This is a genomic window from Paraburkholderia sp. GAS82, from assembly GCF_050436285.1.
Taxonomy (GTDB): Bacteria; Pseudomonadota; Gammaproteobacteria; order Burkholderiales; family Burkholderiaceae; genus Paraburkholderia; species Paraburkholderia phenazinium_B.
In genome coordinates this window covers 1-57671 of sequence record NZ_JBNDLX010000014.1, presented here as the reverse complement: position 1 = coordinate 57671, position 57671 = coordinate 1, and the positions used below count along the sequence as shown (strand labels likewise).

Genomic DNA, 57671 nt, shown 5'->3' with positions numbered 1-57671 from the left:
GCAACAGCATGTCGCTCGCCTGGGTGGCCGTGAAGCCGTGATCGGGGGCGAGCAGTACGCCGACGACGTTGTCGGACAGTGGCGTCAACGCTGCTGCGCTAATCTGCACCGCGCCACCCTTGGCGAGAGCGAGTCGTACGCGATGCGGTACTCCGGCTGACAGCGCAGCGCACTGCGCTTCGATTCGCTCGCGCAAATCCGCTTCGTCGAACCTGAAACCGAGCCACGCCGCACTCGCCGCAAGCCGTGCGAGATGGCGCGCCACGTGGCGAACACCGTCCTCACGCGTCGCGTACATCGTTTCGAATAGCTCGAAGCCTGGATCGGCGTTAGTGAGGAATCTCGCTTTCCACTGGCACTCCGCGTATTCGTCAGCGGCAACGCTGTCGAGCACGATGCCCGCGCCAACGCCCATGCTGCCGCTACGGGTGCCGGTTCTGCTGTCCGGCGCATCAAGCGTCAAGGTGCGAATCGCGACGGACAGGCAGAAGTCGCCGCAGACGTTGTGGGTGTGGTTTGAGGCGCTCGCCGCTTCTGAAGCGTGCGAGTCGTTTGTCACGTCCGAGGCATCTGAGACATCCGACGCGTTTGCCGAATCTGAAGAAGCGTTTGCGGCGTAGCTGGCGGCATCGAGCCAGCCGATCGCGCCGGTGTACAAACCGCGTGGCGAGGTTTCAAGCCTGTCGATCAACTGCATCGTCCGATGCTTCGGTGCACCGGTAATCGATCCGCACGGAAACAAAGCGCGCAGCACGTCCGCAAACGAAGTCTGGGCACGTAACCTCGCCTCTACAGTCGACGTCATCTGCCACACCGACGCATATGGTTCGACCGAGAACAGCGCTGGCACCTTGACGGAGCCCGTCTCGGCGACTCGCGACAGATCGTTGCGCAAGAGGTCGACGATCATCACGTTTTCCGCGCGATTTTTCGGATCGTTGGCGAGAAACTCGGCGGCATGCCGGTCGGCGACGGGATCGTCCGGGGTACGTGGCGCAGTGCCCTTCATCGGACGCGCGCGTAACGTGACACCCGCTTTCTCGACAAACAGCTCCGGCGAGCACGACAACACCCAACGGTCGCCGGGTAAGGCGACCAACGCGCCATACGACACCGGCTGCCGCGCCCGCAGCCGGCGATACAGCGCAGCGGGCGTGCCAAAGACGTCGAACCTGAGCCGATACGTGTAGTTGACCTGATAGGAATCGCCGATACTAAGCGCGTGATGAATCGCCGCGATGGCTGCTTCGAATTGCGCCGGCTCGACGCTGGGGCGCGCGGCGGTGGTACCCGCTACCGACGGTTGCTCCGCGCCGCCGTCGCGTTGCACCAGCCACGCGTCGGCTTCGTCACGCGAGAGCTTCGCGCATTGCTCGAACAATAAAAAACGCAGCGTGGCATCGTCACGCTGCGTTTTATTCTCTGACTGGCGGGACTGGCCGCCGGAGGACCGCGCACCGTGCAGCACAAGCTGACGGCCGAACTCATAATCGCCGAGCATCACGGCATGCAGACCACGCCGCAAATCAGCGGCCACCGCATCGCATACCGCGTCGAGCTGCTCCGTATCCACGCAGACACGCTCATGCAGAAACCGCGTGTACAGGCGGCTCGAGCGCCGCGCCGCCGTCGCGTGGCAATCGTCGAGCAATGCAAACACGGCGTCGCGATCATCCACCATCTTGCCCGCCACCAACTTCAAACTTCCATTAATCGAAGAAGCTCTTCACACGATCGAACCAGCTCTTGCTTTGCGGGCTGTGACGCGCACCGCCCTCGACCAGCGACTTCTCGAACTGCTGGAGCAGCTCGCGCTGCGGCTCGGTGAGCTTGACCGGCGTCTCGACCTGCACGTGCACATACAGATCGCCTGCAATGCTCGAACGCAACCCCTTGATGCCCTTGCCGCGCAGACGGAAGGTCTTGCCCGACTGGGTGCCTTCGGGCACCGTAAAGCTCGCGCGGCCCGCCAGCGTCGGCACTTCGATTTCACCGCCAAGTGCCGCCGTCGTGAACGGAATCGGCATCTGGCAATGCAGATCGTCGCCGTCGCGCTCGAACACCGAGTGCTGCTTGATATGAATCTCGACGTACAGATCGCCCGACGGACCGCCGTTGATACCCGGCTCGCCGTTACCGGCCGAGCGGATCCGCATGCCGTCGTCGATACCCGCCGGAATCTTCACTTCCAGCGTCTTGGTTTCCTTGACCTTGCCAGCGCCGTGGCAATTCACACACGGATCGGGAATGTGGCTACCCGTGCCGTGGCACTTCGGGCAAGTCTGCTGAATGCTGAAAAAGCCCTGCGACATCCGGACTGAACCCGCGCCGTTACAGGTGGGGCAGGTTTCCGGTTTGGTACCGGGCTTCGCGCCCGAACCGTGACAGATTTCACACGACACCCAACTCGGCACACGGATCTGCGTGTCGTAGCCGTGCGCGGCCTGCTCCAGCGTGATTTCCATGCTGTAACGCAGATCGGCACCGCGGTACACCTGCGGACCGCCACGGCCACCGCCACGTGCAGCGCCGCCGGCAGCCTGGCCGAAGATGTCGCCGAAAATATCGCCGAATGCGTCGGCAAATCCGCCGAAGCCCTGCGCGCCGGCACCGCCCATATTCGGGTCGACGCCTGCATGGCCGTACTGGTCGTACGCCCCACGCTTCTGCGAGTCCGACAGCATTTCATAGGCTTCCTTCACCTCTTTGAAATGCTCTTCCGCATCCTTGTTGCCCGGATTGCGGTCGGGGTGATGCTTCATCGCCAGCTTGCGATAAGCCTTCTTGATTTCGTCGTCGCTCGCGTTCTTTGCGACGCCCAGAACCTCGTAGTAATCCCGTTTCGCCATATCGGTTCAACGCCCGCCGCGCAGCAAGGCACGGCGGCTCCTCTTGAATGCTGGAGTCTTACGACTCGTCCGGCCGTTGCTCGCCCCTCGTTTGCACGAATTGAGCAACGCCCTCCATAAAACAAATGTGCCCGGAGAGCCCAAAAAGGCTCACCAGGCGCGATAACCGCTTTGCAGGTTTATGCCCTCACAGACGGACACAAACCGTTTTGCAGCCGACCCGCACACATTGCTGTGTGCGGCTTTACGGTCAGACGGCGACCTGGCTTTAGTCCTTCTTGACTTCCTTGAACTCGGCGTCGACCACGTCGTCTTCCGGCTGGCTTGCACCACCGGCCGAGGCACCACCAGGCGCTGCGCCCGCGGCACCGGCCGCTGCGCTTGCTGCACCTTGCTCTGCCTGCATGTCGGCGTACATCTTCTCACCGAGCTTTTGCGAGGCCGTTGCCACGACTTCGATCTTGGCTTCGATCGCCGCCTTGTCGCTCGAGCCGCTCTTCAGCGTGTCTTCGAGGTCCTTCAGCGCTGCTTCGATCTTTTCCTTCTCAGCCGCTTCCAGCTTGTCGCCGTATTCGGTGAGCGCCTTCTTCGTGCTGTGGACCAGTGCGTCGCCCTGGTTGCGGGCATCGGCCAGTTCGCGCAGCTTGTGATCTTCTTCCGCGTTTGCTTCGGCGTCCTTCACCATCTTTTCGATCTCGGCTTCAGACAGACCCGAGTTCGCCTTGATGACGATGCGGTTTTCCTTGCCGGTCGCCTTGTCTTTCGCGCCGACGTGCAGAATACCGTTCGCGTCGATGTCGAAGCTCACTTCGATCTGCGGCACGCCGCGCGGTGCAGGCGGAATACCTTCGAGGTTGAACTCGCCCAGCAGCTTGTTGCCGGCTGCCATTTCGCGTTCGCCCTGGAACACCTTGATCGTGACGGCACCCTGGTTGTCGTCGGCCGTCGAATACACCTGTGCGTGCTTCGTCGGGATCGTGGTGTTCTTGTTGATCATCTTCGTCATCACGCCGCCGAGCGTTTCGATGCCGAGCGACAGCGGGGTCACGTCGAGCAGCAGAACGTCCTTACGGTCACCCGACAGAACCTGACCTTGAATCGCGGCGCCCACGGCCACGGCTTCGTCCGGGTTCACGTCACGGCGCGGTTCCTTGCCGAAGAACTCCTTAACCTTGTCCTGCACCTTCGGCATACGCGTCATACCGCCGACGAGAATCACGTCGTCGATTTCGCCAACCTTCACGCCAGCGTCCTTGATAGCCAGACGGCACGGCTCGATGGTGCGTTCGATCAGTTCTTCCACCAGCGCTTCGAGCTTCGCACGCGTAATTTTCAGGTTCAAGTGCTTCGGACCCGACGCGTCTGCCGTGATGTACGGCAGGTTGATTTCGGTCTGCTGGCTCGACGACAGTTCGATCTTGGCCTTTTCAGCCGATTCCTTCAGGCGTTGCAGCGCGAGCACGTCCTTCGACAGGTCGACGCCTTGTTCCTTCTTGAACTCGCCAATGATGTAATCGATGATGCGCTGGTCGAAGTCTTCACCGCCGAGGAACGTATCGCCGTTCGTCGAGAGCACTTCAAACTGCTTCTCGCCGTCAACGTCGGCGATTTCGATGATGGAGACGTCGAACGTGCCGCCGCCCAGGTCATACACGGCGATCTTGCGGTCGCCCTTTTCGTTCTTGTCGAGGCCGAACGCGAGCGCAGCTGCGGTCGGTTCGTTGATGATGCGCTTGACTTCCAGACCGGCGATGCGGCCCGCATCTTTGGTGGCCTGACGCTGGCTGTCGTTGAAGTACGCGGGAACCGTGATCACCGCTTCGGTGACCGGCTCGCCGAGGTAATCTTCAGCGGTCTTCTTCATCTTGCGCAGAACTTCAGCCGAGATTTGCGGCGGAGCAAGCTTCTGATCGCGCACTTCGACCCAGGCGTCACCGTTGTCGGCCTTGACGATCTTGTACGGCATCAGCGCGATGTCTTTCTGCACTTCTTTTTCTTCGAAGCGGCGGCCGATCAGGCGCTTGACCGCGTACAGCGTGTTCCTCGGGTTCGTGACCGACTGACGCTTCGCAGGCGCGCCGACGAGAATCTCGCCGTCTTCCATGTAAGCGATGATCGACGGCGTGGTGCGCGCGCCTTCCGAGTTTTCGATCACCTTGACCGAATTGCCTTCCATGATCGCCACGCACGAGTTGGTCGTGCCGAGGTCGATGCCGATGATTTTGCCCATTTTTACTAATCTCCTGACTTTGATCGCTGCGGTAGGTTGCCTTGTGCCCATCTGGCGGCAAGGCAACCCGCCTTCAATTCAAACCTGCACTCAACATAAGTGCGTCTGCATCGTTTTCAAGACCTTGAATGCAATGCGGTCTTTAATTTTTTTCAATCGCCTGCGGCTTCGGGATTGGCGTTGCCGGGGATTGCCCGACTTGTTGCCACCCCGGCTAACCGCCAGTACCGGCCACGCCATCCATCGCCTTTGAAACGGCCTTTGCGGCAACCTTCCCCCGGGCGGCTGCCACCGCTGCCTCGAACTGCCCGAGGCCGTGCCAGCCAGTCGCCCGGCCAAGCCGCTTGCCACGATGAAAGAAGAACCACGTCGGCACGCCATGCAGCATGAAACGGCGGCCCAGCTCACGGTGCTCGTAGACGTTGCTGTGAAACCATCTAAGCCCGAGCGCGCGAATCGCGTCGGGCTGCGCCAGCATCGCCTTCTTCGCTATTTCGCAGTTGAAGCAGTCGAGTCCCCAGAAGAACACCACCGCCACCTCGTCGCCAACCGCTTCGAGCGCGGCGTCGAACGACTCTGCGCTCAATTCCTGCATCTCGAACACGGCAAAAGCCGTGGAATCGACGGGAAGGTTGGCCATGATAGCGGGGATGCCTGCCCGGGAGCGCCTGAGCGATGCCTGAGTTCTACTTCGGCTTACTTCGGCTGGGCGACGGTAACGAGCGCCGGGCGCAGCACGCGGTCGGCAATCACGTAACCCTTTTGCAGCACGGAGACGATGGTGTTGGGCTCCTGCTCGGCCGGCACCATCGAAATAGCCTGGTGACGATGCGGGTCGAACTTCTCGCCTGCCGGAGGATTGATCGCCACGACGCGGCCTTTCTCAAGCGCACCGCTCAACTGGCGCAGCGTCAGCTCGACACCCTCACGAACCTTCTGCAGGTCGTCGGACGAGTGGGCGACGGCGGCCTCGAGGCTGTCGACCACAGGCAGCAGATGCTCTGCAAAGCTCTCGATCGCGAACTTGTGAGCCTTGGTGACATCTTCCTGCGCACGCCGGCGCACATTTTCGGTCTCGGCCTTGGCACGCAGAAAGCTCTCCTGCAACTCGGCGATTTTGGTCTGCGCTTCGGCCAACGCGGCTTCGGCGCCGGCCGGCGCAGCTTCAGCCGGGTTGACTTCCGGCTGAGCTGCGTTGGCCTCGGCAGCCTGGCGCGCGGCTTCTTCGGCGGGCGTGGGATTCTGGCTCGTCGGATTCTCTTGCGTGTTTTCCATGTCGCTGAAAGTCGTAAAAAAGTTAAAGCCAAGGGCGGCCGCGTGGTGCTCTGAAAGGCCCGCTTGAGCGTTGCAGAAACGCCACACAAACCACCGCTCATCGCCTACTGAGTTTGGGTCTCAAAGCACGATTTCAAGCGGTCAAAAGGAACTTTTCGCACCGCAACAGTGCGGCAGAAATGCCTCGTTACAACCATTAATCAGATAGAGATTGAGCGGCCTCGTGGACTGACCTAAACTTCAGCTGTCCACCCGGGAAGGCACGTTTACCCTAACCTGGTATATACCACTTCACTTAATTCATCGCGCGTTCGTCCAGCATCATTTCGGGGGAGTACCGTGAAACTGACCTTCGCAATATCCGTGGTCGCCTTGGTGCTCGTAGCGGGAACCACGACCATCTGCATGTCCGGGGCCGTCAACGACAGCACGACCGAATATGGCGGCGTACACGCGACGATGGAACAACTGTTCAATCCCCACCTGAAAGTTTGTCGATAGTGCGCCGGTCGCGCTTGGTCGGACGCCCGTGCAAAGCGGCGGCCGGCTCGCGATACGTCTTACGCCGCTCCTGCTCCACCTGCCGCTTCACCTTGCTTTCCTCGGTTTCCGCATAAAGCGTCTGCGCCACACTCGCCGGGCCGCGCACGTCGCACACACCCAGTACCTCCACCTGCCATACGATGCGTTCGATCTCGATTTCGACGAGATCGCCAACCCGCACCTCCTTGGCCGGTTTGACTGCCGCGCCGCCAATCCTTACGTGGGCTTTGTCGACGGCATCCGCCGCCAGCGAGCGTGTCTTGAAGAAACGCGCTGCCCATAACCACTTGTCGATGCGCAGGCGCGCGCCGGGTTCGGTCGAAATCCTGTAGTTCATCAGCTAGTCTGGCGCCCTATGTACGAAGCGGCGTCGCAAGTTGCGCATCAAGCGCGTTGAAAACGATTCCGTCAACCAGTCTCACGCCGGCACCGTACCTTGCGCGGAGGCCACCTGCACCGGCCAGCCCTGCAGGTTCTGGGCGACGATCTCCCCCAGCGCCGCAATCCACGCCTGCGAGGCGTTCAGGCAAGGAATGCGGTGAAACTCCTTGCCGCCCGCATGGACGAACTCGTCGCGGACTTCCATGCCGATTTCCTCAATAGTTTCCAGGCAATCGGCAGTAAAGCCCGGACAAAACACATCCGCGCGGCGCACTCCCGCCGCGCCCAGCTCCTTGAGCGTCGGCGCGGTATAGGGCTGCAACCACTCGGCCTTGCCGAAACGCGACTGGAACGTGACGCGGCACTCCACCGTTGTCAGCCCGAGCGCCTGCATCAAAAGTGCCCCCGTTTGCTGGCACTGGTCGTGATACGGGTCACCGAGATCGAGCGTACGTTTGGGAACGCCATGGAAGCTCAGCACCAGCTTGTCGCCGGCCGCGAAATCCGGGCGTCCATGGGCATGCCAGTACTGGTGTACCTGCGCCGCCAGCGCCGCGATATACGCCGGATGATCGGCATATTGGCGGATGGTGCGGATTTCCAGCTGGTTGCGCATGCGCTTGAGCGCCGAGAATGCAGCGTCGAATGCCGTTGCCGTAGTCGACGACGAGTATTGCGGATACATCGGCACCAGCAGTACGCGCTCGGCACCCGCCAGCTTGAGCTGATTCAGCATGTCCGGGATGCCTGGCATGCCGTAGCGCATGGCGTAGTCGACGATCGCCGTGTAGCCGTTCAACTGCAGCAGATGCCGCAAACCTTCCACCTGCTTCTCCGTGAACACGCGTAACGGTGAGCCTTCCGGTGTCCACACCGCAGCATATTTCTTGGCCGACGAGCGCCCGCGAAACGGCAGGATCAGGAGCCGCAAGATCACCTGCCAGAGGGCCGCGGGAATCTCCACGACACGTGGGTCGGACAGAAACTGCGCGAGGTAGCGCCGCACGGCCCGTGGCGTCGGTGCGTCGGGCGTGCCCAGATTGATCAGCAAAACCGCAACACGATGGGATGTGGCGGGTTGCGATGGCCGCTCGAGATCGAAACGCATAGGCAACAGGGCTAGCCGCGTACAGCGGGAAATCGGTTCAGGTGAGAGTCATTATAGCGGGGCGGTCCGCAGCCGATACCTGGCCATTCGGCCGATTGGCAAGGCGCGCGCCGCATCGCATCATTTGCAGCATGCAATTCGGGCTCCTGCCCGACGGAGGTGCGGGCAATGGCAAAGGCAATGAAACGTGCCGCGGTTCCGGGGCGCAGACGCTTATTGCTGGCTGAGCGTCAGCGAGAGCAGGCGCGCGGTGATGTCGACAATCGGAATCACACGGTTGTAGGCCATGCGCGTCGGCCCGATCACGCCGAGCGTACCGACGATCTTGCCGTTCACTTCATACGGCGCGGTCACGACGCTCATTTCCTCGATCGGCACGAGATTCGACTCGCCGCCAATGAAGATTTGCACGCCCTGGGCGTGACTCGAAACGTCGAGCAACTGAAGGAGACTGGTCTTTTGGTCGAATACGTCAAACAGCTTGCGCAGCCGCGCCATGTCCGAAGACAGGTCGGCCACTTCGAGCAGATTGCGCTCGCCGGAGATCAGCACGGTCTCGCCGGCGTCAGCTTCATCTGTGCTGGCCTTGACGGCGGCGTGCATCAGCGTGGTCATGTCGCCGCGCAGCTCGTCGATCTCTTCGCGCAGACGCCGGCGCACTTCGTCGAAGGAAAGGCCGGCAAAGTGCGCGTTGATGTAATTGGACGCTTCCACCAGTTGCGACGGCGAAAAATCGCGCTGCGTCGCCATGATGCGGTTCTGTACGTCGCCTTCGGGCGTGACGATGATGAGCAGGATGCGCTTGTCGGACAGGCGCATGAACTCGATCTGCTTGAAGACGTGACTGCGCCGTGGGGTCAGCACCACGCCGGCAAACTGCGACAGGCTGGACAGCACGCTCGCCGCCGCTGCAACGATCTTCTGCGGCTCGCCCGCCTGCAGCGTGGTCTTGACGGTACGGGTAACCGCTTCCTCGTCCGCCGCGGACTCGACTGTGAGCATCGTGTCGACAAACAGACGATAGCCGCGCGGCGTTGGAATACGGCCCGCCGAGGTGTGCGGGCTGATGACGAGCCCTGCCTCTTCCAGATCGGACATCACGTTGCGGATCGTCGCCGGGCTCAGCTCCAGCCCGGAGTAGCGGGACAACGTGCGCGAGCCGACCGGTTGACCTTCGGCGATATATCGCTCGATCAACGTTTTGAGGAGGGTTTGTGCGCGGGGATCTAGCATGACGGAAAAGTTTAGCTTAATGACGCGACGACCGCGAGCGCTAACAATAACAGCGTTCACGCCTTCGTTGGCGAGGCATGGGCTGCATGTGCCGGTTTGCCCGCACAACCCCTGGCGCGAACCCGCACCTGCGGGTTCGACGCAACGCATACCATCCCGCTGTCACGAGGAGTTCATCATTCTGCCGATAATCCTGCGCAGGCCGGCCGGCACGGGCCTGCAGCCCGACAGGCGCGCCCGCGTGGCGCCGGCCGCCCATGTGGCCGCGGACGGTTCTTTTCAGCCCTCACCTATGGTGTAATGCCGGCATGCAAGTTACCAGTCAGTTCAAGACCGTCGCGCTCGTCGGGCGCAACAACACGCCAGGCATTGGCGAGCCGCTGACCGCGCTCGCCGCGTGCATCGCCAGGCGCGGCTTCGACGTGGTGTTCGAGGCGGACACCGCCGCGGAGATCGGCATTACCGACTACCCGGCCCTGCGCCCCGCGGAAATCGGCGCCCGCGCCGACGTGGCCGTGGTGCTGGGCGGCGACGGCACGATGCTTGGCATCGGCCGCCAGCTTGCGCCGTACCGCACGCCGCTGATCGGCATCAACCATGGGCGGGTCGGCTTCATCACCGACATCCCGATTTCGGCCATGCAGGAACTCGTGCCGCAGATGCTGAGCGGCAATTTCGAGCGCGAGGAACGCATGTTGCTGGAAGCGCGCATCATGCGCGGCGGCAGCCCCATCTACCACGCGCTGGCCTTCAACGACGTGGTGGTCAACCGCAGCGGTTTCTCGGGAATGGCGGAGCTGCACGTGGCCGTGGATGGCCGCTTCATGTACAACCAGCGCTCGGACGGACTGATCGTCGCCACGCCGACCGGATCGACCGCCTACGCGTTGTCGTCAGCCGGGCCAATCCTGCATCCACAGTTGCAAGGCATCGTGCTGGTGCCGATTGCGCCACACGCATTGTCGAACCGCCCCATCGTGCTGCCGGACGACTCAAAGGTCAGCATCCAGATCGTCTCCGGCCGCGACGTCAACGTCAACTTCGACATGCAGTCGTTCACCGCGCTCGAACACAACGACACGATCGAAGTGCGCCGCTCGCGCCATACCGTGCCGCTCCTGCACCCGGTCGGCTACAGCCATTACGCGACGTTGCGCAAGAAGCTGCACTGGAATGAATACCCGTCGCACGAAGACGACATCAAGCCCTGAACCGATCCCGAATCCTGAATCCTGAACGAACACTGCGCCGATCCTGAGCTAACCCTGAGCACCTGGCCGCAGCCGGTAACCCAAGCTACCAGACGACCTCCATGCTTCGCCACCTCTCGATACGCGACTTCGTCATCGTCGCCGCGCTCGACCTTGAATTCGACAGCGGCTTTACGGTTTTCTCGGGCGAAACAGGCGCCGGCAAATCGATCCTGATCGACGCCCTGGCACTCGCGCTTGGCGCCCGCGCCGATGCAAGCGTCGTGCGCACCGGCGAGGCCCGCGCGGATATCACCGCGGAATTCGAAACGCACGCTCAGGTGGATCAGTGGCTCGACGAGCAGGCATTGGGCTCGGCGAGCGGCACGAACGGTACGCACGGTGCAAACGGCGCCGGTTCGCACGACGACACCGTCATGCTGCGGCGCGTGGTGGATGCGAACGGCCGCTCGCGTGCCTTCATCAACGGCACTGCGGCGACGCTCGCGCAACTGCGCGAGGTCGGTGAAATGCTGGTCGACATTCACGGACAGCACGCCCACCAGTTACTGATGCGCCCGGATGCGCAGCGTGAGCTATTCGATACGCACGCAGGTCTGGTCGATAAGGCTGCCACGGTGAGCCGCGCCTGGCGCGCCTGGCGCGACCGGGCACAAGCGGTCGAAACAGCCAAAACGCGCGACCGCGAACTGCAACTCGAACGAGAGCGGCTCGCGTGGCAACTGGCCGAACTCGACAAGCTCGCCCCGCAGCCGGGTGAATGGGAAGAGGTCAACGCAGAACACAACCGTCTGTCGCATTCGGCCAACCTGATCGAAGGCGTGCAGGGGGCGCTCAACGCCCTCTCTGAGTCGGACGAGGCGATGATCACGCATCTGGCATCGATCGTCTCGAAGCTGCGCGACCTGGCGGAAATCGATCCAGCGTTAAACGATGCGCTCGCTGCGCTCGAGCCTGCTGAAATCCAGTTGCAGGAAGCTGCCTATTCGCTGAGCCACTACGCGCAAAGGCTCGAACTGGACCCCGACCGGCTCGCCCAGATCGAAAGACGCGTCGACGCCTTGCATTCGGCCGCGCGCAAATTCCGTCTGCAGCCGCAGACGCTGCCGGAGGAACACGCCGCGCGTCGCGCGCAACTGGCCGCACTGGACGCCGCCGCGGATCTGGACAGCCTGCACGCTGCCGAGGCCAAAGCAAAGGAAGCCTATCTGGCCGATGCCAAACAGCTGTCCAAAGCACGTGCCAAGGCCGCCAAGGCGCTCGGCTCGGCGGTTACCACGGGCATGCAGGAACTGTCGATGAAAGGCGGCAGTTTCGAGGTCGCACTCGTCGCGCTGCCGGAAGGCGGAGCGCATGGCCTCGAACAGGTGGAATTCCGCGTTGCCGGGCACGCCGGCGTGCCGCTCCGGCCGCTCGCCAAGGTCGCTTCAGGCGGCGAGCTGGCGCGGATCAGCCTCGCGCTCGCTGTGATTGCGAGCGCCGCCAGCCCGACCCCCACCCTGATCTTTGACGAAGTGGATACCGGTATTGGCGGTGGCGTCGCCGATGTAGTCGGGCGTCTGCTGCATCAACTCGGACGTGCTCGCCAAGTGCTATGTGTTACGCACTTGCCGCAAGTGGCAGCGCGCGGCGACCATCATTTCCAGGTGGCCAAGGCATCGGACAAGAAAGGCGGCACGGTCAGCAGCGTCACGTCGCTGGACAAGGCCAGCCGGATCGAAGAAGTGGCACGCATGCTCGGCGGGCTGGAGATCACCGCCACTACCCGCAAGCACGCGAAGGAAATGCTGGCGGCGTAGACGGCAGTTACGACAACGCCCCCGCCCTCACCTCACCCAAACACCCGCTTCCACAACGCCAGCACAGCCGCGCGCTCCGCCTCGACGGTCTCCGGCTCGACGCGCGCCTTCTCCATCCCGTCGAGCCTCAACCTGTGCTGCAGCTTGCGATACGTACGATAAGCCGCGCCAACCGTCTCGGCCTCTTCCTCGCTCATCATCCCAAAGCGCGACACCTCACGCAGCAACGCGATATTGCCGGTATTGCGGATCAGCTCGGGGTCACGCGCGGCGTGCAGCAGCACCCAATACTGAACGGTGAATTCGATATCCACCATCCCGCCGCGATCGTGCTTCAGATCGAACAGCTCGGTACGGTTTGGATGGCCGGCCTCGACGCGTTCGCGCATCTCGACAATCTCTTTGGCAAGCGGCCCGGCCTCGCGCGGCGTGGTCAGGACCTGCTCGCGGATCGCTTCGAACCTCGCGCCAATCTCGGCATCGCCCGCGCAGTAGCGTGCCCGCGACAACGCCTGGTGTTCCCACACCCACGCCGTATTGGCCGCATCGCCCTCGCGTAACTGGTAGCGCCTGAACGCATCCAGATCGGTGACGAGCAGTCCCGATTCGCCGTTCGGCCGCAGCCGCAGGTCCACGTCGAACAGTGTGCCCGCACCGGTCGCCATGGTCAGCCACGTGATCAGACGCCGCGTATAGGTCGAATAGACGTCGGCGGCCGCATCGTCGGGGTCGTCATAGAGGAAAATCAGGTCGAGGTCCGACGCGTAGCCCAGTTCCTTACCGCCCAGCTTCCCGTACGCGATGATGGCAAAACGCGGCACCTCGCGATGACGTTTGGCCAGTTGCTTCCAGACTGCCTCGAGCGTCACGTCGAGCACGGCATCGGCCAGTTCGGAGAGCCGGTCGCTCACGTGTTCCACGCTCAGCTTGCCGGCCAGATCGATCAGCAGGATGCGGAACACTTCAGCCTGGTGCGCATGGCGCAGCAGATCCATCTGTTGTTCGACGCCATCCGCCGCGGCAAGGCGCAAGCGCAGCGTGCGCTTGAACTCGGCCCAGTCGAACGGGCTCGCAATCGCTTCGTCATCGAGCAGTTCGTCGAGCAGTTGCGGATGGCGGATCAGATAACCGGCCGCCCAATGCGAGGCGCCCAGCACCGACAGTACGCGGTGCAACGCCTGCGGGTATTCCGTCAACAGCGCCAGATATGCGCCGCGCCGGCTCACGGCCTCGAGCAGGTCGAAGAAGCGCGCCACCGTGTCGCCACGCCGCGCGGGCGGCTCCAGCGTGCGCGCGGCTTCGAGCGCTCGCTGCGCGACAATATCGAAGCGCTGCCGGCTACGCTCCGCAAGCCCCGCGTAGCGCGACGAATTCCACACGGCGCGTAGGCGCGCGAGCAACTCGGCGGGCTCGGGAATGCCCAGTTCGGCGATGCGCGCCTGCAACGCAGCTTCCGCACTATCGTCGGCCAGCGCGCTACTCCAGACCCACACCGCGGCACCGTCTTCCGGCGCACCGCAACCATCGCGGCCGTTCACCTTGTCGGCGAAAATCTGGTCGAACTGCTGCTCGACCATCTCGCGATGCGCGTCGAGCTTCGCCATCAGCGCCGCGTAATCGTCGAAGCCCATCGCACGGGCCAGCGCCGCGCGCTCTTCCGGATCCACCGGCATCGCATGCGTTTGCGCGTCATTGCGATACTGCAGCCGGTGCTCGAGTTCGCGCAGGAACCGATATGCCTGCGAGAGCCCCACACACACGACCGGCGCGATCAGACCATGCGTTGCGGCGTGGCGCAGCACGGCGAGCGTCGGCCGCACGCGCAGGCCCGCGTCCTGGCCGCCGCGAATCAACTGGAACACCTGGGCGCTAAATTCAATCTCGCGGATGCCGCCACGGCCAAGCTTGATGTCGTCGGCCTTGTCCGGCCGCATCGAGGCACGGCGCTGCGCCTCCTGGCGAATCTGCAGATGCAGCGCGCGGATCGCGCTGATCACGCCGAAGTCCAGATAGCGGCGATAGATAAACGGTGTGCAGATCGCATCGAGCTGCTTCTGCATGCGGCGTGCAGCGTCACTGCTGCCTTCGGACACAAGCCGCCCCTTGATCCAGGCGTAGCGCTCCCACTCGCGGCCCTGCACGTAAAAATACTCTTCGAGCATGCCAAGACTACACACCAGCGGTCCCGAATCGCCGTTCGGCCGCAGCCGCATATCGACGCGAAATACATAACCGTCGGCGGTCACTTCGGCTAGCGCGGCGATCAGGCGTTTGCCGAGACGCGTGAAAAAGTCCTGTGTGGCAATCGGCGGACGCTGACCGCCGGCGGTCTCGCCGTCTTCTTCGTAAATGAAGATCAGGTCGATGTCAGACGATACGTTCAGCTCGCGTCCACCCAGCTTGCCCATGCCGACCACGCCGAGCGCAAGACGCTCGCCCTCGGGGCCGCGCGGCTCGCCGTAGAGCATTTCGAGATCGGCAGAGAGCACCGCCATCGCCCGCTGGATGGTCGTTTCGGCCAGATCGGTCATGGCTCCGGTGACTTCCGCAACATCGGCGCGCTCAGCCAGATCTCGCTCCATCACCGCGCAAAACACCTCGGTGCGTAACTGACGGAGCGCACGTTTGAGACCCTCTTCGGTCAACGAACCATCGGCGGAACTCGCCAACGCCGCGCACAGATCGTCGAAGCGGGCTTCGATCCGTTCGCGCGTGACGGGTTCTGCAGCCAAGGTCGCAATGCGTTCGGCCAGTTCGGGACGAGCCGCCAGCGCGCGCGCTGCGTAATGTGAATAGCTGGAACTCAGGAGTGTGGCTTGGGTCATCAAGGGTGTGGATCGTTCGTTGCTGTATCCATCTCATCACGGAGCCAGGCGCCGCGTCGCACAGGTCGCGAGACGGCATGGGCACAGGCTTTGAAGGATATTCGTCGCGACTGGCCCGTGTGTTACATTTCGTCGTCAGATCGCAAAACTACCATACGCCCATCCCCGCCGCAGCATGTCCGAGCGAAACGAATCCGCCGCGCAACAGGAAGCCGGACAAGTCAGGTCAGTGAGCGGCGACCACCACGTGGTGCTGCGCCACACCCTGAGAGTGCTGCTGGGGATCGCGCTCGTCGTTTATTTCATTGCAGCGGCTCTGTTCATGGGTCTGCGTTACGGCTTGCTGCCGTATGTCGATTCTTTCCGGCCGCGCATCGAAACCCTCGTCTCCGAGAAGATCCACGCGCAACTCACTATCGGCAAACTGGCGCCGCACTGGACCGGTTTCCAGCCCGGCATCGACGTCACCAACCTGATGATCCGGGACCGCGAAGGCAAGGTCGGGCTGAACATCCCGCATGCCACCGCCACGGTCTCGTGGAGTTCGCTATGGCAATTCAAGCCGATCCTCTCGAGCCTGATCGTCAATCAGCCTGACGTGCTGATCGAGCGCGGCAGCGACGGCTCGCTCTCGGTCGCCGGCGTCGTGGCGCCGAGCACCCATACCGGCAATGACACCTTCAGCTCGTGGCTACTGCGCCAGCAGGCCATTGTGCTGCGCGGCGGCACGCTAAGGTGGCACGACGCGCGCCACGATGCGCCTGAACTTGCGCTGCAGAACATTCGTCTGGCCATTCTCAACGACGGCTATAACCACCACCTCGCGCTGCAGGCGCCGCCGGACGGCCGGGTCCTGCATGGCCCGCTCGATTTCCGCGTGTACTTCAAACATGCGCCTTTGTCGGCTATTGGCAAGCCGATCAACTGGACCGGCCAGGCTTACGTGTCGACCGGCCCGGTCGATCTGCCCGCGCTAGCCCACTACATGGATTTCCCAATCGAGACGTTCGCGGGCCGGATCGACAACGCTATCTGGATCGACTTCGCCCAAGGCCGGACGACCTCGGCGAGCGGCGAGCTGAGCGGCTCCGATATCTCGTTGCGCGTGCGGCCGACCCAGCCGCGCCTGGACGTGCCGGTCGCGAGCTTTTCCTGGAAAGTCGAGACGGGGCCGGACGACTACACGCTGCAACTGAACCACCTGCACGCGGAACTCGGCCAGCCGCCGCTCGAGGACGGCACGCCGCTCACCCGCACGCTGGCCCTCACCACCTTAAGCGGCCACTACCGCCGCGCATCGGTACAGCACGGCCAGTTGTTTAGCGTGACCGGCGACCGAGTCGATCTCGGCATACTCGCCGAATTCAGTCGCGCGCTCCCGCTCTCGGGACATCTGTTGAATGAACTGGTGCGCTTCGATCCTCGCGGCCTGGTGGCGAACTACCTGATCGAGGTCGAACGGGCCAGGCCCGAATCCGGCGAGGCGGCCAGCGAACGTAATACAGGGGGCGCCGAACCGATCGTGCGCTACCGCTTCAAGGCGGACCTGCAGGGCATCAGCGTCGCGGCCCAGGAGCCGCCGCCAGGGCTCACCCCGTTGGGTCACCCGCGGGCCGGCTTGCCTGGCGTGGAAAATCTGTGGGGTAGCGTCGACGCCGACGAAAATCATGGCGCCATGAGCATCGACACCAACAACGTGGCCCTTACGCTGCCTGGTGTTTTCGATAACCCGCGCCTCAGATTCGACCGCCTGAAGGGTCGCGGCAGCTGGACGGTCAAGCCGGCGGCGCCAGGTGAAGCCCACAAGGCGTTTGCCATTACCGTCCCGGAACTGAGCGTCGCCAATGCGGATGCGGTCGCTTCGGCGACCGCGAACTACAGCAATCCCGGCCACGGTCGCGGCTCACTCGACCTGACGGCGAAGTTCGAGCACGCCCAGGTCACGCGGATCGTCCGCTACCTCCCCACCAGCATCCCCGAGAAGCTGCGCACCTACCTGGGTCACGGGCTGCAAGCCGGCATCTCGCGCGGCGGGGTGATCGAGATACACGGCGATCTCACCAAATTCCCCTACTCGCGCGACCCAACTGCCGGCGTGTTCCAGATCGTGGCGCCGTTCAAGGGCGGCAAGTTCGACCCGTCACCGTTCCCGCCGCGCATGATGAAAGACGGCGTGACGCCGAATGTGTGGCCGCCGCTGGATGGTATCGACGGCACGTTCTCGCTGAAAGAGAACGTGCTGCGCTTCGACGTCGATCGCGCGCACTACAAGCGCGTCGCGCTCGGCAAGGTCAGCGGCAAGATCGACGATCTGGGCACCAAGGCATCGAGCCTGGTCATCAACGGCGATGGACACGGGCCGCTCGCCGACATGCTCGACTACGTCAATGCGAGTTCGCTCGGCAGTCTCTCGAAGCATGTCGGCGAAAAGGTACAGGCCGAAGGGCCCGCATCGCTAGCACTGAAGCTGACAGTGCCGCGTACGCCGAAACCGCACATCGCCGTCGAGGGTGCAATCGGCTTCCAGAACAACCGTCTCAGCACCGACAACGTGCCGCCGCTGTCGCAACTGACCGGCAAGGTTCACTTCACCGAACACACCGCCCAGCTCGATCACTTGAGCGGCCAGTTCATGGGCGGTGACGTGCACGCCAACGGCGGCGTGCAGAACAACGGCACTTACGCGCTTGATCTGAACGGCCACATTGCCGTCGACGCAGCACGCGGCCTGAATCTGCACGGACCAGCCGCCCAGGTGCTCACGCGCATGAACGGCAGCGCGCCCTACGAGCTGAACGTAACGGGCGCCAAGGGGCGCCTGCCTAATGTCACGGCCAACTCCGACCTGACCAGCCTCGCGCTCGACTTCCCCGCGCCGTTCAACAAGCCGCTCGGCCAACCGATGCCGCTGCATTTCACCTTCAAGCCCGCCGCCCCGGAAAGCGACGCCGGCCTGCAACGCGCCGACCTCAAGTTCGGCCCGATAGCCGCCACCTACCTGCTGCGCCACACGCCGGGCCAGCCGCCGGAGGTGGTGGTCGGCGCAGTCGGCGTCAACAAGCCGGCTGAACTGCCGAGCGAAGGCGTGATCGCCGCGGTCGACATCGACGCGTTCGACGCGGATCAATGGCGCGCCCTGGTGACCCAGATGCGCAGCAAGGAAACGCCCCCGCCGCCCGGCACTCCGGCGAGCGCCCCCAACCCGACGCTTACGCAGTTCCTGCCGAACCGCTTTGCCGTGCATATCGGCACATTGACGCTGCTCAAGCGCCACTGGGAAAGCGTGATCGTCGGCGCATCGCGGGACAACGGCAACTGGCAGGCCAACATCGCCTCGAATCAGGTTTCCGGACACGTGGCCTGGCTGCCCGGCCCCGTCAAAGGTTCGCCGGGGACGCTGCAGGCCCGTCTCGCCCGCCTGGTGATTCCGTCTGCCACCGAAAACGATCTGCTCGGCCAGGCGATCTCGGCCCCGGCGCAGAACATGCCGACGATCGATCTGGTGGTGAACGAACTGATCGTGCGCGACCACAACATCGGCAGTCTCGAAGTCGACGCGCATAACTTCCAGGAAGACGGCGTGCCGGTCTGGCAACTGGACAAGCTCGACATCACCAACCCGGCTGCTACGCTGACCGCCACCGCCAACTGGCGCACCTCGACGCAGCTCGGCGCCAATGCCGACGAAGACACGCCAAAGCGCACCGTGTTCGACTTCAAGCTCGATATCAAGGATGCCGGCGCGCTGCTCCAGCAGTTCGGCCAGCCGCGCACGCTCAAGGGCGGCAGCGGCACGCTGTCGGGCAAGGTCGTCTGGCGCGGCGGCCCGACCCGCATCGACTATCCGACGCTGAACGGCAACCTGGCCGTCGACATGCGTCATGGCCAGATTCTCAAGGTCGATCCGGGCGTCGCCAAGCTGCTGGGCGTGCTGAGCCTGCAAAGCCTTGCGCGCTTTGCGACGCTCAATTTCAAGGACGTGATCGGCGAAGGTCTGCCGTTTGAAAGCGTGACCGGAACCGGACAGATCAGCGACGGCATCGGCCGCACCGACAACTTCAGGATGGTGACCGCGCCGGCCCGCGCCGAGATGGCGGGCTCGGTGGATCTCGCGCAGGAGACCCAGGACCTGCACGTGCACATTGTGCCGACCGTCAGCGCGGGCGCTGGCGTGGTGGCGGCCACGGTGATCAATCCGCTGTTCGGCCTCGCCGCGCTGGTGGCGGACTTCGCGCTGTCGAAGTCGATTTCCAAGGCGTTCGCAATGGACTACGCCATCACCGGTTCGTGGTCAAAACCCCACGTCGAGCGGGTGCGCGGCGATCGCGGTAAGATGGACCTGCCGGCTTCGACCGTGGAAGCGCAGTGAGTCCCGCAGCGAGCCCGTATCGCTGGGTTCAGCGGTCCCGCGGTGGCGAAGCGGCGGCGGTACAGCCTTGATCGACGTATGCAGCGCCTGCGGTCGGCGTTGCCCAGCCGGGAGTCTTCGAAACGCTCATGAGCGAACAACACGCCAATCCCCCCTCCCTTAGCCCGTCCTTCCGCGTCGCCGCGTTGCAGATGGTGAGCACGCCGGATCGCGGCCGCAATCTCGCCGAAGCCGAACGCCTCATTGCCGAGGCCGCTGCCGACGGCGCGCAGCTCGTCCTGCTGCCCGAATACTTCTGTTTCATGGGTTTTAAGGATACCGACAAGCTCAGCGTACGCGAACCCTACGGCGACGGCCCGATCCAGCGCTTTCTTTCCGACGCGGCGCGCCGCCACGGCGTCTGGGTAATAGGCGGCACATTGCCGATCACGGCGCCCGAAGCGAACCGCGTCCTGAACACCACGCTGGTCTTCAACCCGCAGGGCGAGGAAGTCACCCGCTACGACAAGATTCACCTGTTCAACTTCGAAAAAGGTGAAGAATCGTTCGACGAAGCGCGCACCATCCGCCCGGGCTCCGAGGTCCGCACCTTCGAGGCGCCGTTCGGAAGAGTCGGCCTGTCGGTCTGCTACGATTTGCGTTTCCCGGAGTTGTACCGCCGGCTGGGCGATTGCGCGCTGATCGTGGTGCCGTCCGCGTTCACCTACACGACCGGCCGCGCGCACTGGGAAATGCTGCTGCGCGCCCGCGCCGTCGAGAACCAGTGTTACGTGCTCGCTGCGGCGCAAGGCGGCAAGCACGAGAACGGCCGCCGCACATGGGGACACAGCATGCTGATCGACCCGTGGGGCGAGATAGTCGCGGTACGCGAGGAAGGTGCCGGCGTGGTGGCCGGCAATCTCGAACGGGCACGCATCGACGAAGTCCGGCAGAGCCTGCCGGCCTGGCGTCACCGCGTACTGACGAGTTAAAGCTGCACCAGACATTGAAAGTCCGACGCCGCCCACCCATGTATGTGATGCGCGTGCGCCAACCGAACCCCTTTGTATCGAGCAGAAGACACTTCGCATGAACATCATCGAACCCGGTATCCGTAATCTCGCCACTGCCAAGGACGTGCTCCTCACGCCCTACGGCCTCGACGAAGCTCTGCTGTCACGCACGCTCGCCGAAATCTTCACGCACCGCATCGACTACGCGGACCTGTATTTCCAGGCCACCCGCAGCGAAGCCTGGAGCCTTGAAGAAGGTATCGTGAAATCTGGCAGCTTCAGCATCGATCAAGGGGTGGGCGTGCGCGCCGTCTCGGGCGACCGGACCGCGTTTGCCTACTCGGACGATCTGTCGCCCGAGGCCATTCGCCAGGCTGCGCTCGCCACCCGCTCGATCGCCAAGGCCGGCGGCGGCAAGCAGAAGATCAAGGTTGCCCCTTCGCTGACCGGCATTGCCGGACGCGACCTGTATCTGCCGTCCGATCCGCTGCATTCGCTCGACGCGACCGCCAAGGTCAAACTGCTCGAGCGCGTCGAACAGATGGCGCGCAGCCGCGATCCGCGTATCACCCAGGTGATGGCGGGTCTGGCCGGCGAATACGACGTGGTGCTGGTGGCGCGCAGCGACGGCGCGCTCGCCGCGGACATCCGGCCGCTGGTGCGTGTCTCCGTCACGGTGATCGCTGAGCAGAACGGCCGCCGCGAGATCGGCAGCGGCGGCGGCGGTGGCCGCTTCGATTACGGCTATTTCACGGACGCCGTGTTGTCAAAATACGTCGATGACGCGGTGCACGCTGCGCTGGTCAACCTCGACGCCCGCCCGGCCCCGGCCGGCGCGATGACCGTCGTTCTAGGCCCGGGCTGGCCCGGCGTGCTGCTGCACGAAGCAATCGGCCACGGTCTCGAAGGCGACTTCAACCGCAAGGGATCGTCGGCGTTTGCTGGACGCATCGGCGAGCGCGTCGCGGCCAAGGGCGTCACGGTGGTCGACGACGGCACGCTGCCGAATCGCCGCGGCTCGCTCAATATCGACGACGAAGGCAATCCGACCCAGTGCACCACGCTGATCGAGGACGGCATCCTGAAGGGCTATATCCAGGACACGCTGAACGCCCGCCTCATGAAGATGCCGGTGACAGGCAACGCGCGCCGCGAGTCGTACGCCGCCCTGCCGATGCCGCGCATGACGAACACCTACATGCTGAACGGCGACAAGGATCCGCAGGAAATCATTGCCTCGGTGAAAAACGGCCTGTACGCGGTGAATTTCGGCGGCGGTCAGGTCGACATCACCAACGGCAAGTTCGTATTCTCGGCGTCCGAGGCCTACATGATCGAAGACGGCAAGGTGACGTATCCGGTGAAGGGCGCGACGCTGATCGGCAGCGGCCCGGAATCGCTCAAGTTCGTCAGCATGATCGGCAACGATATGGCGCTGGATTCCGGTGTCGGCGTGTGTGGCAAGGAAGGTCAAAGCGTGCCGGTGGGCGTTGGCCAACCGACCCTGCGCATCGAGAAGATGACGGTGGGCGGCACGGCCTGATCGTCAAAAACGCATACTTCGTGCAGATTTTTCACGAAGTATGCGGATTATCCGCATTTTTGGCGCCCACCGGTTGTCAATCGAGACTACCCGGGTTATAAAGTCATCCACCCTTTTTGACGCACGACCTTACTTCGCCATGTCCGCCAAGTTTTATTTTTACTTTTTCTGGCATCTCAGACCGCTGGCGGATCGAGAGGGGTGTTAGTGCACGTAAGGCACCCGAAATTCCCGAAAAACCGCCAGCGAGTCTGGCGGTTTTTTTTCGCCCCAAGCGAACACAACACGCACGCTACGAATTGAATCCTGGAGAACCACCATGCCCCCGCACAACACTGACGATGTCCGAATTCGAGAATTGAAAGAACTCACACCGCCCGCCCATCTGATCCGCGAATTCGCCTGCGAAGAGTCGGTGTCCGAGCTGATCTACCATTCGCGCCAGTCGATGCACCGCATCCTGCACGGCATGGAAGACCGCCTGATCGTCATCATCGGACCGTGTTCGATCCACGACACCAAGGCGGCGCTCGAATACGCGGGACGCCTGGTGGAACAGCGCAAGCGCTTCGCGGGCGAGCTCGAGATCGTGATGCGCGTGTACTTCGAAAAGCCGCGCACGACGGTGGGCTGGAAGGGTCTCATCAACGACCCGCATATGGACAACAGCTTCAAGATCAACGACGGCCTGCGCACCGCGCGCGAACTGCTGCTGCGCATCAACGAACTCGGCCTGCCGGCCGGCACCGAATACCTCGACATGATCAGCCCGCAATACATCGCCGATCTGATCTCGTGGGGTGCAATCGGCGCGCGCACGACCGAGTCGCAGGTGCATCGCGAACTGGCCTCCGGCCTGTCGTGCCCAGTGGGCTTCAAGAACGGCACCGACGGCAACGTGAAGATCGCCGTCGACGCCATCAAGGCCGCGTCGCAGCCGCACCATTTCCTGTCGGTGACGAAGGGCGGTCACTCCGCGATCGTCTCGACGGCCGGCAACGAGGACTGCCACATCATTCTGCGCGGCGGCAAGACGCCGAATTACGATGCCGACAGCGTGAACGGCGCCTGCGCCGATATCGGCAAGGCTGGCCTCGCGGCGCGTCTGATGATCGACGCAAGCCACGCCAATAGCTCGAAGAAGCACGAGAACCAGATTCCGGTGTGTGCGGACATTGGCCGCCAGATCGCCGGCGGCGACGAGCGCATCATCGGCGTGATGGTGGAATCGCATCTGGTGGCTGGCCGCCAGGACCTGAAAGAAGGCTGCGAACTAACCTACGGCCAGAGCGTGACCGACGCCTGCATCGGTTGGGACGAAAGTCTCGGCGTGCTGGAAGGCCTGGCCGAAGCGGTCAAGCAGCGCCGCGTCGCTCGCGGCAGCGGGAATTAAGCGGAGATCGACCGCGTGCTCGCCTGCGCGCATTAGCAAGCTCGCAAGCGCGATCGTCTGCCTGCCAAAACGGCCCAACCGGCCTACGTCGGTTGGGCCGTTTGCCTTTGCACCGGCCATCCGGCTGAATGTTCGTTTATGTCACGTCCTTGTACTGTCACTACCCATGGTGGAAGCAGATGCATCTTGCTGCTTCTGGGGGATTGGTATACAATTTTATACATCAAGGACGTGCATGCAGTGGGACAAAGAAATTTGCTGGATGGGTTCCAGCTTTGACGATTTATTGGCCTTTCCAGACGAGGCACGCCGGAAGGCCGGTTTCCAACTCAGTAAAGTTCAGGCCGGCCTCGACCCTGACGACTGGAAACCGTTTGCTATCGTCGGCTCCGGTACGCGTGAAATCCGTATCAGTGAAGCGAACGGTATTTACCGTGTGATGTACGTGACGAAGTTCGTGGAAGCCATTTATGTGCTGCACTGCTTCCAGAAACAGAGCGAGGTCACGAGCCGGCACGACCGGGATATTGCTGAGGCGCGCTATCGCGCAGTGATCAACGAGACAAGGACATATCAATGACCATCGACACCAAAATCCGTCATGTGACGAAACCGGGTGCAAACCTGTTCCTCGAGCTGGGTTTCCCCGCTGAGGAAGCGGCACAGCTGCACGCCGTATCACAAAAGGAAATCAACGACACGCGGCTCCTCAAGGAACAGTTGATGACCGAACTGTCTACATGGATCGACGAACACCATCTGAAGCAGGCCGATGCCGCCGAGATCCTGAAGGTGTCGCGCCCGCGCGTGTCGGACGTGGTCAACAAGAAGACCACCAAATTCACCATCGATACGCTGGTCGAAATGATGAGCCGGATCGGCAAGCCGGTCACGCTGGAGATCGGCTAAGGCGCTTCCCACCTGCCGTCGTCGCGCACCTCGCGTCTTTATCGCTGCGCCCGGACTGCTTATTTCGCGCCGCGCTGGTGCTGCCAGAGGACGTCGCTGCCGCCATCCACGCGATTCAACACGCGCGCCAGCACAAACAGCAGATCGGACAGGCGATTCACGTATTGACGAGGCGCGGCATTAATCGCCTCGCTCTGGCCAAGCGCCACGATGGCGCGTTCGGCCCGGCGGCACACCGTCCGGCACACGTGCGCAAGCGCCGCTGAACGCGAGCCGCCAGGCAAGATGAATTCCTTCAGCGGCGGTAACGTCGCGTTGTAGTCATCAAGCCAGCCGTCGAGCTGGGCCAGATGCTTGTCCGTGATGATCGTGTGGCCCGGAATGCAAAGTTCGCCGCCCAGGTCGAACAGGTCGTGCTGGATGGCGGTCAGCGCCAGGCGCACGTTCTCAGGCAGGTTTTCGCACAGCAGCACGCCGAGGTTCGAGTTCAGTTCATCCACTTCGCCAATGGCTGTGATCCGCGCCTCGTCCTTGCGGACACGGCGGCCGTCGCCGAGACCCGTGGTGCCGTCGTCGCCCGTCCGGGTGGCAATCTTGCTCAAACGGTGACCCATGATATGTGCCGTCCTTTCAGTGTGAGATGCGTCCCCGTGGCGGCCTGCCCGATGCCGATCCCGATATCGCGGCCATTATAGGTTCGGCCAGCCGGCGAGGTGCCGCGGTTCGGCGTAAAGCCCGGTGTTCGGCGTAAAATGAATCAGAAGCTACAGACGCCAAGCCCGTCTTCAGGAGACCCTTGTGAATCATCCCGCGCCGCCGGCACCCTTGCGCCGCCCCTTCCCCGCTGAACTCCTCACTTCGCTTAAATCTGTCTTTGGCGAGCGGGTTTCGATCGCCGAAGCCGTGCGCGCCCATCATGGCCGCGACGAATCGCCGTTCGATCCGCAATTGCCTGACGCCGTGGTTTTCGGGCGCAATACGGAAGAGGTGCAGGCCATTGTCAGATTATGCGGGCAGCACGACGTGCCGATCATTCCTTACGGCAACGGTTCGTCGCTGGAAGGGCATCTGCTGGCGGTACAGGGCGGCGTGTCGATCGATCTGTCGGAAATGAACCAGGTCCTGTCGATCAACGCGGAAGACCTTACCGTCACCGTCGAGCCGGGCATCTCACGCAAGCAGCTCAACGAAGCGCTTCGCGACACGGGTCTGTTTTTCCCGATCGATCCCGGCGCGGATGCCAGTATCGGCGGTATGTCGGCAACGCGCGCCTCGGGTACGAACGCCGTGCGCTACGGCACGATGCGCGAGAACGTGCTCGGCCTCACCGTGGTGCTGGCTGACGGCCGCGTCATCAAGACCGGTACACGGGCACGGAAGTCGTCGGCGGGGTATGACCTGACGCGCCTTTTTGTCGGCTCGGAGGGCACGCTCGGCGTCATTACCGAAATTACCTTGCGGCTTTATCCGCAACCGGAAGCCGTCTCGGCCGCGGTATGCACGTTTCCTTCGATGGGCGACGCCGTGCGCGCCGTCATCGAGACCATCCAGATGGGTGTGCCGATTGCACGCGTGGAATTCGTGGATTCGCTCGCCATCCGTTCGATCAACCGCCATTCGAATCTCACGCTGCGCGAGGCGCCCACGCTCTTCTTCGAATTCCACGGCACCGAATCCGGCGTGAAGGAACAGGCGGAAACGGTGCAGGAAATCACGGCGCAAAACGCCGGTGAAGGCTTCGAATGGGCCACCCGTCCGGAAGACCGCAGCCGTCTCTGGAACGCCCGGCACAACGCCTACTTCGCAATGTTGCAACTGAAGCCCGGCTGCCGCGCGGTCACCACTGACGTTTGCGTGCCAATCTCGCGGCTCGCGGAATGCGTGGTCGAAACGGAGCAGGACCTGTTGGCCTCGCCGCTACCCTGCCCGATCGTCGGCCATGTGGGCGACGGCAATTTCCACGTCGCGATCCTGATCGACCCGAACAAGCCCGAAGAGCTAGCGGAAGCCGAGCGGCTCAACCAACGCATCGTGCAGCGCGCGTTGCGCATGGACGGCACCTGCACGGGCGAACACGGGGTCGGTTTGCACAAGATGGGCTTCCTGCTGGAAGAACACGGTGAGGTCGCCGTCGATACCATGCGTTCGATCAAGCATGCGCTCGACCCGCGTAACCTCATGAATCCCGGCAAGATTTTCGCGTGGGCCGCTTAGGGCATCGATAGATCACCCTATAGGCCGCCCCTGCTGGCACTTGTCATACCTCGCGCGGCAAAGCCGCGCGCCCGGCGCACCGGAGTACGAGGAGAGGAACCATGAATGCACCCGCCGAGCTGTCGGCCGAAGTGCTCGCGCAGCGCCAACGTGAGGTTGTGCAGGCACTGATGGCCGTGCTGCCGACCCATTGCCTGCTGTACCGCGAGGAGGACACCGTCGCCTACGAGTGCGACGGCCTGGCGGCATACCGCCGGCTACCGCTCGCCGTCGCGTTGCCGGAAACCGAATCGCAAGTGCAGCGAATCGTGCAGATCTGCCACCGGCTCGACGTGCCCATCGTCCCGCGCGGCGCGGGCACGGGGCTGTCGGGCGGCGCGATGCCGATCCGCCACGGTGTGGTGGTATCGCTGGCGCGCTTCCGGAAGATCGTGGAAGTCGACTCATACGCGCGCACCGCGACCGTCCAGCCGGGCGTGCGCAATCTTGCAATCTCCGAGGCAGCTGCGCCCTACGGCCTTTACTACGCACCCGATCCGTCCTCGCAGATCGCCTGCACGATCGGCGGCAACGTCTCGGAAAATTCCGGCGGGGTCCATTGCCTCAAGTACGGCCTCACCGTGCACAACGTGCTGCGCGTGCGGGCCGTTACGATGGAAGGCGAAGTGGTCGAGTTCGGCTCGCTCGCTCCCGATGCGCCGGGGCTCGACCTGCTGGCCGTGATGATCGGCAGCGAAGGCATGTTCGCCATCGTCACCGAAATCACCGTCAAACTGATCCCCAAGCCGCAGACCGCGCAGGTCATCATGGCGAGTTTCGACGACGTGGTGAAAGGCGGAGATGCGGTCGCCGGCATCATTGCGGCGGGCATCATTCCGGCCGGACTGGAAATGATGGACAAACCCGCGACGCGCGCCGTCGAGGAGTTCGTCAAGGCCGGATACGATCTGGACGCTGCGGCGATTCTCCTATGCGAATCGGACGGCACGCCTGAAGAAGTGGCCGACGAAATCGTCCGCATGACGGCGGTGTTGCGCGAACAGGGCGCGACGCGCATCCAGATCTCCCGCTCCGAGCAGGAACGGCTGCGCTTCTGGTCCGGACGCAAGAATGCGTTCCCGGCCGCGGGCCGCATCTCGCCCGATTACTACTGCATGGACGGCACCGTGCCGCGCCGCAGTATCGGACCGCTGCTCGCACGCATCGAAGCAATGGAAAAGAAGTATCAGTTGCGCTGCATGAACGTTTTCCATGCCGGCGACGGCAACATGCACCCGCTGATCCTGTTCAACGGCAACGATATGGACGAGTGGCACCGGGCCGAAGCGTTCGGCAGCGACATCCTCGAAACCTGCGTCGAACTGGGCGGGACCGTGACGGGTGAGCATGGCGTGGGCATCGAAAAGATCAATTCGATGTGCGTGCAGTTCTCGCCCGAAGAGCGCGATGCGTTCCATGCGGTCAAGCGGGCTTTCGATCCGCCCGGCTTGCTGAACCCTGACAAAGGTATCCCGACGCGGGCACGCTGCGCCGAATACGGCAAGATGCACGTTCGCGGCGGGTTACTGCCGCACCCGGACCTGCCGCGGTTCTAAGGCTTCCGACAGACGGCGGGTGGCATCGGCAAGCGTGGAAGGCGCGGCGAGCGGACACGGAAACGCGTTCCCCGCAGGCCGCCCCGTTCGCCATTCCGGCCCCCGTCTCCGGACAACCCGCTAGGGGTCCGCTCCGGGTTGTCAGTCAGTCCCCGACCGGTACAATCGAGCAAAACACAACGACGCAGGACAACATGGAAGAGGACGACACCGTCGCCGCATGGTCCGAACGTATCCGTTCGGCCACCGCCGAAGGCCGACCGCTACGCATTCGCGGCGGTGGCACCAAGGACTGGTACGGGCAGACGCTGGAGGGAGACATCCTCGACACGCGTGCGCATCGCGGCATCATTTCTTATGATCCGGCCGAACTGGTCATCACGGCGCGCGCCGGCACGCCCTTGCTGGAGATCGAGGCCGCGCTGGCCGACCACGCCCAGATGCTTCCCTTCGAACCACCCCATTTCGGCCCCAGCGCCACCCTCGGCGGCTGCATTGCGGCCGGAATCGCCGGGCCGCGCCGTCCATCGACAGGCGCGCCACGCGACTTCGTGCTCGGCGCGGTCATCATGAACGGTCAGGGCCAGGTGCTGCACTTTGGCGGCCAGGTGGTGAAGAACGTGGCCGGCTACGATGTGTCGCGGCTGCTGGCCGGCTCACTCGGCACGCTTGGACTGATCCTCGAGCTGTCGATCAAGGTGCTGCCGCTGCAGCAGGCCGAAGCCACCCTCAAGTTCGACATGAACGGCACCGACGCGGTCCGCAAGCTCAACGAGTGGGGTGGCCGCCCGCTGCCGATCACGGCCAGCGCCTGGCGCCACGGCACGCTCGCCGTGCGCCTCGGCGGCGCCGAAGCGGCGGTCAAATCGGCGCGCTCGGCGCTCGGCGGCGAAGTCGTCGACGCGGTCGAGGCCGAACGTTTCTGGGCTGGTCTGCGTGAGCAAACGGATCCCTTCTTCGCGGCCATCGCGCCGAAGGCAGCGCTCTGGCGCCTCGCGCTGCCATCCATTACAGAGCCGCTGCAACTACCCGGCGCCCAGCTGATGGAATGGGGCGGCGGCCAGCGCTGGTGGATTACCGACACCGACGCGCAAACCGTGCGCATCAGCGCCAAACAGGCCGGTGGCCACGCAACGATTTTCCGCACCGGGCAAAACTATGACCGCAGCGCCGGAGTGTTCACACCGCTGCCCGCACCGTTGATGAAAATCCACCGTGGCCTGAAGGCCGCTTTCGACCCAGCCCGCATTTTCAATCGCGGCCGGCTGTACCCCGACTTCTGAGCGCGCGATGCAAACCAACCTCGCCGACTTCATTCGCGATACCGCTGACGGCATCGAAGCAGAATCGATCCTGCGCAAGTGCGTGCATTGCGGTTTCTGCACGGCCACCTGCCCCACCTACCAGTTGCTCGGCGACGAGCTCGACGGCCCGCGCGGACGCATCTATCTGATCAAGCAGATGGTCGAAGGCGCGGAGGTGACCCGTAGTACGCAAACGCATCTGGACCGCTGTCTGACCTGCCGCAACTGCGAGACCACTTGTCCGTCGGGCGTGCAGTACGGCCGGCTGGTGGAAATCGGCCGCAAGATCACGGAAGAAAAGGTGACGCGGCCGTTCGGTCAACGGATGTTGCGGCGCGTGCTGGCGAGCGTCGTGCCGAATAGCGCACTGTTCACGCCGGCCATGCGGCTCGGCCAGCACGTGCGCGCGTTCCTGCCCAAGAAGCTGCGCGACAAGGTGCCGGCGCGCCAGCGGCCGCTCGAATGGCCGGCGAGGAAGCACGCGCGCAAGATGCTGATGCTCGCAGGATGTGTGCAGCCATCGATGATGCCGAACGTCAACATTGCCACGGCACGCGTGCTGGATGCGCTCGGTGTAGAGACGATCGTGGCCCCGGAAGCCGGCTGCTGTGGCGCGATCCGTCTGCATCTCGGCTACAACGACGAAGCACTCGACGATATCCGCGCCAATATCGACGCCTGGTGGCCGCATGTCGAAGAAGGCGCGGAGGCCATCGTGATGAACGCCTCCGGCTGCGGCGCGACCGTCAAGGAATACGGACATCTGCTGCGCGACGATCCGGCGTACGCCGGGAAAGCACAGCGCATCACGGAAATGACGCGTGATATCTCCGAAGTTCTGCCTGAGTTCGAGGAAGCGCTGGTCGCGGTGACGCGCCGCCGCTCCGTGCATACCGTAGCGTTCCACCCGCCCTGCACACTGCAGCACGGTCAGCAGTTGCGCGGCAAGGTCGAACACCTCCTTACTGCGCTCGGCATCGAAGTGCGCCTGCCGGCCGACAGCCATCTATGCTGCGGCTCGGCCGGCACGTATTCGTTGACGCAGCCTGCGCTGTCGTACGCGTTGCGCGACCAGAAACTGGAAAAGCTGCAGGCTCAGGAGCCACAGGTGATCGTATCGGCCAACGTCGGCTGTATCGCCCATCTGCAAAGCGGCACATCGACGCCGGTGGCGCACTGGATCGAACTGGTCGAGCATATGCTGTACGCGTGAAGGGCAAAGTGGGGAGCGCGGGTCCGTATAATCGGGTACATCGTCTCTGTGCAGATTTCCTCTGACGTCTTCTCATGCCCGATCTCGATCACAACCTCGCCGCGGTTCAGCAGCGCATTGCTCTCGCCGCGCAACTCGCCTCACGCGACCCGCGCTCGGTCACCCTGCTCGCGGTTTCGAAGACGTTTCCCGCCGAAGATGTCCGCGCCGCACATGCAGCCAGGCAACATGCGTTTGGCGAGAATTATGTGCAGGAAGCGTTAACGAAAATCGAAACGCTGGCCGATCTGCGCGCTTCGCTCGAATGGCATTTCATCGGGCCGCTGCAATCGAACAAGACGCGCCCGGTCGCGGAAAATTTCGATTGGGTGCATTCGGTCGATCGCCTGAAAATTGCGCAACGGCTCGCCGAACAACGCCCTGCCCATTTGCCGCCGCTGAACGTATGTCTGCAGGTGAACGTGAGCGGCGAAGCGTCGAAGGCCGGCGTGACACCGGCGGAAGCTGCAGCAACCGCACACGCTATCGCCGCGCTGCCGCAACTGCGCCTGCGCGGTCTGATGTCGATTCCCGAGCCCGCCGAAACCATCGACGCTCAACGGGTACCGCATCGGCAGTTGCGTGAACTCTTCGAGCAGCTACGCGCCGATGGGCTCGAACTGGACACGCTGTCGATGGGCATGTCGAGCGATCTCGAAGCCGCAGTGCTCGAAGGTGCAACGATCGTGCGCGTCGGTACCGCAATTTTCGGCGCCCGCGACTACTCTCACTGAACCATCCCGGAACATCATGAAAATTGCCTTCATCGGCGGCGGCAATATGGCCGCTGCAATCATCGGCGGTCTGATCAAGCACGGCGTCGCGCCGACCGACCTTTACGCGATCGACCCCAACGAAGGAGCGCGCAAGCGCAACGAGCAGCAATTCGGTATTCGCACGGGCGCAGCCGCGGATGCCGCGCTCGCGCCGTTCGACGCGATCGTGCTGGCCGTGAAGCCGCAGGTTCTCAAGGTCGTAGCGGAAGGACTGGCGCCGCATCTGGGCGCGACGCAGGTGGTCATCAGCATCGCTGCCGGGATTCGCACTGCCGATATGTCGCGCTGGCTCAACGGCCATCAACGCATTGTGCGTGTGATGCCCAATACGCCTGCGCTGATCGGCATGGGTGTGGCAGGTCTTTCGGCGACTGGCAGCGTCGACGCTGCGGATCGTGAACTGGCGACTCAAGTGTTAGGCGCCGTGGGCCAGACCGTCTGGTTCGACGACGAAGCGAAGATCGACGCCGTAACCGCCATCTCGGGCAGCGGCCCGGCCTACGTGTTCTACTTCATCGAAGCGCTGCAGGAAGCCGCGCGCCAGCTCGGCATGGACGAAGCGCAAGGCCGCGCGCTGGCTGTTGCGACGTTCACCGGCGCGGCGCAACTGGCGGCCCAGTCAGACGAGCCGCCCAGCGTGTTGCGCGAACGGGTGACGTCAAAAGGCGGCACGACTGCAGCGGCGCTCGTTTCGTTTGAGGCAAGTGGGATCAAGGAAGCGATTGTGCGCGGCGTGCTGGCGGCCGATGCACGCGCCAAGGAAATGGGCGACGAGTTCGGCAGGCAATAAAGCGGCGTTGCTGCTGCGCGCGCCGACCCGCGCCGGGCTCTTACGAAAACACTGCGGCGCCGCAGGTCCTTCGCGCCGCAGGAAGTCCCCTTCGGCGTGCGTTGGCGCGGTGAAGCGCCAGGTTGAGAGCGCTCAGAACGAGGCCGCGGCGTAGTGCGCGGCAATCCCCGCGAACAGCGCCCCGCCCAGCCAGTTGTTATGACGGAAGGCGGCAAAGCACGCCATGCGGTCACGGTCTCGAATCAGCGTGTAGTGGTAGACAGCGCAGCCCGCGGCAGCCACCCAGCCGAGCCAGTACAACCAGCCAAAACCGAGCGTGAGACCAATCCGGATATAAATCCCGAGCGTCAGCGCATAGCACAGCATGATCGCGAAAACGTCGTAGCGGCCGAAGGTCAGCGCCGAAGTGCGGATGCCGATCTTGATGTCGTCGTCGCGGTCGACCATCGCGTATTCGGTGTCATACGCCACCGACCAGAACACATTGGCCAGCAGCATCAGCCAGGCAAGCATCGGTACGTGATCCTGCACGGCGGCAAACGCCATCGGAATGCCGAAGCCGAACGCAATGCCCAGATACGCCTGCGGGATCGCGAAGAAACGCTTGGTGAACGGATACGAACCCGCGACGAACAGCGCCGCCACCGACAGCTCCTTGGTCAGCGTATTGAGCGGCAAGATCAGAAGAAACGACAGAAGCGCGAGCACAACCGCGAGCACGATGGCCTCCCACGCCTTGATCTTGCCCGAGGTGATGGGACGGTTCTCGGTACGCTTCACATAGCGGTCGAAATCGCGGTCCGCGTAGTCATTGATCGCGCAGCCAGCCGAGCGCATCAACACCGTGCCGAGCGCGAAAATCACCAGCAGCGACAGCGGCGGGTGCCCGTCCGACGCGATCCACAGCGCGTTGAGCGTCGGCCACAGCAGCAGCAGGCTGCCGATTGGCTTGTCCATGCGGACGAGGCGCAGATACAAAGGGAGTCGGGTGAACATGGGCGGGCGTCGTCAAGTGCGGGCAGTGACGACATTTTAAGGTATGTGCGCGAGGGAAGCCGCAGAGCGCCGCCGCCGTGCGCCAGCGCGTCCCAATGCCCTTGTATATCCGGGCCACAAAAAATAAAGCCTCCCACGAATGCGATTCGGGGAGGCCCGGTACTTCGGATACGCTGACTGCTTACGCCAGCATCGCGCGCAGCATCCACGCGGTCTTTTCGTGCGTCTGCATGCGCTGCGTCAGCAGGTCGGCAGTCGGTTCGTCGTTGGCCGCTTCAGTTGCCGGGAAAATCCCGCGCGCGGTACGCACCACGGCTTCCTGACCTTCCACCAGCTGACGGATCATCTCTTCCGCTGCCGGCACGCCATCCGCTTCCGGAATCGACGACAGCTTCGCGAATTCCTTGTAGCTGCCCGGCGCATGCACGCCCAGCGCACGGATCCGCTCAGCGATCAGATCGACAGCCAGCGCCAGTTCGGTGTACTGCGTCTCGAACATGAGGTGCAGCGTGTTGAACATCGGACCCGTGACGTTCCAGTGAAAGTTGTGGGTCTTCAGGTACAGCGTGTACGTGTCCGCCAGCAGATGCGACAGGCCGTCCGCGATCTTCTTGCGATCCTTGTCGCTAATGCCGATATTGATGTGTTGTACGGTTTCTTTTTTGGCCATGACGACTCCTGTAAAGAGTGATACGAAACAGCAGGCAGAGCATGGCGCGCTCACGCGCTAACCATGAATCTGCGAACGTCCGCCAGTTTATCGTACAAATGTGCAGACCCTATGCACCTTGCTCGCGCTACTTTGCGTAGTTGTGGGCTTCGACCTTCCACAGGTAATCATCGACTGCGCGCGAAATTTCCGTGAACAGATCGGAGGTCGACGGGTCGCCGGCGTCACCTGACTCGTTGATCGCTGCTACGGTTTGTTGCCCGTATTTCGCCAGCGCTGCCGAGAGTTGGCGAACGTGGTCGGTGCCATCCGTCAACTCCAGCGGATACGACTCGAGCTGCGTTTTATCGGCCACGTGTTGGACCCGGCCATCGGCTGTGCCGCCAAGTGCGACCAGGCGCTCGGCGCTCAGATCGGCCCACTCGATAGCGGCGGTGTGAACCTCGTCGAACAGCAGATGCAGCGCGATAAAATTAGGACCCTTCACGTTCCAGTGTGCCTGCTTCGCCTGCCGTTGCACGTCAATCGCGGTGACGAGCGACTGACCGAGCAGATCGACAGACTTGCGCCGAATCGCTTCGGCCAACGTATTGCGGGTGGAATGAAGTGACATGACAACCTCCATATAAAAAGTTCAGGAGTAAAGCTGCGTGCGCGCAACAGCGCTCCGCCAGTCAGTCCTAGTGACCCGACAGGTGTTGCAGCGCGTGCGATGCAATCAGCGCGTAACCGCTCGTCAGGATGGCAAGACCAATCAGCTTGCGCGAGAAGTTGCCGCCAAAGACAATCCGTGCGTCACGTGCGAGCCGTGCGCTGCCGATGCTTAACATATGAACCATGTCCGTTCCCCTTCGACTTCGAACTGGCAAGACGCCCATGCGCCCACCGTGACTATCGGATCGGGCCCAGGCGGTACTGCTTGACTGCCCGAGCCCGCTGCTCTTACCGGCCTCATTCGCCGGCGCAGTGATACTTCGTTTGATGCTTACTTCGCTTTCTCATTGAGCGTCGCCAACGCGGCGATCACCCCTTCTGCGTACGCCGGATCGACCCGGCGGAAATGCTCGAGCTGCCGCGCAAGGATCTCCTGCGGCACGCCATTGATATGGCGTGCGATGTTGCCGAAGAAGCGTTCGCGTTGCGCCGCATCGAACAGGCGGAACAGTGCAGCCGGCTGGCTGTAGTAGTCCTCGTCCTCACGATGGTCGTAACGGTCCACGGCACCCGCAGCAAGCGGCGGTTCGGACGCGTTGCGGTCCTGCGCGAAATCGCCGAAGCGATTCGGCTCGTAGTTCGCTGTGCTACCGAGATTGCCGTCAGTACGCATCGCGCCATCGCGATGGAACGAATGCTGACGCTGCACGCGTGACGCGTTCACCGGGATCTGGTGGTGATTGATCCCGAGCCGGTAACGCTGGGTATCGCCGTACGAAAACAGACGCCCCTGCAGCAAACGGTCCGGCGAGAAACCGATGCCCGGCACCACGTTGGCCGGCGTGAAGGCGGCCTGCTCCACATCGGCAAAGTAGTTCTGCGCGTTGCGGTTCAGCTCGATCGTGCCGACATCGATCAGCGGATAGTCCTTGTACGGCCACACCTTGGTGATATCGAACGGGTTGTAGCGATACGTGAGCGCATCGGCTTCCGGCATCACCTGAATGCAGAAACGCCATTTCGGAAAGTTGCCGTTATCGATGTTGTCGATCAGATCGCGCTGTGCGCTTTCACGGTCTTGCGCAACGACTTGCGCCGCTTCGGCGTCGGTGTAGTTTTCGATACCCTGCATCGACTTGAAGTGGAACTTCACCCAGAAGCGCTCATCGTTCGCGTTGATGAACGAGAACGTGTGCGAACCGAAGCCGTGCATCTGACGGTAGTTCTGCGGAATACCGCGATCGCTCATCAGGATCGTCACCTGATGCAACGATTCCGGATGACGCGACCAGAAGTCCCACGCCGCCACGTTGCTGCGCATGTTTGTGTACGGATCGCGCTTTTGCGTGTGAATGAAGTCCGGAAACTTGAGCGGATCGCGGATGAAGAACACGGGCGTGTTGTTGCCGACAATGTCCCAGTTGCCCTCTTCTGTGTAGAACTTGATCGAGAAGCCGCGCACATCGCGTTCCGCGTCGGCAGCGCCGCGCTCGCCTGCCACGGTCGAAAAGCGCATGAAGAGCGGGGTTTCCTTGCCAACCTGCGCGAACACCTTCGCCTTCGTGAAGCGCGAAATGTCGTGCGTAACCTTCAGCGTGCCGAACGCGCCCGAGCCTTTCGCATGCACACGGCGCTCAGGAATCACTTCGCGGTCGAAGTGCGCCAGCTTTTCGAGCAGCCAAACGTCTTGCAACACCACGGGGCCACGGGCGCCGGCGGTCATCGAATTCTGGTTGTCGGCGACAGGTGCGCCGGCTGCCGAGGTAAGTTTGCTTTCGGACATCGTGTATTCCTGATGAGAGTTTTTTGTACGGCTGGAAACAGGGCTGTGGGCCGTGCGCCGTCTTTTTCGCGGCGCAGCTCGCCCGGCCGGACGACGTCTTACGCGCTCAGCGCGCGGTCGACCAGCAACGAGACTGCGACGGTGCGCACGCTATTCGCCGACATGGCGAAGCGGCTCGCCGGTGTGGCGCTTTGGGTGGAAACTTGCTGGGGCTGCTGCGCTTGGGGCTGCGTCATGATTTCCTCCATATTGTGTTGGTCGCGATCGGAATCGGGCGACCCATGGAGGAAACTATACCTATGCTATCGAAAAGTTATATTTGATTAATTTTATCTATTCGATAGGGGCCGACGCTATCGGCCTTTGATACGGGCACGCCCGGAGCACCTGACGGCGCCGGACCTGCCTTGAAACGCTCAATTCACCGCGACGGGAAGTTCGAGTTTGCTCACACCGGCCAGATCGCAGGCGTTGATGGCGTCGCAGATCGCGTCGATGGCGGGCATGCGGGTAAAGCTTTTCCGCCAGGCCAGCACCACGCGGCGATCCGGCACGGGTTCGTCAAAAGCCACGTAGCTGAGCAGGCCGGAATCGATGCCGCCTGCGTGCGGCTTCACTTCCTGCACCGACATGCGCGGCAAAACGGTAATGCCGACGCCGCTCGCCACCATATGACGGATCGTCTCGAGCGACGAGCCCTCGAAAGTCTTCTGGATGCCGTCCGCGTTCTGTGAGAAGCGCATCAGCTCAGGGCACACGCCCAGCACGTGATCGCGGAAACAATGGCCGCTGCCGAGCAGCAGCATGGTTTCCTGCTTGAGATCGTCCGGATCGATTTTCTTGCGATGCTCCCACGCATGGCCGGACGGCAGCGCGACGACGAACGGCTCGTCGTAAAGCGGGCGCAGCATCAAGCCGGTTTCGGGGAACGGCAGCGCCATGATCGCGACGTCGATCTCTCCCTGCTTGAGCAGTTCGATCAGCTTGAGCGTGTAGTTCTCCTGCAGCATCAACGGCATCTGCGGGACGCGTTTGATCATCTGCTTGACGAGTGTGGGCAACAGGTACGGCCCGATCGTGTAGATAACGCCGAGGCGCAGCGGTCCGACCAGCGGATCTTTGCCCTGCTTGGCGATTTCCTTGATAGCGAGCGTCTGTTCGAGGACGCGCTGCGCCTGGGTGACGATCTGCTCGCCGATCGGCGTCACGCTCACTTCACTCGTGCCACGCTCGAAAATCTGCACATTCAGTTCGTCTTCGAGCTTCTTGATCGCTACCGACAGCGTCGGCTGGCTGACGAAACACGCCTCTGCCGCGCGGCCGAAGTGCCGCTCGCGGGCAACCGCGACGATGTATTTCAATTCAGTGAGCGTCATTGGGGACCAATCAGTGCGATGAATTCGATAGGTTTCAGTTATACACCTATGGGGCCAATTCGCCAACCTCCCCCAGCACAGGGAATGCCCGGAAACGTTACCGACCGTAACGCCGCGCTGTTCAAAACCCGCAAACGGACGCCGGCTCAGGCTTTGAGGTATTGCTCACGCGCCCCGAGCCAGCGCGCCAGGTGCTGGGTGACCACGTCCGGATACTTTTCCAGCAGATGGGCCGCCGCCTCGCGAGCGGGTTCGATCAGCCAGCCGTCCTGCTCCAGATCGGCAAAGCGCAGCATCGCCGCGCCTGACTGGCGCGCGCCGAGAAATTCACCTGGGCCACGGATTTCCAGGTCGCGGCGGGCGATCTCGAAGCCATCGGTCGTCTCGCGCATGGTCTGCAAACGGGCGCGTGCGGTGATCGACAGCGGTCCGGTGTAAAGCAGCACGCAGACGGAAGCCGCACTGCCGCGCCCGACGCGGCCGCGTAACTGGTGCAATTGCGCGAGGCCGAAGCGCTCGGCATGCTCGATCACCATCAGCGACGCATTTGGCACATCTACGCCCACTTCGATGACAGTCGTCGCAACCAGCAATTGCACTTCGTTGCGGGTGAAAGCGTCCATCACCGCGGCTTTCTCCGCCGGGGCAAGCCGGCCATGCACGAGGCCGACGTTCAGTTCCGGCAGCGCGGCGACCAGCGTTTCGTAGGTTTCGACGGCCGTCTGCAATTGCAGCGTCTCGCTTTCCTCGATCAACGGACAGACCCAGTAGACCTGGCGTCCGGTCAGCGCCGCCTCGCGCACGCGGCCAATCACTTCTTCGCGACGCGCGTCGGAAATGAGCTTCGTCAGAATCGGGGTACGACCGGGCGGGAGTTCGTCGATGGTCGAGACGTCGAGGTCCGCGTAATAGGTCATGGCCAGCGTGCGCGGAATCGGCGTGGCGGACATCATCAACTGGTGCGGCTGGAAATCGGGCGCGCCATCAGCGGCGTTGCGCGCCTTGGCGCGTAGCGCCAGCCGTTGCGCCACACCGAAACGGTGCTGTTCGTCGACGATCACGAGGCCAAGTCGCGCGAACTCCACCGCATCCTGAATAATCGCATGCGTGCCGATCACCAGTTGCGCGGTGCCGAGCGCCGCGGCCTCGATGGCTGCGCGCTTTTCCCTGGTTTTCAGACTGCCGGCCAGCCACGCGACGCTCACGCCGAGCGGCTCCAGCCAGCCGCGCAGCTTGCGCGCGTGCTGTTCGGCGAGGATTTCGGTCGGCGCCATCAAGGCGGCCTGATAGCCGGCGTCGATGGCCTGCGCGGCGGCAAGCGCGGCGACGACGGTCTTGCCGCTGCCCACGTCGCCCTGCAGCAGACGTTGCATGGGATGTGGCTGCGTCAGATCCAGTGCGATTTCACCGCCCACGCGCTGCTGGGCGCCGGTCAGCGAAAACGGCAGCGCTTTCAGGAGCCGCGCCACCAGTGAGGCTGGATCATCCGCAGTTCGTCGTGGCATGCCAGGCGCCGCGCGCGTGCGGCGCTCATCGTGCGCGCGCTTCAGGGACATCTGCTGGGCGAGCAGTTCCTCGAACTTGATGCGTATCCAGGCCGGATGCGTACCGTCCATCAGGGCCGTTTCGTCCGAGTCGACGCCGGGGTGATGCAGCATGCGCACCGCCTGCATCAGTGGCGGCACGCCAAGCGGGTCCAGATAAGTCCTGGCGACGGCCTCGGGCAGCAATTCCGGTAGCGCTGCGCGCGACAGCGCGTTGTCGATCGCCTTGCGCAGATAAGCCTGGCTGACGCCCGCCGTACTCGGATACACCGGCGTGAGCGCTTGCGGCAAGGGCGTGTCTTCATCGACGACGCGCACGGCCGGATGCACCATCTCCATGCCGAAGAAGCCGCCACGGACGTCGCCGCGCACCCGCAGGCGTGCGCCGATCGCCATCTGCTTGACCTGCGAGCCGTAGAAATTCAGAAAGCGGAGCACCAGTTCGTCGCCGGTGTCGTCGCGTAGTTTGACCAGCAACTGCCGGCGCGGGCGATAAGCGATTTCGTTGTCGAACACCACGCCTTCGGTCTGCGCGATGCCGCCTGGCAGCAGGTGCGCGATCGGCGTCAACGAGGTCTCGTCCTCGTAGCGCATGGGCAGATGCAGGACCAGATTGATGTCGCTCGTGAGCCCGAGCTTGGCTAGCTTGTCAGCGGTTTTGGCAAGCGCCGGAGCGGGCTTCTCTGCCGCCTTGGGTGCCTTCGCTCCCTTGGGCGCTTTGGCCTCGCCGGACGCGCTCGCCTCTTTAGGTGCTTTGACCGCCTTCACCGATCTGGCTTCCTGCGACGGCCCAGGGTTGAGCAGTTCGCCCCCCTTGCCACGAGCGGCGGGGCGCTTCGGCTCGGCGCTCACTTCGTCGGTAGCGGAGGGCAAACGGCGGTCGGACAAAGGCATGGGTTGCTTCGCAAGTACAATATCGGCTTTCAAAGGTTTCGCGACGCCGCTGCGGCGTCCCGCAATCATAGCCGCAGGCCGCGAGGCTTCGGTGCAAATCCGACCGGCTTCGGCCCAATTCAGTTTCGTTCACGTCCTGCTTCCAGCCAGTCCGCATGTTCACGCTTTCCGATTTCGATTTCGACCTGCCGCCCGAACTCATCGCGCAAACGGCGTTGCCAGAGCGCAGCGCGAGCCGTCTGCTTGAAGTGGACGGCTTCGCCACGCCGGCGCGTTTCACCGACCGCCGCTTCGCGGAGCTGCCTGAATGCATCGCGCCGGGCGACCTGCTGGTGTTCAACGATACCAAAGTCCTGAAGGCGCGCTTCCTCGGCCAAAAGGCCAGTGGCGGCAAGATCGAAGTGCTGGTCGAGCGGCTGACCGGCGAGCGCACGGCGCTCGCGCAGGTCCGCGCCAGCAAGAGCCCGGCGCCCGGCACGACGCTGCGTCTGGCGGATGCCTTCGACGTGACCGTCGGCGAGCGCGTTGAGCCGTTCTACACGCTGCACTTTCCCGAAGACTGCCTGACGCTGATCGAACAGTTCGGCCGGCTGCCGCTGCCGCCCTATATCGAGCACGATCCCGACGCGACTGACGAAACCCGTTATCAGACGGTGTTCGCGCAGAATCCGGGAGCGGTGGCTGCGCCGACCGCGGGGCTGCACTTCGACGACGCGCTGCTGGCGCGGCTCGACGAGCACGGCGTGGAACGCGCGACGCTCACGTTGCACGTCGGCGCCGGCACGTTCCAGCCGGTACGGGTGGAGAACATCTCCGAGCACAAGATGCACAGCGAGTGGTACCAGTTGCCGCAAACGCTGGTGGACCGGGTCGCCGCGACCCAAGCCCGCGGCAACAAGGTGATCGCAGTAGGCACGACGTCGATGCGCGCGCTCGAAGCCGCCGCGCGCGACGCCGAAACCGCCGGCCGACCACTTGCCGCGACTGCCGCCGAAACCGATATTTTCATCACACCGGGCTACAGGTTTCGCGTGGTTGACCGGCTGGTGACGAACTTCCATTTGCCGAAATCGACGCTGCTGATGCTGGTGTCGGCGTTTGCGGGCATCGAGACGATCCGTTCCGCGTACCGGCATGCCATTGAAGAGCGCTACCGGTTCTTCAGTTACGGCGACGCGATGCTGCTCACGCGCAACGACGGCTGAGCTGAGCCCCTGTAGTTACGCATCCGCATGGCGGATATGCCGTCCGGTAGCGTTGCGCGCGCGGCTCGCTCGGGGTAGTCTGCCGCACCTTGATTTCTTTACCCAGCCGTCGGGGCTAGCCCGGCGGCGTTCATGTTATGCGCCGGACTGTTCTCCGGTGGCACAGGAGTTCTCATGACCGAAGGTCATAATCACGATACCGGCGCCTCGAGCGCCAATTGTCCAAGCTGCATCAATCACGACAGCAACTCCGCCGAACGTCCCGACAACGGCCTCAAATTCGAACTGATCAACACCGACGGCCAGGCGCGCCGCGGCCGCTTGACGCTCAATCACGGCGTGGTCGAAACACCGATCTTCATGCCGGTGGGCACCTACGGCACCGTGAAGGCGGTACAGCCGCGCGAGCTCGAGGAGATGCACGCGCAGATCATCCTCGGCAACACGTTTCACCTGTGGCTGCGTCCGGGACTCGAAACGATCAGCGCGCACGGCGGCCTGCACCGCTTCATGGGCTGGAACCGGCCCATCCTCACCGACTCCGGCGGCTTCCAGGTATTTTCGCTGGGTGATCTGCGCAAGATTACCGAAGATGGCGTCACGTTCGCCTCGCCGATCAACGGCGACAAGCTGTTTCTGTCGCCGGAAGTGTCGATGCAGATCCAGAAGGTGCTGAACTCGGACATCGTCATGCAGTTCGACGAATGCACGCCCTACGCCACCAACAACATCCCGACTTCGCACAGGGACGCAGCCGACTCGATGCGTATGTCGATGCGCTGGGCCCAGCGCTCGATCAACGAATTCAACGGACTGGGCAACCCGAACGCGCTGTTCGGGATCGTCCAGGGCGGCATGTTCGAGGATCTGCGCGACGAATCGCTGGCAGGTCTCGCGGAGATGGACTTCCATGGCTACGCGATCGGCGGCCTGTCGGTGGGCGAGCCGAAGGAAGACATGATGCGCGTGCTCAACCACATCGGCCCGAAGCTGCCGGCCCACAAGCCGCACTATCTGATGGGCGTAGGCACGCCGGAAGACCTGGTAGCGGGCGTGGCAGCCGGCGTCGACATGTTCGACTGCGTGATGCCGACCCGCAATGCGCGCAACGGCTGGCTCTTCACCCGCTTTGGCGACGTCAAGATCCGCAACGCGACGCACAAGAACTCACTGCGCCCGCTCGACGAAACCTGCGGCTGCTATACCTGCCGGAATTTCACCCGTGGCTACCTGCACCATCTGCATCGCGTTGGTGAAATTCTTGGCGCGCAGCTCAACACGATCCACAATCTGCACTACTACCTCGAACTGATGAGCGAGATCCGCGAATCAATCGAGACTCAGACGTTCGAGGCGTTCCGCACGCGCTTCCACGAAAACCGGGCACGGGGTGTCGAACAGGCCGCCTAGAGGTTTCTACAAAAGCCCCGCTGAAAGATTTCGCTGACGGCGCCCGAACTCAAAAAAGAAGATGCGGACGCAAGCAAGTAACCAAGGAAGGCGCACAATAGCGCCCGCCGACGGATTCCCCCGAAGAAACCGTCGGCGCGAGACCTGAACATTACAATTCCATTTCGCGACGGCCCAAAGAAGCCTTTAACAGCTTGATCGGAAAGCTCATTTGCCGTGCCGTCGTACCAAATGCCGGTGGTAGAATAATCGGCTGATTTTTTTGTTCGTTATAACGGAGAGACCAACGTGTCGTTTTTTTCCAACGCCTTCGCTCAAGGCTCAGGCGGTGCAGAATCAAGCCTGATGAGCTTCCTGCCGCTGATCCTGATGTTTGGCGTGCTGTACTTCATCATGATTCGCCCTCAAATGAAGCGCCAGAAGGAACATCGCAACATGCTCGCCGCTATGGCCAAGGGCGATGAAGTGGTCACGAACGGTGGCATCGTCGGCAAGGTGACCAAGGTTAGTGACGCGTACGTCGGCGTCGAAATCGCCGAAGGCACGGAAATCACCGTGCAAAAAGCATCGGTCACGACGATTCTCCCGAAGGGCACGATCAAGTCGCTGTAAGGCCTGCTCTCTCGCGTCCGGCGCGGCCTCGCGAAACTGAAGCCAGCATGCCTGTCATGCCATCCATGCCAACAGGTACGCTGCGCCTTCCGCGCTCATCGCCGGACGCATCGCTTACGAGCCAACTTTCCCGTTGGACCACTCCATGAATCGTTACCCCCTCTGGAAATATGTCGTGATGGTCGTGGCGCTTGCCATCGGCCTCATCTACACATTGCCCAATTTCTTCGGCGAAGCGCCGGCGGTGCAGGTGCTGAGCGGCAAGGCAACGGTCAAGCTCGATTCGTCGACACTGTCGCAAATCGAAGCCACGCTGGCCGCCAATCAGATCGCCGCTTCCGACGTGACGTACGACAACTCATCGAGCAACGCGAATATTCGCGTGCGTCTGTCCGATACCGACACGCAGTTGCGCGTGAAGGACCTGCTGTCGAAGACGCTGAACAGCGATCCGAACGATCCGAATTTTGTCGTCGCCCTGAACCTGCAAAGCGCGTCGCCGCGCTGGCTGACTGCCCTGCACGCGTTGCCGATGTACCTCGGCCTCGACCTGCGCGGCGGTGTGCACTTCCTGCTGCAGGTGGACATGGCGGGCGCGCTGAACAAGAAGCTCGACTCGGACGCCTCCGACGCGCGCACTCTGCTGCGTGACAACAACATCCGCGATGGCGGCGTGAATCGCGTCAACCAGACCGTGGTGATCAATTTCGCCGACAAGGACACGGCGGACGCGGCGAGCAAACAGCTTTCGCGCAGCATCAGCGAGCTCCAGTGGGAAACGCAGACGGCGCCTGACGGCAGCTATCAGCTGGTCGGCACGTTTACGCCGGCCGTGCAGAAGACGGTCGAAGACGCGGCGCTCAAGCAGAACATCACGACACTGCATAACCGGGTCAACGAACTTGGCGTGGCCGAACCGGTTATCCAGCAGCAAGGCGCCGACCGCATCGTGGTCGAACTGCCAGGCGTGCAGGACACGGCGAAGGCGAAGGACATCATCGGCCGCACGGCAACGCTCGAAGCGCGTCTAGCCGATCCGAACGACCTGCACCCGAATCCGGGTGACGCCGTGCCGCCGGGCGACGAACTGTTCACCGAAGGCAACCAGGCGCCGGTCATGTTGAGGAAGCAGGTGATCTTCACTGGCGACCGCATCATCGACGCTTCGGCAGGCTTTGACGAACACCAGCGTCCGTCGGTCAACATCCGTCTCGACTCGGCCGGCGGCCGGGCCGTGGCGAGCGTCTCGCGCGACAACATCGGCAAGCCGATGGCGATGGTGCTGTTCGAAAAGGGCAAGGGCCAGGTGTTGACGGTCGCGACGATCCAGTCGGAACTGGGCGACCGCTTCCAGATCACTGGCCAGCCGACCCCGCAAGCTGCCGCCGACCTCGCGCTGCTGCTGCGCGCCGGTTCGCTGGCAGCGCCGATGGACATCATCGAAGAACGCACGATCGGCCCGAGCCTCGGCGCCGATAACATCAAGAAGGGCTTCCACTCGGTGATCTGGGGCTTTACGGCCATCGCCGTCTTCATGATTGCGTACTACATGCTGTTCGGCGTGGTCTCGATCATTGGCCTGTCGGTCAACCTGTTGCTGCTGATCGCGGTGCTGTCGATGCTGCAGGCCACCCTGACCTTGCCGGGTATCGCAGCTATTGCGCTGGCGCTCGGTATGGCCATTGACGCGAACGTGCTGATCAACGAGCGCGTGCGTGAAGAGCTGCGTCACGGCGCGCCGGCTCAGCTGGCCATCCAGAATGGTTACGCGCATGCATGGGCGACCATTCTCGACTCGAACGTAACCACGCTGATCGCCGGTCTGGCGCTGCTCGCGTTCGGCTCGGGTCCGGTGCGCGGCTTCGCGATCGTGCACTGTATCGGCATCCTGACGTCGATGTTCTCTGCCGTGTTCTTCTCGCGCGGTCTCGTGAACCTCTGGTACGGCGGCAAGAAGAAGCTGAAGTCGCTGGCCATTGGCCAGGTGTGGAGGCCGGCAGCGGTCGAGGGCGCCGCCGCTGCCGCGTATCTCGGCAGTGAAGATGCCGAGACCGACACAGGACGGGCCATCACCGCAGCGGCCGCCAAGCCGAAGGCCGCGGCCCAGGCTCAGGCTCAGGCCCGCGCCGGCAAGCCGACGGTGCGCCGTCGCAATGCCCCCGGCAACACGCCGCAGAAACCGGGTTCATCCCGCTGAGTCCCGGAGAACAAGACCATGGAATTTTTCCGCATTCGCAAAGATCTACCGCTCATGCAGCGGGCGTTGGTGTTCAACGCGATCTCGCTGCTGACGTTTATTGCTGCCGTGTTCTTCCTGCTGCATCGCGGGCTGCATCTGTCGGTGGAGTTCACCGGCGGTACGGTCATCGAAGTGCAGTACCCGACCACGGTGCCGCTCGAACCGGTGCGCGGCACGCTCGCCAAGCTCGGCTATCCGGACGCTCAGGTGCAGAACTTCGGCACTTCGCGTGATGTGCTGATCCGTCTGCCGGTCAAGGCCGGCCTCACCTCGGCCCAGCAGAGCGATCAGGTGATGGGCGCATTGAAGGGTGAAGATGCCCAGGTGCAGTTGCAGCGCGTCGAGTTCGTCGGCCCGCAGGTCGGCAAGGAACTCGTCACCAACGGCCTGCTCGCGCTCGCCTGCGTGGTGGCCGGCATCGTGATCTACCTGTCGTTCCGCTTCGAATGGAAGTACGCCGTGGCCGGCGTGATCGCCAACCTGCACGACGTGGTGATCATTCTCGGCTTCTTCGCGTTCTTCCAGTGGGAGTTCTCGCTATCGGTGCTGGCTGCCGTGCTGGCGGTGCTCGGCTACTCGGTGAACGAGTCGGTGGTTATCTTCGACCGGATTCGCGAAACGTTCCGCCGCGAACGCAAGATGACGGTCATCGAGGTCATCAACCACGCCATTACCAGCACGATGTCGCGGACCATCATCACGCACGGCTGTACGCAGATGATGGTGCTGTCGATGTTCCTGTTCGGCGGTCCAACGCTGCACTACTTCGCTCTGGCGCTGACGGTCGGTATTCTGTTCGGTATCTATTCGTCGGTGTTCGTTGCGGCAGCGCTGGCGATGTGGCTCGGCGTGAAGCGCGACGACCTGATCAAGGAAAAGAAGGAACGTCACGACCCGAGCGACCCGAACGCAGGCGCACAAGTCTGAAGTTCAAGACAGTCGGGAACAAACGCAAAGGCCGGTTCAGTGGAACCGGCCTTTGTTGTTTACCGCCGTCGTTTGGTGCGAGTTTTCTAGTGCGCGTGCCTGCCGGCAATGCTCACGCGCAGTACGCCTTACTTACGCGCTGCGACGATATGAAACCTGATGACGACGTCGTCGGCCACCACCGAGGTGTCCTTCCACTCGCCGGTACCGATATCGAACTGCGAACGCTGGATCGTCAGCGCTCCATCGAACGCCTCGCTCCCGCCCTGCTGCGTGACGGTCACAGGCACGACCAAGGTCTGCGATTTACCCTTGATGGTCAGCTTGCCGGTCACCTTGAACTGGTTGCCGCCTGCCGGCGCAATGGCGCTCGATACGAAAGTCGCCTGCGGGAACGTCTTCGCATCGAACCATTCCTTGCCGCGCACCTGCTCGTTGTAGCTTTCGTCACCCAGATCGTAGCTGCTCACATCGACGCTGAACTGCGCGCTGCCTTCGGCCGGCTTCGCCGGGTCGAACTTCACGTCCGCACTGAACTTGCCGAACTTGCCTTCCACCGGCACGTTCATCTGTTTTGAGGTCGCGGTGAGCGTGCTCTTCGCGATGTCGACCTGGGCCAGCGCGCTGCCCGCCGCACTGAGGGACGCGGCAGCAAACGCCGCCAGCATGTAGCGATAAAACGAAACCTTCATGTCGCTCCTTATTTGAGGAAAGGGATCATGCGCGACAGCAGGCCGTCGCGATCGAGCCACTGATGTTTGAGCGCCGCCGCCACATGCAGCACGAACAGGACGAGCAGCGTGTAGTTGAGCGTGATGTGGATATTTTTCAGCAACACCTTGAGCACGGGATCGGGCGCAATCAGGCGCGGCAGCGGCACGAGCCCCAGATACACCACCGGCACATTGGCCGCGGAGCTGTACAGATAGCCGGAGACCGGAATCGCGATAATGAGCACGTACAGCAGCAGGTGCACGAGATGGGCCGCGCCCCGTTGCCACGACGATATCCGGCGCGGCAGCGGCGGCGCATCATGGGTGGCGCGCCAAAGGATGCGCAGCACCGAAAGCCCGAACACCGTCACGCCAATCCACTTGTGCCAGGAAAAATAGCGCAGCTTCGTAGGCGTGAAGCCGGGGATATCGGTCATCACCCAACCGAGCGCGAAGCCGCACATAATCAGCAACGCAATCAGCCAGTGAAGCGCGATGGCTGTTCGCGTGTACGAATCGCGGGAGCCGAAGTTAGGTTTGGGTGCCATGAAAGCTCAACGCAAGCTGAAAGGTTAGCGGCGCACGAGGGTGGAGTCCCTCTATGCGAACTGCGCAGAACGCGGCTGCCAGGTATCGGCAGACAACAGCGAAGCACGCCAAGGCCGCCATGCTACTCCAAGCCGAAAAAGCCGGCTGACAAGTTCCGCACGGGGCTATGCGGCGTCAAATACAGCTTAACAAGAAGGATTGAACAATTGGGGCCGGAAAATGTCCGACAGCTGTCAGGGTATGCTGCGCGGTGCTGCCGTTTTGCCTGACGGACGTCGCACAAGCAGCCCTGTTACGCACGAGCGAGCGCCTTTGGTACTATTGCTCCAGGCTTTCGCCATTCTTTCGCCAGTCCATACCGTGCAAGCCTTCGATGCACGCTCCCGCTCATGTCGTTTTGCCCTTCTGCCGTATGGAACATGACAACCTGATCGCGTGCCACGAGTGCGATACCCTTTTCACCAAACCGCGTCTGCTCGGCAGCCGGACGGTGGCGCGCTGCCCGCGTTGCGGCGCGACGCTCTATCGCGGCATCTCGCGGCGGCTGGACGCCATCTGCGCCATGACGCTCGCCGCGCTGATCACGTTTCTGATCGCCCAGGGCTATCCGATCGTCGAACTGGACGCCAACGGCATTACCTCGCAAACCACGCTGTTCGGCGCGCTCGTCGCGTTGTGGAACGAGGACATGCAGATCGTCGCGGTCATGGTGTTCTGCGCGACCACGCTGTTTCCGCTCACCGAGCTGGTCGCGCTCCTCTACGTGCTGATCCCGATCCGCTCGGGCTTCGTGGCGCCGGGCTTTAACCGGGTGCTGCGGGCCATCCAGTTCGTGCGGCCGTGGGGCATGATCGAAGTGTTCATGCTTGGCGTGCTGATCACCATCGTCAAGATGGTGAGCCTCGCCCGCGTGATCCCCGAAGCGGCGCTGTTCGCCTTCGGAGTGCTGACCTTGATGTTCGCCGTGGTCGTCACGTTCGATCCGCGCACCTTGTGGGATCTCGCCGACGAGCTGAACGCAAGGCGTGCGCGTCCCATGCCGCGCACGGCTGCCGACAGCGCGGCAGCTGCGGTCACGGCGAACGTGGACAGCCAGTCCGCCGCGCCCCATCAGGGATAACGCACGATGAATTACATTACCGCGCGCCGCGCGGGCCTGGTTTCCTGCCACGCGTGCGGCAGCGTCGCACCACGCATCCGCTCGATCACGAAACAGCACTGCGCGCGCTGCGGCGCGGTATTGCACCGGCGCAATCCGGACAGTCTGATGCGCACATGGGCACTACTGATCGCAGCCGCATTGCTGTATATTCCGGCGAATCTGTTGCCGGTGATGCACACCTCCTCGTTGCTTGGCTCGGAAGACGACACGATCATGAGCGGCGTCGTCTACTTCTGGACCTCGGGCGACTGGCCGCTGGCCGTCATTGTGTTTATCGCCAGCATCATGGTGCCGATGCTGAAACTCACGATCCTCGTGCTGCTCTGCATTACGGCTCAGCGCCGCTCACGCTGGCGCCCCACGCAACGCGTGAAGCTGTACCGGATCGTGGAGCGCATCGGCCGCTGGTCGATGCTCGACGTGTTCGTGGTCACGCTGACGGTCGCGCTGGTGCGGTTCAAGTCGCTCGCCGTGATCACGGCGGGGCCCGGCGCGATCGCGTTCGGCTCGGTGGTGATTCTGACGATGCTGGCATCGATGCAGTTCGATCCACGGCTCATCTGGGACAACGTGGAAGGCGCGGACAACTCAGAAAGTGCAAAGAATGCGAAGCGCGCCCGCCGTGCCAAAGATGCAAAAAGCGGTACCCAACAAACTCAGGACCAAACATGACTAGCCCGCAAGGACCGACGCCCGCTCCCAGCGCGCCGCGCAACGATTCGAACGGACCCACGCTCCCACCCAACCTGCCCGATCCCGAGATCGAGCCGCGCAGCCACTGGTTGCCGTCGCTGGTCTGGGTGATTCCGCTGATCGCCGCACTGATCGGCGTCGCGCTCGTGATCAAGTCCGTGACCGAGAAAGGGCCGCAGATCACCATCAGCTTCAACGATGCCGAAGGGCTCGAGCCGGGCAAGACCCAGGTCAAGTACAAGGACGTCGACGTTGGCCTCGTAAAGGCCATCACGCTCTCGAAAGACCTCTCACACGTGCTGATTCAGGTCCAGTTGACCAAGGAAGCCGAGAACTTTGCCGTCAAGGACAGCCGCTTCTGGGTGGTGCGTCCGCGGGTCGGCGCGAGCGGCGTCTCGGGTCTGAGCACGCTGCTCTCCGGCGCGTACATCGGCGTGGACGCCGGTCATTCGCAGGATACGCAGAAGGACTTCGTCGGCCTTGAAACGCCCCCACCAATTACCGGTGGGCAGAAGGGCCATCAGTTCACGTTGCATGGCGACTCGCTCGGCTCGATCGATATCGGCTCGCCGATCTTCTACCGGCGCGTGCAGGTCGGCCAGGTGGTGGGCTTCTCGCTCGACAAGGACGGCACCGGCGTGACCATGCAGGTGTTCGTTGCCGCGCCGTATGATCAGTACGTCGGGATCAACACGCGCTGGTGGCATGCGAGCGGCGTCGATCTGCGGCTCGACTCGGGCGGCTTCAAGCTGAACACCCAGTCGCTTGCGACCGTGCTGGTAGGTGGCCTGTCGTTCCAGTCGCCACCGGGGCAACCGGTCGGAGCGCAGGCGCCGAACAACATGACGTTCCGCCTGGGTTCCGACGAAGCGGACGCCATGCGCGAGCCGGACGGCGTGCCGCTGCGGGTGGTGATGACCTTCAACCAGTCGCTGCGCGGGCTGTCTGTGGGGGCGACGGTCGATTTCCGCGGCATCGAGCTCGGTCAGGTGACCAACATCGGCATCGACTACGACCCGAAGACCAACAACTTCACCATGCCGGTGACGATGAACCTGTACCCCGACCGCCTCGGCAAGCGCTTCCGCGAGACGGCGCCGGAGCCGGGTAGCGTGGCCGGCCAGCAGTTGCTGAAGAGTCTGGTGCAACACGGCCTGCGCGGCCAGCTGCGCACGGGCAATCTGATTACCAGCCAGCTGTACGTCGCGCTCGACATCTTCCCGAAGGCGCCGCCGGCTACCGTCGACGTCAATAGCGATCCGCTCGAGCTGCCGACGATTCCGAATACGCTCGACGAGTTGCAGGTGCAAGTGGCCGATATCGCCAAGAAACTCGATCAGGTGCCGTTCGACCAGATCGGCGACAACCTGAACAGCGCGCTAAAGAACGCCGACCAGTTGTTCACGCGCCTGAATACCGAGGTGGTGCCGCAAGCGCGCGACACGCTGGCCGCCGCCAAGCAGACCTTCGGGTCGGCCGAAGCGACGCTGCAGCAGGACTCGCCGCTGCAATCGGACGTCCATCAGGCGCTGCAGGAATTGACCCGCACGCTGCAGTCGTTGAATGCGCTGTCGGACTATCTGGAACGCCATCCGGAATCGCTGTTGCGCGGAAAACCAGGAGATAAACCATGATGTTTGCCCGGCTCCCCCGTTCGCCGCGCGGGCTTGCCCGCGCCACCGCGTGCCTCGGTGCCTGTGCCGGACTGCTGGCGGTAGCGGCATGCTCGTCGTCGCCGCCCAGCCACTTCTACACGCTGGGTGCCAATGGCGCGCCAAGCACCGCGAGCACGATTTCGGCTCCTTCACTGCTGATCGAAGTAGCGCCGGTCGACGTACCGTCCCAGGTCGCGAAAAACCAGCTCGTGGTTCAGACTGGCCCGACCCAGGTGCAGGTGCTCGAGCAGGAACGTTGGGCCTCGTTGCCGGGTGACGAGGTTCGCCGCGCGCTGTCGACCGACCTCACGCAGCAACTGGGCACGATCGATGTGTATGGCACGCCGTATCCGGAAGGTACGCCGGTCTATCGCGTCAGTGTGAACGTGCAACGGTTCGAATCGTGGCCGGGTTCGCATGCCTTGATCGATGCCGTGTGGAGCGTGCGCGCGGTGCGCAGCGAAGCCATCATGACGTGCCGCAGCGTCGTCAACGAGCCTGTGACGGGCAGCTATGACGCGCTGGTCGACGGTCATCGGCAGGCCGTGCAGCAGATCTCTATGCAGATCGCCGCCGGCATCAGGGCCTTGGCCGCTGCCGCGCCGCGGATGCCGACGAGTACCGCCGCAAAAGGCGCATCCGGCACGCAAGCGCGCATGACGCCCCCGACGGTGCCGTGCCCGTTGCCCACCGGCCCAAGCGCTGCGCTCGACAGCGCCGGCGCGGACAATCGCACGACCGGCTGACCGGCTCCTGAAGCTCGCGCGGCGAACTCCACCGTCGCCCGCGAGCCTACGCACTATCCCATCCGGCCAGCTTGCGGGATCCTCTGTATTTAGCGATCCTGAGTGCTTCGGCCCACAAGAGTGCGCCTTGCCACACATCTGACAATCCATGTTTCGCTCTCTCAAAACCTTCGTCAAGAAATGGCGCGCGTCGCGCAACAGCGGCCATCAACTCGATGCGCTGCTGGCGATTGCCGACCAGAACGCGCCGTATGCGGACCGCAGCGAATGGCTGATCGAGGTGGCTCACTGGATTCATCGCGACGGAAGCGTGCAGCCGGTCGTGTCTCCGGTCACGCAGGACACGACCGAAGACGACGTGCGCCGGGTACGCGAGCATGCGCGTTTGCGCTATCTGCTGCATGTGCTGGATCGCAACCCGGCGTGGAAAGCGAACGTCGCGGGGATTCTGCGCGCGCTGCTGCGCGAAAGCGACGGCATTTCGCTACTGTGCGATGCCGGCATGCCGGTGCACTCGGCATTTTTCGGCGCCCTGTTCGAGCGCTTCGAGTCGTCGCTGATCCCGCCAGCACCGAACCGCCGTGACCTGACAGCGATCTTCACGTTGATGTTCACGTCAGCGCGCGATGCCGAATGGATCGCCGCGCTACCTACCGACCTGCTCACGCGTATCCGCGAGCTTTTCATCTATGGGCAGGAGGCGAGCGACCAGCGAGAGGCGGCGCCGTTCTCGCTCGATCTGCTAGCGGCGCTGCACAACCTGACCTGCCAGATCAGCTCCACCGGGCTGTCGCAAACGGTGCGCAGCCGTCTGGGCGACGCCGACGTGCGCGTCGCCATGGAAAAGCAGCCGTTCTACCGGCTCACACGAGCCATGCTGGCGGTCGAGGCCGCCCATCAGGCGCCTGAAGGCGGCGCAGAGCCGGGCAAATTGCTGCACGAGGTCAACTATCTGCGTGTGCTGCTCGACGACTGCCGTATCGCCACCGATAACGTCTTTACCCACCTGTACCGCAACGGCGTGAGCGTCGACATCGTGTTTCAGGTCGAGCGCATGCGTATGCGCATCCAGCGCGCAGAACATCTGCTGGACGCCTGGATGGCGTCCGACGACCTGCACGCCGGCTCGCGCCTCGTCGCCGAACTGGTCAATGCAAATCACGCGAGTCAGAGCGTCGCCCATCTGATGCGCAGCAATTTCTCGTTGCTGGCGCGCAAGGTGGTCGAATATAGCGCGGATACCGGCGAGCATTACATTGCCCGCGATCGCGCCGAATATCTGAAGATGCTGCGCATGGCGGCAGGCGGCGGCCTCGTCACCGTAGTAACGGTGTGCGTCAAGTTTGCGATCACCGGCTTGCACCTGCATGCAATGCTGGAAGGCTTGCTGGCCGGCATCAACTATGCGGCGAGCTTCCTGCTGATGCACTTCCTGCATTTCTCGCTCGCCACCAAGCAGCCGGCCATGACAGCGCCGACCATCGCCCGCGAACTCGACGGCGCAGGTACACCTGAAGGGGTAGACAGTTTCGTCACCTCGGTAGTCGCGCTGATCCGCACCCAGGCTGCCGCCGTGCTCGGCAACGTGATGCTGGTGTTTCCCGTGTCGCTGGGCGTGCAGTTGCTGTGGCACGCCGTCTTCAATACGAACATCATCTCGCCGGAAAAGGCCCACGCCACACTGCATTCATTCTCGCTGCTCGGACCTACGCCGCTCTATGCGGCGCTGACGGGCGTGCTGCTGTGGTCGTCGAGCCTGCTCGCGGGCTGGGCCGACAACTGGTTCGTGCTGCACCGGGTCGCGGACGCGCTGACCTACAACCGCCGCCTGCGGATGACGCTTGGCGTCGCTGGCGCCGCCCGGCTGGCGAGGTTCTGCCGCTCCAACGTCGCCGGCGTGGTGGGCAATATCACCTTGGGCCTGATGCTTGGTCTCGTACCTGCCATCCTCACCGCCTTCGCTTTCACCTTCGAAGTCCGGCACGTCACCTTGAGTTCGGGTTCGATCGGCGTCGCACTCGGTGTGCTCGGCAAGGGCGCGCTGGACCTGCCGGAGTTCTGGTGGGCCATCGCCGGCACGTTCAGCATGGCAATCCTGAACGTGGCCGTCAGTTTTGCGCTCGCGTTTCATATGGCCGTGCGTTCGCGCGATCTGCGGCGCAACTATGTGCGCTCGTTGCGCGGTGCAATCTGGCGCCGGGTGTTTCACCGGCCGCTGGATCTCGTGTGGCCGGTCAGCGCATCACGCGAAGGGCATTGAACGCCAGCGCGCGGGACGCACACCCCGACCGCGTACAATAGCGCCTTATTCAACGCCTCCCGGCAACTTCAATGTCCTTCGATTTTTTCATCCCCTGCCCTCGCGGCCTCGAAGCCGCGCTCGCGGCCGAACTCGCCGAAATCGCCTCGCGCCACCTGAACGGAGCACCGTTCACTGCGGGCGCGCAGGTGCCGGGCGGCGTGCATTTCCGCGGCGGCTGGGCGGCCGGTATGGCGGCCAATCTGCATTCGCGCATCGCGAGCCGTGTGCTGCTGAAGATCGCGCATCGTCCGTATCGCAGCGAGCAGGACATCTACGACCTCGCGCTCGAGCAGCGCTGGGAACAGTGGTTTTCCGCCCAGGAGACGCTACGCGTCGACGTCACGGCCATCAAATCGCCGCTGCGTAGCCTCGAATTCACCACGCTGCGCGTCAAGGATGCAATCTGCGACCGCCTGCGCGACGTGAGCGGCGCGCGTCCGAACATCGACACCAGCTCGCCCGACGTGCGCGTGTTTGCGTTCCTCACCGCGACCGATTGCACCTTGTATCTCGATACCTCCGGCGAGCCGCTTTTCAAGCGCGGCTGGCGGCTCGATAAAGGCGCGGCGCCGTTGCGCGAAAATCTCGCGGCGGGCATCCTGCGCCTGACTGGCTGGACCGCCGGCACACCGCTGTACGACCCGATGTGCGGCAGCGGCACGTTCCTCGCGGAAGCCGCGCAAGTGGCGCTGAATATCGCGCCGGGCGCGGAGCGGCGCTTCGGCTTCGAGAATCTCAAGCAGTACGACGCGAAAGCGTGGCAGGCGTTGAAAGCCGCGGCACTGGATGCGAAGCGCGCCGCCCGCACGTCGCGCACCGATCTGCAGATCTTCGGCAGCGACATTTCCGGTGACATGCTGGTCAAGGCGCGCGCCAACTTCGAGCGCGCCGGCCTGTCGTCGGTCTCGCTCAAGCAGGTCGACGCACGCGGCATGACCCCGCCGTCGTTGGAGCCGGGCATTCTCGTGGCCAATCCGCCGTACGGCGAGCGGATCGAAGTGCGTGGCCGCAACGCGCGTGGCGAACTTCGTGAGACCGGCCGTGAAAGCCGCGATGACGACACCTTTCGCCGTGCTCAGGAAGAAGCACCAGACAGCGAATTCTTCAAGTCGCTCGGCGACGCGCTCAAGCAGCGTTTCACCGGATGGCACGCGTTCATTCTGACGTCGGATCGTAAGCTGCCGGGACAACTGAGGTTGCGCGAATCGACCAAGACGCCGCTTTTCAACGGCGCGCTTGAATGCAGGCTGTTTCGCTTCGATCTGATCGCGGGCAGCGTCAGGCAACGTCCGGCGAGCGACACGCCGGCGGCTTAAGCCGGCAAGTCAACGCCGGGAAGAATTTCGCAGCCAGCCAATCGCTACTGACAGAACGCTGTCAGTAGCCCCGCCGCACACTCCTGATCACGCCATCCGGCGCATCACATGGGCCTTCGGGTCATGCCAAGGAGAGTGTCATGTCAGCAGCCGCATCCCACGTCATTTCCTGGTTCGAAATTCCGGTCACCGATTTCGAGCGCGCCGCACGTTTCTACGAGACTACGCTCGGCACGACGCTGCGGCGTGAAAATTTCGGCGGCGAGCCGATCGGCATTTTTCAGTACACCGAGCCGTCCACCGGCGGCTGTATCATCCAGAGCCCCAACGCCAGGCCCTCCGGCGATGGCGTCGTCGTTTACCTGAACGCGCAGCCGAATGTCGACACCGTGCTGGGCCGCGTCGAGAAGGCCGGCGGCAAGGTGCAAGGTCCGGTCATCGATCTGCCGCAGGATATCGGCTATATCGGCTTCTTTACCGATACCGAAGGTAACCGCATCGGGCTGCATTCGCCGAAGAACGGTTGACCGATTGGCCCGCGCAGGGGTGACGGCCACGCAGCACCGCATGAGCGTCACGCGGCGCTATGATCTCGGGAATGCCCGTTCGCGGGCCGCCGGTTCGCAACCACCGTGACGCGGGCCACTCCGTTTCGGGTGAAGCGATCGCAACACCCCCGCCCCTACTACAACACGACAAGACGCCCACGATGACGCGCCGCGCCGACCGCCTGTTCCAGATCGCCGAGCTGCTCCGCGGCCGGCGTCTGACTACCGCGCAACAGCTCGCGGACTGGCTGCATATCTCGCCGCGCACGGTCTACCGGGACGTGCGCGATCTGCAGCTCTCAGGCGTGCCGATCGAAGGGGAAGCGGGAATCGGCTACCGCCTGAACCGCTCGGCGAGCTTGCCGCCGCTCACCTTCACCGTCGACGAACTCGCTGCGCTCGCCGCCGGCGCACGCATGCTCGAAACATGGGGTGGTGCGAGCTTCGCCAAGGGCGCCCGCGGCGCGCTGGCGAAGATCGCCTCGACCATGCCCGCTGACAAGCGCGCGACGCTCGACCGGCTGCCGATCTTTGCGCCTTCGTTTCACATCAAGGGTGAATTCGCGGAGAAAGTCGATGCGCTGCATCTGGCCATCGACCGCAACCGGATCGTGAGTTTTGCGTATCGCGATCGCAAAGGCGCGCAAACCGAGCGGCGCGTCTGGCCGCTCGGCCTCTTTTATTGGGGTGCGCGCTGGACCATCGGCGCGTGGTGTGAGTTGCGCGGAGACTTCCGCAATTTCGACGTCGAAGAGATTCGCGAACTGCAGGTAGTCGAGCCGTTCCCCGATATGGAGGGCAGACGGCTCGCGGATTTTCTGAGGCACGTCGAGGTGAAACAGCGCTAACTGCAGCGACAGAGTTCAAGGCCGCATACTGTTGCGGCCCCAACCCTCACTCCACCGATTTCACCATATCCTCGATCACCTTCTTCGCATCGCCGAAGACCATCATGGTCTTGTCCATGTAGAACAGATCGTTGTCGAGACCCGCATAACCGGCCGCCATCGAACGCTTGTTGACGATCACCGTGCGCGCCTTGTACGCCTCGATAATCGGCATGCCCGCAATCGGCGACTTCGGATC

The 57671-nt window shown here is 63.2% G+C and carries 48 protein-coding genes (1 of these 48 running past the window's edge); 27 read left to right on the top strand and 21 right to left on the bottom strand.

The genetic code is table 11. From position 1 onward, the window contains the following. From P3T17_RS33340 to hrcA, 8 genes are all read right to left on the bottom strand, one after another. Positions 1-1681, bottom strand: the 5' portion of a protein-coding gene (locus tag P3T17_RS33340; RefSeq protein WP_429411113.1) for a chorismate-binding protein. Its footprint begins 326 nt before the window's first position; 1681 of the gene's 2007 nt are visible here — the first part of the coding sequence; its start codon is at positions 1679-1681; the stop codon falls past the left edge of the window. A gap of 28 nt (positions 1682-1709) precedes the next feature. Further along, entirely contained in the window at positions 1710-2849 is a 1140-nt protein-coding gene (dnaJ, locus tag P3T17_RS33335; protein ID WP_429286554.1) for a molecular chaperone DnaJ, read from the bottom strand. Positions 2850-3117: 268 nt separating this feature from the next. Further along, positions 3118-5079, bottom strand: coding sequence for a molecular chaperone DnaK (gene dnaK, locus P3T17_RS33330; RefSeq protein ID WP_074265811.1), 1962 nt, complete (start codon positions 5077-5079; stop codon positions 3118-3120). Positions 5080-5293: 214 nt separating this feature from the next. Then, on the bottom strand, positions 5294-5719 hold the full coding sequence (locus P3T17_RS33325; RefSeq protein ID WP_429286555.1) for a thioredoxin family protein: 426 nt from the start codon (positions 5717-5719) through the stop codon (positions 5294-5296). 56 nt (positions 5720-5775) lie between these two features. Continuing rightward, positions 5776-6354 carry a nucleotide exchange factor GrpE gene (grpE, locus tag P3T17_RS33320; protein ID WP_074266210.1) on the bottom strand — a complete coding sequence of 193 codons (579 nt, stop codon included), beginning with the start codon at positions 6352-6354 and terminating at the stop codon, positions 5776-5778. 472 nt (positions 6355-6826) lie between these two features. Next, positions 6827-7234, bottom strand: coding sequence for an RNA-binding S4 domain-containing protein (locus P3T17_RS33315; protein ID WP_074265813.1), 408 nt, complete (start codon positions 7232-7234; stop codon positions 6827-6829). A gap of 81 nt (positions 7235-7315) precedes the next feature. After that, positions 7316-8386 (bottom strand): ferrochelatase, encoded by a 1071-nt coding sequence (gene hemH / locus P3T17_RS33310; RefSeq protein ID WP_429411110.1) that lies wholly within the window; start codon positions 8384-8386, stop codon positions 7316-7318. Between the two features lie 213 nt (positions 8387-8599). Next, entirely contained in the window at positions 8600-9619 is a 1020-nt protein-coding gene (gene hrcA, locus P3T17_RS33305; protein WP_074265815.1) for a heat-inducible transcriptional repressor HrcA, read from the bottom strand. A gap of 308 nt (positions 9620-9927) precedes the next feature. Here hrcA and P3T17_RS33300 point away from each other — a divergent pair, with 308 nt between their 5' ends. Continuing rightward, the gene (locus tag P3T17_RS33300; RefSeq protein ID WP_429411108.1) at positions 9928-10830 is read left to right on the top strand and encodes an NAD kinase; all 903 of its coding nucleotides are present in this window, start codon (positions 9928-9930) and stop codon (positions 10828-10830) included. A 101-nt stretch (positions 10831-10931) separates the two neighbouring features. After that, a complete protein-coding gene (recN, locus tag P3T17_RS33295) occupies positions 10932-12629 on the top strand; it encodes a DNA repair protein RecN (protein ID WP_429411106.1) in 1698 nt (565 codons plus the stop codon). A gap of 32 nt (positions 12630-12661) precedes the next feature. Here the strand turns inward: recN and glnE are convergent, their stop codons facing one another. Beyond that, complete coding sequence (gene glnE, locus P3T17_RS33290) at positions 12662-15454, bottom strand: bifunctional [glutamate--ammonia ligase]-adenylyl-L-tyrosine phosphorylase/[glutamate--ammonia-ligase] adenylyltransferase (protein WP_429411104.1); 2793 nt, start codon at positions 15452-15454, stop codon at positions 12662-12664. A gap of 175 nt (positions 15455-15629) precedes the next feature. On the opposite strand from glnE, the gene P3T17_RS33285 reads away from it, so the two are divergent. The 6 genes from P3T17_RS33285 to P3T17_RS33260 all read left to right on the top strand — a co-directional run bounded on the left by P3T17_RS33285 (position 15630) and on the right by P3T17_RS33260 (position 24660). Then, on the top strand, positions 15630-19823 hold the full coding sequence (locus P3T17_RS33285; protein ID WP_429411102.1) for a YhdP family protein: 4194 nt from the start codon (positions 15630-15632) through the stop codon (positions 19821-19823). A 128-nt stretch (positions 19824-19951) separates the two neighbouring features. Next, positions 19952-20794, top strand: a complete 843-nt coding sequence (locus tag P3T17_RS33280) for a carbon-nitrogen hydrolase family protein (RefSeq protein WP_429411100.1) — start codon at positions 19952-19954, stop codon at positions 20792-20794. Between the two features lie 97 nt (positions 20795-20891). Beyond that, on the top strand, positions 20892-22358 hold the full coding sequence (tldD, locus tag P3T17_RS33275; protein ID WP_074265821.1) for a metalloprotease TldD: 1467 nt from the start codon (positions 20892-20894) through the stop codon (positions 22356-22358). 319 nt (positions 22359-22677) lie between these two features. Continuing rightward, complete coding sequence (gene aroG, locus P3T17_RS33270) at positions 22678-23751, top strand: 3-deoxy-7-phosphoheptulonate synthase AroG (protein WP_074265822.1); 1074 nt, start codon at positions 22678-22680, stop codon at positions 23749-23751. Positions 23752-23986: 235 nt separating this feature from the next. Next, the gene (locus tag P3T17_RS33265) at positions 23987-24331 is read left to right on the top strand and encodes a type II toxin-antitoxin system RelE/ParE family toxin (RefSeq protein WP_429411098.1); all 345 of its coding nucleotides are present in this window, start codon (positions 23987-23989) and stop codon (positions 24329-24331) included. After that, a complete protein-coding gene (locus tag P3T17_RS33260) occupies positions 24328-24660 on the top strand; it encodes a helix-turn-helix domain-containing protein (RefSeq protein ID WP_074265824.1) in 333 nt (110 codons plus the stop codon). Before P3T17_RS33265 ends, P3T17_RS33260 begins: the two co-directional genes overlap by 4 nt. Before the next feature lie 59 nt (positions 24661-24719). Here P3T17_RS33260 and P3T17_RS33255 read toward each other — a convergent pair whose 3' ends face one another. Then, a complete protein-coding gene (locus tag P3T17_RS33255) occupies positions 24720-25274 on the bottom strand; it encodes a cob(I)yrinic acid a,c-diamide adenosyltransferase (protein WP_074265825.1) in 555 nt (184 codons plus the stop codon). 184 nt (positions 25275-25458) lie between these two features. Here P3T17_RS33255 and P3T17_RS33250 point away from each other — a divergent pair, with 184 nt between their 5' ends. The 6 genes from P3T17_RS33250 to proC all read left to right on the top strand — a co-directional run bounded on the left by P3T17_RS33250 (position 25459) and on the right by proC (position 32591). Then, entirely contained in the window at positions 25459-26874 is a 1416-nt protein-coding gene (locus P3T17_RS33250; RefSeq protein WP_429411095.1) for an FAD-linked oxidase C-terminal domain-containing protein, read from the top strand. A gap of 101 nt (positions 26875-26975) precedes the next feature. Then, positions 26976-28469, top strand: a complete 1494-nt coding sequence (locus P3T17_RS33245; protein WP_429411093.1) for an FAD-linked oxidase C-terminal domain-containing protein — start codon at positions 26976-26978, stop codon at positions 28467-28469. Positions 28470-28663: 194 nt separating this feature from the next. After that, entirely contained in the window at positions 28664-29752 is a 1089-nt protein-coding gene (gene glcE, locus P3T17_RS33240) for a glycolate oxidase subunit GlcE (protein WP_074265828.1), read from the top strand. 7 nt (positions 29753-29759) lie between these two features. Beyond that, positions 29760-30986: a glycolate oxidase subunit GlcF gene (gene glcF / locus P3T17_RS33235; protein ID WP_074265829.1), complete on the top strand. Its 1227-nt coding sequence runs from the start codon at positions 29760-29762 to the stop codon at positions 30984-30986. Positions 30987-31060: 74 nt separating this feature from the next. Then, positions 31061-31759, top strand: coding sequence for a YggS family pyridoxal phosphate-dependent enzyme (locus tag P3T17_RS33230; protein WP_429411091.1), 699 nt, complete (start codon positions 31061-31063; stop codon positions 31757-31759). Between the two features lie 16 nt (positions 31760-31775). Next, positions 31776-32591, top strand: a complete 816-nt coding sequence (proC, locus tag P3T17_RS33225; protein ID WP_429411089.1) for a pyrroline-5-carboxylate reductase — start codon at positions 31776-31778, stop codon at positions 32589-32591. A gap of 132 nt (positions 32592-32723) precedes the next feature. Here the strand turns inward: proC and ubiA are convergent, their stop codons facing one another. The 8 genes from ubiA to recG form a co-directional block, all read right to left on the bottom strand. Next, positions 32724-33587 (bottom strand): 4-hydroxybenzoate octaprenyltransferase, encoded by an 864-nt coding sequence (ubiA, locus tag P3T17_RS33220; protein WP_429411087.1) that lies wholly within the window; start codon positions 33585-33587, stop codon positions 32724-32726. A 181-nt stretch (positions 33588-33768) separates the two neighbouring features. Further along, positions 33769-34257: a Dps family protein gene (locus tag P3T17_RS33215; protein ID WP_074265833.1), complete on the bottom strand. Its 489-nt coding sequence runs from the start codon at positions 34255-34257 to the stop codon at positions 33769-33771. Positions 34258-34384: 127 nt separating this feature from the next. Further along, complete coding sequence (gene dps, locus P3T17_RS33210; RefSeq protein ID WP_429411085.1) at positions 34385-34870, bottom strand: DNA starvation/stationary phase protection protein Dps; 486 nt, start codon at positions 34868-34870, stop codon at positions 34385-34387. Between the two features lie 67 nt (positions 34871-34937). Continuing rightward, a complete protein-coding gene (locus P3T17_RS33205; protein WP_167379402.1) occupies positions 34938-35096 on the bottom strand; it encodes a hypothetical protein in 159 nt (52 codons plus the stop codon). 146 nt (positions 35097-35242) lie between these two features. Next, entirely contained in the window at positions 35243-36694 is a 1452-nt protein-coding gene (locus tag P3T17_RS33200) for a catalase (protein WP_429411083.1), read from the bottom strand. Positions 36695-36792: 98 nt separating this feature from the next. After that, a complete protein-coding gene (locus P3T17_RS33195; protein WP_167379403.1) occupies positions 36793-36930 on the bottom strand; it encodes a hypothetical protein in 138 nt (45 codons plus the stop codon). A 180-nt stretch (positions 36931-37110) separates the two neighbouring features. Continuing rightward, complete coding sequence (locus tag P3T17_RS33190; RefSeq protein WP_074265836.1) at positions 37111-38070, bottom strand: LysR substrate-binding domain-containing protein; 960 nt, start codon at positions 38068-38070, stop codon at positions 37111-37113. A 146-nt stretch (positions 38071-38216) separates the two neighbouring features. After that, positions 38217-40508, bottom strand: a complete 2292-nt coding sequence (gene recG, locus P3T17_RS33185; protein ID WP_429411081.1) for an ATP-dependent DNA helicase RecG — start codon at positions 40506-40508, stop codon at positions 38217-38219. A gap of 155 nt (positions 40509-40663) precedes the next feature. Here recG and queA point away from each other — a divergent pair, with 155 nt between their 5' ends. The 5 genes from queA (at position 40664) to secF (ending at position 46901) form a co-directional block, all read left to right on the top strand. Then, on the top strand, positions 40664-41713 hold the full coding sequence (gene queA / locus P3T17_RS33180; protein ID WP_429411079.1) for a tRNA preQ1(34) S-adenosylmethionine ribosyltransferase-isomerase QueA: 1050 nt from the start codon (positions 40664-40666) through the stop codon (positions 41711-41713). A gap of 174 nt (positions 41714-41887) precedes the next feature. Next, positions 41888-43123, top strand: coding sequence for a tRNA guanosine(34) transglycosylase Tgt (gene tgt / locus P3T17_RS33175; RefSeq protein WP_429411077.1), 1236 nt, complete (start codon positions 41888-41890; stop codon positions 43121-43123). 288 nt (positions 43124-43411) lie between these two features. After that, positions 43412-43735, top strand: coding sequence for a preprotein translocase subunit YajC (yajC, locus tag P3T17_RS33170; protein WP_074262421.1), 324 nt, complete (start codon positions 43412-43414; stop codon positions 43733-43735). A 145-nt stretch (positions 43736-43880) separates the two neighbouring features. Beyond that, complete coding sequence (secD, locus tag P3T17_RS33165; RefSeq protein WP_429411075.1) at positions 43881-45932, top strand: protein translocase subunit SecD; 2052 nt, start codon at positions 43881-43883, stop codon at positions 45930-45932. A gap of 18 nt (positions 45933-45950) precedes the next feature. Beyond that, positions 45951-46901: a protein translocase subunit SecF gene (secF, locus tag P3T17_RS33160; RefSeq protein WP_074262423.1), complete on the top strand. Its 951-nt coding sequence runs from the start codon at positions 45951-45953 to the stop codon at positions 46899-46901. Between the two features lie 128 nt (positions 46902-47029). Here secF and P3T17_RS33155 read toward each other — a convergent pair whose 3' ends face one another. Together P3T17_RS33155 and P3T17_RS33150 are read right to left on the bottom strand one after the other, a co-directional pair. Next, positions 47030-47593, bottom strand: a complete 564-nt coding sequence (locus P3T17_RS33155) for a YceI family protein (protein WP_429411073.1) — start codon at positions 47591-47593, stop codon at positions 47030-47032. A gap of 8 nt (positions 47594-47601) precedes the next feature. Continuing rightward, on the bottom strand, positions 47602-48162 hold the full coding sequence (locus P3T17_RS33150; RefSeq protein ID WP_429411071.1) for a cytochrome b: 561 nt from the start codon (positions 48160-48162) through the stop codon (positions 47602-47604). A 413-nt stretch (positions 48163-48575) separates the two neighbouring features. Here P3T17_RS33150 and P3T17_RS33145 point away from each other — a divergent pair, with 413 nt between their 5' ends. The 8 genes from P3T17_RS33145 (at position 48576) to P3T17_RS33110 (ending at position 57433) form a co-directional block, all read left to right on the top strand. Next, positions 48576-49283 (top strand): paraquat-inducible protein A, encoded by a 708-nt coding sequence (locus P3T17_RS33145; protein WP_429411069.1) that lies wholly within the window; start codon positions 48576-48578, stop codon positions 49281-49283. A gap of 6 nt (positions 49284-49289) precedes the next feature. Further along, positions 49290-49997, top strand: coding sequence for a paraquat-inducible protein A (locus P3T17_RS33140; protein ID WP_429286578.1), 708 nt, complete (start codon positions 49290-49292; stop codon positions 49995-49997). After that, complete coding sequence (locus tag P3T17_RS33135; RefSeq protein ID WP_074262428.1) at positions 49994-51652, top strand: intermembrane transport protein PqiB; 1659 nt, start codon at positions 49994-49996, stop codon at positions 51650-51652. Before P3T17_RS33140 ends, P3T17_RS33135 begins: the two co-directional genes overlap by 4 nt. Then, entirely contained in the window at positions 51649-52419 is a 771-nt protein-coding gene (locus P3T17_RS33130) for a PqiC family protein (protein ID WP_429411067.1), read from the top strand. The genes P3T17_RS33135 and P3T17_RS33130 overlap by 4 nt, the downstream gene beginning before the upstream one ends. A gap of 148 nt (positions 52420-52567) precedes the next feature. Then, on the top strand, positions 52568-54679 hold the full coding sequence (locus P3T17_RS33125) for a site-specific recombinase (protein WP_429411065.1): 2112 nt from the start codon (positions 52568-52570) through the stop codon (positions 54677-54679). 71 nt (positions 54680-54750) lie between these two features. Continuing rightward, the gene (locus tag P3T17_RS33120) at positions 54751-56037 is read left to right on the top strand and encodes a THUMP domain-containing class I SAM-dependent RNA methyltransferase (protein ID WP_429411063.1); all 1287 of its coding nucleotides are present in this window, start codon (positions 54751-54753) and stop codon (positions 56035-56037) included. A 140-nt stretch (positions 56038-56177) separates the two neighbouring features. Next, positions 56178-56564, top strand: a complete 387-nt coding sequence (locus P3T17_RS33115) for a VOC family protein (protein WP_074262432.1) — start codon at positions 56178-56180, stop codon at positions 56562-56564. 182 nt (positions 56565-56746) lie between these two features. After that, positions 56747-57433, top strand: coding sequence for a helix-turn-helix transcriptional regulator (locus tag P3T17_RS33110; RefSeq protein ID WP_074262433.1), 687 nt, complete (start codon positions 56747-56749; stop codon positions 57431-57433). A 46-nt stretch (positions 57434-57479) separates the two neighbouring features. Here the strand turns inward: P3T17_RS33110 and P3T17_RS33105 are convergent. Then, a partial coding sequence (locus P3T17_RS33105; RefSeq protein ID WP_429411061.1) for an NAD(P)(+) transhydrogenase (Re/Si-specific) subunit beta occupies positions 57480-57671 on the bottom strand: 192 nt, incomplete at its 5' end.

Coding starts and splice junctions, on each gene's coding strand:
- dnaJ (WP_429286554.1), bottom strand. CDS start 2,849: ATGGCGAAACGGGATTACTACGAGGTTCTGGGCGTCGCAAAGAACGCG.
- dnaK (WP_074265811.1), bottom strand. CDS start 5,079: ATGGGCAAAATCATCGGCATCGACCTCGGCACGACCAACTCGTGCGTG.
- P3T17_RS33325 (WP_429286555.1), bottom strand. CDS start 5,719: ATGGCCAACCTTCCCGTCGATTCCACGGCTTTTGCCGTGTTCGAGATG.
- grpE (WP_074266210.1), bottom strand. CDS start 6,354: ATGGAAAACACGCAAGAGAATCCGACGAGCCAGAATCCCACGCCCGCC.
- P3T17_RS33315 (WP_074265813.1), bottom strand. CDS start 7,234: ATGAACTACAGGATTTCGACCGAACCCGGCGCGCGCCTGCGCATCGAC.
- hemH (WP_429411110.1), bottom strand. CDS start 8,386: ATGCGTTTCGATCTCGAGCGGCCATCGCAACCCGCCACATCCCATCGT.
- hrcA (WP_074265815.1), bottom strand. CDS start 9,619: ATGCTAGATCCCCGCGCACAAACCCTCCTCAAAACGTTGATCGAGCGA.
- P3T17_RS33300 (WP_429411108.1), top strand. CDS start 9,928: ATGCAAGTTACCAGTCAGTTCAAGACCGTCGCGCTCGTCGGGCGCAAC.
- recN (WP_429411106.1), top strand. CDS start 10,932: ATGCTTCGCCACCTCTCGATACGCGACTTCGTCATCGTCGCCGCGCTC.
- glnE (WP_429411104.1), bottom strand. CDS start 15,454: ATGACCCAAGCCACACTCCTGAGTTCCAGCTATTCACATTACGCAGCG.
- P3T17_RS33285 (WP_429411102.1), top strand. CDS start 15,630: ATGTCCGAGCGAAACGAATCCGCCGCGCAACAGGAAGCCGGACAAGTC.
- P3T17_RS33280 (WP_429411100.1), top strand. CDS start 19,952: ATGAGCGAACAACACGCCAATCCCCCCTCCCTTAGCCCGTCCTTCCGC.
- tldD (WP_074265821.1), top strand. CDS start 20,892: ATGAACATCATCGAACCCGGTATCCGTAATCTCGCCACTGCCAAGGAC.
- aroG (WP_074265822.1), top strand. CDS start 22,678: ATGCCCCCGCACAACACTGACGATGTCCGAATTCGAGAATTGAAAGAA.
- P3T17_RS33265 (WP_429411098.1), top strand. CDS start 23,987: ATGCAGTGGGACAAAGAAATTTGCTGGATGGGTTCCAGCTTTGACGAT.
- P3T17_RS33260 (WP_074265824.1), top strand. CDS start 24,328: ATGACCATCGACACCAAAATCCGTCATGTGACGAAACCGGGTGCAAAC.
- P3T17_RS33255 (WP_074265825.1), bottom strand. CDS start 25,274: ATGGGTCACCGTTTGAGCAAGATTGCCACCCGGACGGGCGACGACGGC.
- P3T17_RS33245 (WP_429411093.1), top strand. CDS start 26,976: ATGAATGCACCCGCCGAGCTGTCGGCCGAAGTGCTCGCGCAGCGCCAA.
- glcE (WP_074265828.1), top strand. CDS start 28,664: ATGGAAGAGGACGACACCGTCGCCGCATGGTCCGAACGTATCCGTTCG.
- glcF (WP_074265829.1), top strand. CDS start 29,760: ATGCAAACCAACCTCGCCGACTTCATTCGCGATACCGCTGACGGCATC.
- P3T17_RS33230 (WP_429411091.1), top strand. CDS start 31,061: ATGCCCGATCTCGATCACAACCTCGCCGCGGTTCAGCAGCGCATTGCT.
- proC (WP_429411089.1), top strand. CDS start 31,776: ATGAAAATTGCCTTCATCGGCGGCGGCAATATGGCCGCTGCAATCATC.
- ubiA (WP_429411087.1), bottom strand. CDS start 33,587: ATGTTCACCCGACTCCCTTTGTATCTGCGCCTCGTCCGCATGGACAAG.
- P3T17_RS33215 (WP_074265833.1), bottom strand. CDS start 34,257: ATGGCCAAAAAAGAAACCGTACAACACATCAATATCGGCATTAGCGAC.
- dps (WP_429411085.1), bottom strand. CDS start 34,870: ATGTCACTTCATTCCACCCGCAATACGTTGGCCGAAGCGATTCGGCGC.
- P3T17_RS33205 (WP_167379402.1), bottom strand. CDS start 35,096: ATGGTTCATATGTTAAGCATCGGCAGCGCACGGCTCGCACGTGACGCA.
- P3T17_RS33200 (WP_429411083.1), bottom strand. CDS start 36,694: ATGTCCGAAAGCAAACTTACCTCGGCAGCCGGCGCACCTGTCGCCGAC.
- P3T17_RS33195 (WP_167379403.1), bottom strand. CDS start 36,930: ATGACGCAGCCCCAAGCGCAGCAGCCCCAGCAAGTTTCCACCCAAAGC.
- P3T17_RS33190 (WP_074265836.1), bottom strand. CDS start 38,070: ATGACGCTCACTGAATTGAAATACATCGTCGCGGTTGCCCGCGAGCGG.
- recG (WP_429411081.1), bottom strand. CDS start 40,508: ATGCCTTTGTCCGACCGCCGTTTGCCCTCCGCTACCGACGAAGTGAGC.
- queA (WP_429411079.1), top strand. CDS start 40,664: ATGTTCACGCTTTCCGATTTCGATTTCGACCTGCCGCCCGAACTCATC.
- tgt (WP_429411077.1), top strand. CDS start 41,888: ATGACCGAAGGTCATAATCACGATACCGGCGCCTCGAGCGCCAATTGT.
- secD (WP_429411075.1), top strand. CDS start 43,881: ATGAATCGTTACCCCCTCTGGAAATATGTCGTGATGGTCGTGGCGCTT.
- secF (WP_074262423.1), top strand. CDS start 45,951: ATGGAATTTTTCCGCATTCGCAAAGATCTACCGCTCATGCAGCGGGCG.
- P3T17_RS33155 (WP_429411073.1), bottom strand. CDS start 47,593: ATGAAGGTTTCGTTTTATCGCTACATGCTGGCGGCGTTTGCTGCCGCG.
- P3T17_RS33150 (WP_429411071.1), bottom strand. CDS start 48,162: ATGGCACCCAAACCTAACTTCGGCTCCCGCGATTCGTACACGCGAACA.
- P3T17_RS33145 (WP_429411069.1), top strand. CDS start 48,576: ATGGAACATGACAACCTGATCGCGTGCCACGAGTGCGATACCCTTTTC.
- P3T17_RS33140 (WP_429286578.1), top strand. CDS start 49,290: ATGAATTACATTACCGCGCGCCGCGCGGGCCTGGTTTCCTGCCACGCG.
- P3T17_RS33135 (WP_074262428.1), top strand. CDS start 49,994: ATGACTAGCCCGCAAGGACCGACGCCCGCTCCCAGCGCGCCGCGCAAC.
- P3T17_RS33130 (WP_429411067.1), top strand. CDS start 51,649: ATGATGTTTGCCCGGCTCCCCCGTTCGCCGCGCGGGCTTGCCCGCGCC.
- P3T17_RS33125 (WP_429411065.1), top strand. CDS start 52,568: ATGTTTCGCTCTCTCAAAACCTTCGTCAAGAAATGGCGCGCGTCGCGC.
- P3T17_RS33120 (WP_429411063.1), top strand. CDS start 54,751: ATGTCCTTCGATTTTTTCATCCCCTGCCCTCGCGGCCTCGAAGCCGCG.
- P3T17_RS33115 (WP_074262432.1), top strand. CDS start 56,178: ATGTCAGCAGCCGCATCCCACGTCATTTCCTGGTTCGAAATTCCGGTC.
- P3T17_RS33110 (WP_074262433.1), top strand. CDS start 56,747: ATGACGCGCCGCGCCGACCGCCTGTTCCAGATCGCCGAGCTGCTCCGC.